Genomic DNA, 47,330 nt, shown 5'->3' with positions numbered 1-47,330 from the left:
GCATGTATTAGGCCTGCCGCTAGCGTTCATCCTGAGCCAGGATCAAACTCTCCATTGTAAAATGAAGTGTAAGATCAAGACTATTTATAATAAATAGAATTGTCTTGTTTTTATATCTATCCCGAACCGGCTTGGCTGATTCTTGTTATTGCTAACTTTTTACTCTTAACTTTCGCTAAAAATATTCAGCTACTCGTTACGTTACATGATCATTTTCTTAAAGAACTTTCTTCGCATCCGCATCGCGCTTCTGCTTTTATCTCAAAGCCTGACGGCTCTTCTTATCTATTTTTTTTAACCCCTTCGTTTCCGTTGGGATTGCAAAGGTAGGAATCTTTTTTAAACTTCCAAAATAAAAATTACTTTTTTTTATTTCTCCCGTTTTCAGGTATCGCATTCATCTATTCCGAATACCAACCTTCCACCCTGTTTTCATGCCCTTCCGGACCGTTCCTCCCTTGCGGAGTGGTGCAAAGATAGAAACTTTTTAATATTACTTCCAAGCTTTCACACAAAGTTTTTTACAGGAAACATGTAACACGCTGGCAATTTGAATGATAAATTTGCCTTTCATCTCCTCACGGATAGCCTGCACAATGAAAACCCCCGATGCACGATCACATAGGGGGTTTTCATTGTGCAGCATCTGCCACCGAGTGCACCTGTGGTACATGAGGGTATATTTCCAAAAACGACATACAGTCTGCGACAGACTGTATGTCGTTTTCTGTAAACTCATGGCAGATTACCAAGATCTCATGGTAGTTTTCGGCAAACTGCCAATAGTTTGTGATAAACTTACAGCAGTTTTTAAAAAACGTAGGGCATTTATTCATCAGTTGCCGGTACTTTGTGATAAACTCATGGTAGCCTGCCGGACACTAAGTGTAGTTTTTCATAAATTAACCGGTATTTGCAATGACCTCATGGCAGTCTATAGAAAACTCCCTGTACTTGTACGCAAACGACAGGTAGTTCGGGGCAGACTACATGTCGTCTGAAACAAACTGCCTGTCGTTTCTTACGCTAACTCCTACGTTTGCCCTTGGAGGCAAGCAGTATTTTGTTCAGATCACGCGGGAAATAGTAATCGATCTTGCCGAGCCACATACGACCTGGATACCAGCTTGTTCTTTTTCTTCAGTTTCTGGGTAATGCGTGGACTTCCATATATCTGATGGCTGTTCTCATATTCCTGTTTTATCAGAGCAGACAGTTCCGCTGTCCTTTTCTCCCTCATACTTTGTCAATATTGCCTCTATGATGGAGACACAGAAGCTACCTAAAAATGTTCTCCCTTCTGATTTCATATTTTTATCACGGCTGGTTTTCCACAATTCTCACCTTGAGGCATCTCGCAAGAATATGTCTTACCGTTCCATACGATCGTAATCTTTTTAAGATTCTTGTCCATGAGGGCATCTGTCACAGAAAGTTTCACCAGCGAACCGACCTGTTCTATCAATACCGCGCATGGAGCCGATACCGAAAGCTTCTCTCCCTTTACTTTCAGAACTGCCTTTGCGTCATAAAAGACTGCCTCTATCACCTTTTTATCTAATGACCTCACCGCTTGCACCAGTGTATCATTACGAAGTACCTCAAAAGGGTATTTTTGGTCTGGCATTCCATTTCCACAATATACGACATAGCCGTAAGTATCATCGATCGGTTTCGGCCCATGATCTATCCATACACGGAAGATTTTGACCTTTTCCGGAAGATCTTGATTCCGTATATTTGAGGGGTTCATCTTTATCCAATCCGTGGCTTTTTCTTCAGTCACGTACTGCATCTGTTTCTTATATTGCGGAAGGACCGAATATGCAAACTTGCCCTTCTGCATCACCCAATCTACCCTCCTGCCTTTGTATAGATACACGCTATCACACTGCTCTGTTTGGTCGATCGTCGTGCGAATATTACCTGTAACGTCGGGCGTAAGATTCGTGACTCCTGCACCAAGAGCCACCATATAGTCTCCCATCATAAAATAAGACTTATAAGCTTTTACACCATATAATACTTCATCTCTACCACGACTACTCCCCTTATCATTTACATTCTGCTTTTCAGAGGCATCCATCTTTTCAAAAATATAACCCGCTACCGCATTGTCACTACCGCCGGTAGCTGCCCCTGCAAAATTATGCTTACTCGTATAGCCCCTCCAATTAGTCACCGGGTTCAGCCTATCCATCCCTTCCCTGGCCGTTACTCCGGGAAATGCAGTGACATCATAAGCGCCAAATGCCTTCCGGTATTCGTCACCCGATTTCTGAAACATAGTTGCTCCATCGGTAGTATAATAATTATAGGCATCCGCAAATGTATGTGCACTTTCCAATCCATCAACACGCACAGAAGCCATATTTACAATGATGTGGTAACGGTCATTCTTCTTGATCAAATCATCATTATTGTAAAACCAACGGGTACCATTGTACACCTCAGAATGCCCCATCCAGATCTCATTTTTCTGCGTTTCGGCATACAGTTGTTTGATCTCTTCAAACTCCGCTGAATCGAATGAGCTCTGCCAGTTGCTTAGCAATTGCCTGAGCATACCTTGATAGCTAATCGCCTCAGGATATGGCTTGTACTCCATAGAAGAACGATCTAAACACGGCAAATTGAATCCCTTATAATAATAGTAGTTACTCCCTCTGAAATAATTCATCAATACATCAACATTCTGTCTGCTCAATTTTTGCTCCCACGGAGATCCTTGCAGCAGACTCAGTATATTCAAGGCATTTAACGTACCATCGATAGGGTATCCCCAAATCAGGCATTGCATGCCATGCCCCCACCCCGCACCGTCTGCCGTAAATCCTTCATTCCAAAAAGACTCGTCATAAGTGTGTTGAGAAGTAGCACTGATCCCCTTTTGACTAACCTCAGCAAGGACATCCACCATTGGAATGGATCGGTACATAAATGCTACGGGGAGTAGTGGTCGATAACCCAATGCATTGCCACCTACCCACCATACATGGTTACGAAACCGAGCCGACTGAACGACATTCTTATCTGTCTCATCATTACGAAATGGTTGTGTCCAAGCCTGTAAGCCTATAATCTTCAACATATCGCAGGCGGCTTGAAGCTCTTTATCTTCTATCATCCCTTTTTCTACCGCATCCATTTGTGCAAGATGGCAAAAGTAGATATTGACTGCCGCTGTAGGCATCGCAAAGCAGGAGGAGTGAAATCGAGACGTATTATTAGGTCTTCGGATTTCCAACTCGCCATAATGCACAATAGCCCGGAGGCATCTACGCCACACTTCACTGTCTTGTACTATGTTCAAATCCCCGGAGCGAAAAGCTTCCGAGATATTCCACAGTCGATTATATGCTTCCATAATCGATCCTTCATTTACAGCCTGATTTCCGGTTTTAACCTGCACCGCTTCATCATCACTCAGATCCAGAAAAGAGCCATTTTCACCCAATGTTTTTGTATTTACCTGAAAATGCTTCCTGTAATCGTCTACGCATCGATATGGGTTTTTCGAAAAATATGCCCTGTAAGTTTCAATTCCGTTCTCTTTCACTAACGAATGTACAGCACGCGCTTCTTTATAGTATCTTTCATAAGTTTCCTTCGCGAGCCGGGCTTCGTGTTCTTGCGCACAAACCGGTGTATGGACCATCATAGCCATCACACATACCGACATTAGAAATACCCTCATATTTTCCCTCTTGTTGAGTTTAATCATATATTAATCCCCTGCTGAGTCTATAAAGTTCCACAATTTTATTAATTTAATATAACCGGATATAGCGTCCCCCCGCGAGGTAGTGCTTTTTTCGAAGGTGTAAAATTGAGATACAAGTCCTTCGGTTTTACCTCCCAAGGTCCTTCGTAAACCGTAAGTGGATCTGACCAAGGGGTCTTTTCTGCATGATTATTTTCTTGAATATGATTTCTATAAATATAATTAACTCCGCCAATTTGATGCTGGGATGACCATGGTCCCATGATCGAACAATAAACCCCTGCCATATCCTTTGGCAGACAAATCCGATTGTTTTCTACCAGATTATCGCCTCCGTCATTATTGTGAAAAGACACTTCTTGATAAAAATCATTGTCATACAATACATTCATTCTGGAACTGGGATCCTGCATTGAAACATGCCTTATCTGCGTAACATTACACCCTGTCACTAAGTTGATTTCGCCTCCAATATGAAAATAACCATTGTAACTCCCTCCTTTATTAAAACAACCCGATATGCGGACATCCCGTATCGTATTGTGCTTTCCTCCAACTAGTAAAGGGTGGCGTGCACTATTAATAATTTCCACATTGTCTACATAATTGTTAGCAGCATTAGGTCCTCCAATACTAATGGAAATAACTTCATTACCGGGTAATTCCATCTCATTAACGCTTCCTATCCATGGATATTTAGGATAATTATTTCCATCCTCATTGAGCCAGCTTCCTTTTATTGTCAAATTCCGCAATCCGGAACGGATAGAATTATAAAAATCAAAAACAACACCTTTCGTCATGGATTCGTCCAGATTTATAACCACTCCTGCACGGCTTTCTCCAATGATCGTAATATTATTATACATCCGTATCCCTCCTGTAAAATTATAACTTCCATTCTTTAAAAGAATGACCCCACCTCCTTTATTTTTCAAGTCGATAACTGCAGTGGCTAATTCGGCAGAAGTTGTATTACTATCAAAAATCTGCTTGACTTCTGCTAGTTTGTTGGCCAGAAAGGGAATACCTCCTTCTACGCCCGCCCGTATCCAAGTATCCATTTGTGGCCAATTTTCATCAACTTTATTAACATCAAATGTAACATCAGGGTCTCCCACTCTTTTTTGGGTTGCCTGTTTTTTTGCTTTCTCTTGCGTCACCTCGATGGACAATCGATCAACACCATTTTCGATATACGCATTTATAAACCGTGCATCCCCGAAATTGTATGTTGTACCCACCACAACTGAGGCATTGCCTTTACCCTCCGAAGGGGTAAAGGTTACCCAACGGGAATCTGAAGAAATCCACCATGATCCTGACGATTTAACTTCTATCGTTTTCTTTTCGCCTATACCGGCAAAGGAAGCTAAACCGGTAACTGAAAAACTCCTCTCTTCCTTGTCATTGATTATTTCTATATCATCTTCTGGTTTCTCTATTGAACATGAAACTATACCTATAAAAAGACACAATATAAATGAATGTATTTTTCTCATAATGTTATTGTCTAAAATTTAGTTTATATTACTTAAATGGAAATTTTCTTGAGCCCTCCCCTACAAAACTACCACTCTGGATTTTGTCCTAAATTCGGATTTTTATACGTTTCTTGCATAGGAATAGGGTACAGATACATCTTCTCTTTCCAGATACGTTCTTGTATCTTAACTCGTGTATATATATCTGCTCCACCTATTCTTTGTACCTTTACTCCGTAGATATCTTTTACAACCTCTCCGATCATCCAACGGCGAATGTCCCAAAACCGATGGTCTTCAAACGCTAGTTCCACTCTGCGCTCGTTGCGTAAACGTTTCATAAAATCAGTACCGCTATCTACTATATTTGGCATCTTAGCCGCTTGACGCACAAGATTTAGCGCTTGACGTGCCGACAACTGTAAATCAGCGTCCACATAATCCGCTCCTTGCCATTCGGTCATCGCTTCGGCATAATTCAGCAGGATTTCAGCATAACGAAAAATAATAAAATGATGCGGCTTCCGTACTGGCTGTGTGGGCGACAGGGATACTGATTCATTGATATATTTCTTGAGGTAATACCCGGTTCGTGTGGCTCCGACTATGGGGTAAGCATTCTTCCCTCCTTCAAAGGTTTCAATTTTAATATTCATCAGTGTAGATCCGTTGTAAACGATATTCCTGTAAAAACGCGGATCGCGGTTGGCATAGGGATTGGTCGTATGTGCATCGTTTGCCCAATCAAAAGCAGTCCCATCAGCCATTTCAAAGGCATCTACAAGATTTTGAGTCGGCGTATTTCCACTGTTGGCGGCCTCAAATCCAATCGGCAGGTTGTTGCTCTCAAACGTGTTACTATCTCCATTACGACGTTCGAAAATCAACTGCGAAGATTTTAGCACTTCATTCCCTCCGTTAGCGTGATACAACGGATCCTGATCAATGATTGGCAGCGAATAGTTGTTACTCTTGATGATATCGTATGCCGCAACCGCCGCTTTTTTCCATAGATCCTTATTATTCCCTGGATTATGTAATTTGCTTGCTGCATAAAGCAAGGCCCTAGACTTTACGGCCATGGCCATACCCCTGGTTACGCGGCCGGTCTCATTATAAAATTCTTTATGAGAAACAGGCAATTCGGGAATAACGGCATCACACTCCGACACAATAAATTCAATGATACTGCTGAAAGAACTTTTCTCTACTGAATTGATCTCTCCATCGGTATATGTACGAGTCAGCAGAGGTATCCCCCCATATCGTTTGGCCAGCTCAAGATAATAAAACGCACGTAAAGCTCGTACCTCGTGTACAAGCATTTCTGCTTGCTTTACATTTTCTTTATAATTGTCTTCCCACTTAAAGCGTTCGAGATCCTTCAAGGAAAAATTTTCCAAGAAAGAGTTGGCTGAACGGATCCCTGTATAAAGGTTAAAGCTATCATCGATCGGGTTATTCGGGTTCCAAACATCGTTATAGATATCATAAACTTTGCTATTTTCCCAGGTATATATGGCATTGTCCGTCGCAGCATCTCGCGTGGCATTGCCAATAACACCAAAATCTTGTGGCAAAAAAGTATAAACATAGGTTGCCAATCTTTTGATATTGTCAAAATAACCATACGCTTCTTCTTTTTGCATATTGGTATCTTCTTCCAAATCTAGAAAACTGCAGCTCGCAAAGGACGTTGCCGCACAGATCAATATTAAATATTTCTTAAACATGTTACTCAATTTTTAGAAATTAACATTTACACCCATATATACGGATGATATATCTGGATAATTGACGGTTAAGTCTTCGCTATTAAGGTAATCTACATGATCCCGTGAGAATAAATTATTCCCCCTGACAAATACCTGCAGCTTTTGGAAACCCAATTTGCTGGTTATTGGCTTCGGCAGATTATAATAAATATTGACATTCCGCAATTTTAGATAAGCTCCATTTACCAGCCACTGGGTGCTGTTTTGAAAATTGTTAGCGTTATCCTGTGTTGTCAATCTAGGGACATTCGCAATGTCTTTGGTCTCCTCCGTCCAGCGTATTTTGTCTTCTAGATACCACGTCGAAATATTGGTATTGTTACGAAGTGGCCAATATACATTGGCTGCATTCAGCATCTTGCTATAATTACCGACTCCCTGAAACAACAGATCTATCCCAAATCCCTTGCACTCAACTCCGGCATTAATACCATAGTAAATCTCTGGTATAGAAGAAGAATACCCTATAGCTATGCGATCATTAACATCAATTAACTGATCCCCATTTTGATCCTTATATTTGATGTCTCCCGGACGTACAGCCGAAAACACTTGTTTGGCACTATTTGCTATATCCTGTTCATCATCGAAGTAGCCAATCGCTTCCAATCCAAATGTCTGCCCAATGGGATAACCTTTTGCTGAAAGATAAGGATATGGCTGATATCCTTCTCCATTTTCCAACACTTGGCTTTTAACAAACGAAAAAGTCCCTCCCACATAATAGTTGAAAGCATTTTTCTGATCTTTCCATATCAACCCCGCGTCCAAACCCCGGCTTTTTACCTTCCCAGCAAACATATTGGATGCAGAAACACCTAACATCGAAGAAACCAAGTCCGATCCATTAATCAGAATATTCTTTCTATTGTCGTAGTATGCATCTATTGCTAATGAAAGTTTACCGAACATCTGCATATCAAGACCGACATTATATTTGTCAGACATTTCACACATCACATTGGTCACAGGCAGGCGTCCTTCGGTGATACCACCTGTACTCACGTTGCCATCTTGAAAATAATAGGATCCGCTACCTTGCCAATATTGTCTATCCAAATAATACTCAAAGTCGTCGTAACCGGAACGACCCCAAGATGCCCTTAGTTTTAAGAGCCCTATCTGAGTGTGTGGCGCCATGAATTGTTCTTTGGAAATTACCCATGCCGCCGATACTGCCGGATAGGTAATAAAACGATCTTCTTTGGGTAGCACACTCGTACCATAACGATTTACCAATACATCTATTAAGTAACGATCCGCGTAGCTGTACCCTCCGGTCGCGGTAACAAACTGTCTATACTTACTGGTCGCTCGTCCCGTAGAGACATACGACCATTGGTTGTACAATGCAGCAAAAGCTAATACATGTTTACCAACTGCATAATCATAACTTAATTTGGCTTCGATGTTGGACCTTAGGTATTGACTCGCCAAGCCCCCGTTACTTACCTTCAGCGCACTATCATCTCCAAATCTTTGAGTATGCTCTTCATAGTGTCCGAAATCCGAATTCATCACCAAGGTATTCACTTCATAGCGATAACTTTTACTCCCATTTTCTTTATAGGTAGCATTATTATCGTACGCAACCGCTGCTTCCGCACGCAGTCCGGGTGTAATAAATTTTAAATCCTGCTTCAAACGCAAATCAGCCTGTAACATACGCTGATCGGTCCTGTAGTAACCGATATCTGCTATCTGGGCGATCGGATTGAGCTTACGCACATTATCTCCTCCCCATATCCCCCTGGATGTCCGTACCGGAAAAGCAGCAGATGGTGTTGCATATAGACTTGAAAAAAGAGTTGCTTCCGTAGCATCTGGACGATTTCGCTGACGAATCATGCCTAAGAGTGAAACCTGTACCGTAGTAGTAGGTGTCACATCAGCATCCAGATTCATCCGCAGATTCAAATCGTACTTCTTCATCTGTGCATCGTATCGATTAGAATACTGTGTATAATTGGGGTTCAATATCCCCATATCATTTTTGTACCCCAACATTGTAAAATACCGAAGACGATCTCCCCCTCCCCGGAATGTCAAGTCCAGTTGACTATTTTTAGAGAAATCTCTCAACCCTTCATCCATCCAATTTGTATTGGGATAGATGTTGGGATTACTTCCTGTCTTGAATGCCTCCAACGCTTGCTCTCCATAAAGCGGTTGCAACCCATCAAGCCGCAATGCCTCATTCTGTGCATTTGCATAGCTATACCCATCAGCAAACCGAGGTTGGTTAACAGGCACGCCCAGTCCATATTTATATTCTGCTCCAATCCGCATCTTTTGTCGTTTTCCTCTCTTCGTAGTGACTTCAATTACGCCATTAGCCCCTCGTCCTCCCCATTTAGCTGTGGCGGCACCATCTTTTAACACCGATATGGTCTCTATTTCCTGAAGGTTCAAAAATTCCATGGGACGTGCAAAACCATCCACTACGATCAAAGGTGCTATGCCGTTCAAGGACCCTCTACCTCTAACAATCAGCGTAGCATTGTCGTCCCATCCCGTATTTTGCATCACACTAAGGCCTGGCAAAAGTCCATAGAGTGTATTGTACACATTAGGTGTCGCATTCTTATCCAACGCTTCGGACGTGATCGTGGTTGTCGCTTTAGTCTTCCGAAATTCTTCCGTTGAGATTGCACCTGATAACAGCGTATCCTGCCGTACTGCCGTACTCTGGGCCACTGTCGAAACAGAATAGAAGACCAAGAGAATGGCTATATATAAATTCTTATTCATGATTATTCAAGTTCTTTAAGATTATTTTTTCTTCTTTCCTACCAGCCCGGATTTTGAACAAGTCCATACTTCTTGTTGATCTCTGCTTGCGGCAATGGCACCAGATAATATTTATCCTCCCAACGTTCTATCCAGGTTCGACTACGCGACAACGGCTTAAATTCATACGTAAATTCACCGCTGACTGTTTTAGTCGTTTCCAAACGGTGATAATTCACATTCAGAAGATCGTACCGTTTCCATCGGTTGATATCAAAAAAGCGAACTTCTTCAAATCCAAATTCTATAGCACGCTCGTGTAAAATAGCCTCTCTAAGATGCTCTTGACCTACAACAATGCTTTGATCCAAAGACGGCATTCCTGCTCTGTTTCTAACCAAATTCACATAATCATAAGCATCACGTCCAAATTCATCTTTCACAGCAGCCTTTCCTAATTCATTCATTGCTTCTGCGATACTCAAATAAAGCTCGGGCATACGCAATAATGGACACTGATAGGGCTTACCGTTGCGTTCACTAGCCAAATCGCGCTGAAACTTGCGCATCCCGTATCCGTTGTAAGCATTTTTTTGAAAATTTGGCGCAATGGAGTTCCACCCCTCACGACCTCCGGTATAGCCTTCTAACGGACGTCCTTGAAATTTGTCGCCGTTGACCATCAATGTCTCGTACATCCGTATATCACGGGTAGGTTTTCCATCTTGATCAAAGAATGGATTAGCCTTATGAATGGGATTATTCCAGTCAAATGGAGCTCCATCTCGCCACTCAAACATATCTGCATAATTTCCTGTGGGATTGCTGATACCAAACTTAATCTGCTGAATAGCTTTTTCGCTAGTACACAAGGCCCAGCGATGTGACGAAATCAATGTCTCACCTGTATGTCTGTTAAAATAACCGGAAACAAAATCTTCCCTTGGATTGCCCGTATTGACTAAATGATAAAAATTTCCATTTTTGTTATTCTCTCTTAAAAAATTTAACCCGGCATCTAATGCGGCCTGCCAACGCGACACCTGATAATCTCCGTACCATGTATAGTGGGCAGAAGAAGCTTCGCCCGACAAAAATGGCTGTGCACTATTAAAAAGGGGGCTAGCAACAAATAAAAGAACCCGCGCATTAAGTCCCAAAGCTGCTGCTGCTGTCATCCTACCTGCATCGGCAGCACTCGTGTTCCAGGGCAATACCTGAGCTGCTTCACCTGTCAGCTGAAGAATCTTATCTACAGTTTCTGCCACACTCATGCGTTCAAACAGGAAATCATCATCGGGTTTATACGCGTGGCCTATCCATGGCATTCCTCCGTAATATCTCAACATCTGGGCATAGTGATAAGCGATAATCATTTTTGCTTCCGCTTTACGGATATTTTTCTCTTCAATGGTCATATCAATCACCCGATCTATATTTTCAATGAAGATCCATGCTTTACGGATGCCATATATAGGTCCTGTATACGCAGATTCGTCTCCTCCGGGAGTAAGACGAATAGGAAGTCCGGTACCCGACGAGGACGTTACCTGTCCGGTATAGTAACCTCCGCTGCTGCCATCCTTTACATTATCCCCAAGATCGGTCAATGTCTCAAGGGTAGACCATCCAAGCCTGCCGTCCTGTGGAAGATAATCCGGCAATGAATGATAAGCCTCTGCCAAAGCCTGCTCTGCATATTTTCTATTTGAAAAAACCGTATCTATTGTATTGTCCGTACCTAGCGGCTTATCCAGAAAGGAATTACCAAACTTCAGATCATCGCATCCAACGAAGAATATTGCCGTTGCAGTAAATGCTATAATAATGCTATTCATTTTCATAATTCTGTTCTTTAAAAGGTTATATTAACACCAAGATTATAGATTTTTGACAGTGGGTAGGTGTCAAATTGAGTGGGTAAGGACTCCGGATCAATAATCTTAAACTTATCGAAAGTCAACAGATTGTATCCACTTAGCCTCAGTCCCAATGAAGAGATCCCGAGACGTTGCAATGCCGGTCTGTTCGCAAAGTTATATCCCACCGTAACTGTTTTTAGCCTCAGGTAATTACCGTCACGCAACCACATCGTAGATTGCTTTGAATTGTGTTCTTCACTATTCTTTGACAATCGAGGGGTAGTCGCAATATCTGCACGATCTTCCGTCCAACGGCTTTCCTTATGAAATTCCATCAACCCTCCCCAAAAAGGTCTGCGAAATTGATCGTTCAGCACCAATGATCGTTCAGTCACCGCAGTCCAGTTCATCGTCAAAAACCATCCCTTATACTCCGCACCATAATTGAATCCAAACGTATACGCTGGTATTGTCGGATAACCTATCGACTGCTGATCGTCCGTATCAATGATGCCATCATTATTCAAGTCACGATACTTCACATCGCCGGGAGCAACCTTCACTTTCGGATCTGCCAACCCTTCCTTTAACCTGCCGGTACCCAAGTCTTCAAAATCATCTTTCGTATAAAACCCCTCGTCTATGTATCCGAAAACAGTACCGACAGATGTTCCTGTACGCCATAAATATGGTTCATTGGGCTCCACTTCATCCTGAAAAATGATCCTGTTCTTAGAATACGACATATTGGCATCTACCCAATAACGAAAATCATTTATCTGATCATTCCATTTCAACTCAATTTCGTACCCCTGGTTTTTAACTCTCCCCATATTGACCACCGGTAGTATCCCCGAGGTAAGACTAATAAGCGCCGGAATTGTGCTGCGGTTGATTAAAATATCTTTCCGGTCTTCGTAGAAAACATCGACTGTTGTCTTTAGTCGGCTCTTTAAGAAATGTATTTCGAGACCATAATTTTGTTTTAATGCTGTTTCCCAGGTGACGTTGCGATTTCCGATTCGACTCTCAAAAGCTCCGTTCCACAGAACCCGTGCATCTGAGCCAAAATTATAACCATGCATCGGCGCCTTCCAACCAGTACTCAATCCTCCCTGATCTATATTGTAGGAGTCTGATAGGTATAAGAATCGATTGCCCGATATATTGTCATTACCAACCAATCCGACCGATGCACGCATCTTCAGGAAGTCCACTACATTTTGGTTTTTCATGAAGCCCTCTTCCGTTAAGATATAGCCGACAGATCCTGCAGGAAATGCACCATATCGTTTGTCTGGAGCAAAATTTTCGGAACCGTTATATCCAAAATTAAACTCAGCCATATACCGGGATTTGTAGTCGTAAGTCATACGCCCTACCAACCCAACATAAGCTGAAGGTACATCTATATACTGGCTTGGATAATATTTCTTGCTCTGATTGTAAAGCAACAATCCGCCAATATTGTGTCCGCCAAATGAGCGATTATACCGGAGACTTGCCTCCAGATACCAATCACGTCCTCGTCCGGTAGATTCATCAAATCCCAAAGGCCCGTCTGTATTCGCTATTTTATAGGCAATATCCTTATTATAACCAGTTTCATCTCCTATTGGATGGTCTATCTCCGTATGCACCCCTTCCAGAAAAGACTGATAATAAGGATAATATGTCTCTACATAAGTGCGTCTTCTATCCTTTGCATACGAATAGTTTGTATTGTAAGCGCCCTTCACCTCGGCTGATAGTCCTTTCGTCATGAAATCTAACTTTTGGGTTAGGGCCAAATCCATATTCATTGTATTGGAGGTTATATCTGAATATCCCTTTCCATAAATACTGTTTAGCGCTATATTGTCCATCAATACCGGAGAGAATTTATTACGATCTTGTAATACCAGCCTCCCATCTATGATCCCCGGAGTGGCCATAGGCTGGGTCAAATTCATCATTTTGAATATTCCGGAACCTCCGCCCGCAGGGCCGGGTTCATGACGCTGACCGACAATTCCACCTAATCCCAACTTCAGAACTGTGGCTTTGGAAAGGTCCATATCCATATTAGCCCTGTAATTATAGCGCGCATAATTGTAATTATTGTTGTAATCAAGCTCTTTGAACTGTTTCATCAATCCATTCTGGTGCAGAAAACCTGTCGATATAAAGTACTTTACATTGTCTGTTCCTCCTGAGATGTTAATATTGTGTTGCGTCTGTGCAGAGGCCTTTTGCATCATATAATCCCGCATATTCACATTTGGATAAAGGATTGGCTCGTCCCCCAAACGGAAACGCTCCAACTCATAGTCATCAAATGTAAGCTCTTGACCATCATGCCCTCTCATTTCGTTATACAGCCTCGCGAAGTTATAGCTGTCCGTCATTTCGAGCATACGGGTGGGTTGCGTCATGCCGACCGAAGAAGTTAAATCAATTTTGGCCTTGCCTTCTTTACCTCTTCTGGTCGTAACCATAATAACTCCATTAGCACCGCGTACCCCAAAAACAGCGGTCGCTGAGGCATCTTTTAAGACGGTCACACGCTCAATTTCATTGGGATCCATCTGAAAAAAAGAACGCTCTACACCATCCACCAATATGAGAGGGGCAGATGCCGCAGTCGTTAAAGATCCAATCCCCCGGATAAAAATAGAAGGATCTTCGGCACCAGGTTGGCCAGATGTAGCATTAGAAGATAGTCCTGTAATCTGACCGGCAAGCGAGTTGGCGACACTGGCATTTGGCGAGCGAAGTAGCGCCTCGGTCTTTACCGAAGAGATCGCTCCAGTCAACGTCTCTTTCTTCTGTACACCAAAGGCGACAACGGCCACTTCCTCCAATTCGGTAGCGGATTCTTGCAACGTTACATTCACATTTCTCTTGCCCTCAAGTGGCAGATCTATCGGCTCAAAGCCAATATACGAAATGACCAATATGTCTCTGTTGACATCCTCTACTGTAATTTTGAAATTTCCTGCCGGATCTGTTGTCGCTGAGTTCGATTTCTTTTTAAGCGAAACACTAGCTCCAACAATCGGCTTTCCCTGCCCATCAATTACCCTACCTGTTACGATAGCCGACTGCTGTCCGAAGGCAAAGATCGTGCAACATAGCATCAGTAGCAATAAGGATATTCGCTTCCTGTAAGTATACTGTTTTCTTTGTTTTTTCATAATGTAGAATTAGATTTAAGGTACCCCAAAGGGATATCAGGTTAGATATATAGATGGATGGCTTATTTTTCCAGATCCCGCTTTCTCACTAATGCTTCCAGATAATAATAGTCAGCGTAGTTCAACGGTACATCAATCTCCGATTGGTGAGGAATACTCCCTACGGAGTGCATAAGTATAAAATTGCCGTTGCTCCCCACTTGCGCACGATAAGCAGGAGAGGAGAGGCTTTTCATGATTTCATCAGCTGTTTCTTTATACTTACTCTCTTTCTCATGTGTACTCATTTCATACAATGCCGAAGCTATAATGGCAGCTGTCGAAGCATCACGAGGTTCGTTGGGGATGTTTAAGGCATCGAAATCCCAGTACGGTACCAGATCACCCGGCAGATTATTATGTGAAAAGATAAAATCATATATTTTTTTTGCCTGTTCCAAGTATAGTGGATTATGGGTGTAACGGTAACACATCGTATATCCGAAAAGTGCCCATGCCTGCCCTCTCGCCCATGCCGATTCATGGGCATACCCTTGCGCTGTCTGGTGACTTCTGACTTCACCTGTCTCAGGATCGTAATCTACGACATGAAAACTGCTCGCATCTGCCCTAAAATGGTTTGCTAAGGTCTTGTCCGCATGACTGACAGCGATATCATAAAAGGAAGAATCACCTGACAATTGGGTCGCTTCGAAGAGCAGCTCCAGATTCATCATATTATCGATAATAACCGGACATTTCCAACCACGCTTGGCTTGCCATCCACCATCAGTATTCCAAGACTGAATAATACCCGCAGCAGGTCTAAAGCGAGTGGAAAGCGACTTGGCAGCCTGCACAATAACATCTTTATATGCTTCCTTCTGTGCAAAGCGTAATCCATTAAGATAACTACTGCCCACCATAAAGCCTACATCATGATGCCAAGTCAAGTGTTGCACCTCTTCCAGCGCTTCTGTATATTTCTCGGCCAACAGTCTCCATTTTTCATCTCCGGTAAGCGCATACAGATACCATACACTTCCAGGATAGAATCCACTTCTCCAATCTTCATAAGTGACATACACCACATCCCCTTTGTTGTTAATATAGCCCGGATTCAACACCTTGCCACTAGCCTCTATTGTGTTAGTCTGCAACGTATACTGTGCTACTGCATTATTGATATTTTCAGGAATAAACCCTGTTGGCAACTGCGCATTGCTTTTACATCCCGCCATCAACAGCAAAGCACAGCCCATACCGACCAATACATTTTTCAAACTCATCATCATTATTTTATTTAGCGTTTATAAAACCAAAGTTAAGCGAGCATTGGAGAATAACGGGTGCCAAAAATACATATAAAGGCTCCTCAGAGGGAAAAATCGTACTGCCGAGAACAATGTACAAATGACACCCTTTTTTGGATAAATTTTACCCCTGCCGAAGTAACCCTTATGCCCTAATCATATAGAAAGGTTAGACGATACAGTTATCTTATCAAGATCTATTTACCACCTGGCTCTGCCAGACCTCAATGCTAGCTTTATTTCCAACCCTTACTCTTGATTTACTAATCTGAAAAAGTGCAATTTTCGGTATATACCGCCATTTATTCATTAATCTAAAAAATAAAATAGTAAATTTACTTCCACAATATTGATTACATCCCAATCTATAATAAACCAAGAATAAGCGATGAAGGACTTCCGATTCTGTTATGTAATGCTTTATCTGTTTTTTTTTAACTGCTCTACAGGAAAGGCACAAGGAATCATTTTCAACCATCTGACTGCTAATGAAGGTCTTTCCCATTATTCGGTCATGGCAATCTATCAGGATGAAAGGGGTCTGATGTGGTTCGGTACCAAAAATGGTATCAGCGTATATAACGGCAATAGCATCCGTATCTACAAACACGAAAAAGACAATCCCAATAGCCTAACCAATAATAGCATCGAGCAAATAGTAGGAGACCAGAACGGTACAATCTATATCAATACGATAAGCGGCGTATCGGCATACAACATCCGGGAAGATAAATTTACAACTATCCTGAACAGACCTGCTGTCAGCATGTTTTTCAAAACACACCTCTACATTGCTGAGGCGAATCAAATCTTCAGATACAACGGTCATAAATTTGAACCGTTCTACCAATTGCCGGATAAGCGCTGTAAGATCAGCGCGATACATATTGACAACGACTCTTTATATATCGGCACCAGTAACGCTGGGCTCTATGCTTTTGCCAACAACAAATTAGAACACATTATCCCAAAAGGTAATATTTCAGACATATTCAAAGACCATGCTGGACATTATTGGGTAACGAATAGCCGGGATGGAGTGGGTCTATATCTGATACAAAATGGTACCATACACAACTTCAAAAGTATAGAAGGAAATGAGGCTACAATCTCCTCCAACTTTACACAACGGGCCTGTGAAGATCAACAAGGAAACGTCTGGATTGGCACATTTAATGGCCTAACCAAGTATGATAGACGACAAGGGCAGTTTGTACGTCACCCTCGAAAAGGTCAACCCAATATGCCCACCCATTCTTCTATCTGGAGCCTCTACTGCGACAAGCAAAATACAATATGGGCGGGCACCTATTTTGGTGGTGTAAACTACTTCAATCCGGAGAAGCAGGTATACGACGAGTATAGGCAATCGTCCAAAGAGGGCTATGGATTGAGTTCAGGCATTATCAGTAGGATGATCGAAGATAAGAATAACAACCTGTGGATCTGTACCGAAGGCGGCGGTCTTAATACATACAACCGCAAGACCAATACATTTCAATGGTATAAATCTAATAAGGGACAAAATAGTATATCGCATAATAATGTAAAGTCCATTTACTATGATGCCAAGCAAGACATCATGTGGCTAGGTACACATATGGGTGGTCTCAATAAATTGGATATCCGGAGTGGACACTTTACACACTACAAACATGACACGCAGGACCCAATGTCCATCCCCTCTGATATCATAATGGATATCATCCCCTACAAGAATAGTCTTCTATTAGCGACCAAAAATGGGATCGCAGTATTTAACCCACAAAACGGAAAATGTAAATTACTATTACAAAATGAAGGCGACCTGCTGGCTACCAACGAGACCATAGGCCTACTCATTGACCATCAAGGAATACTTTGGATTACAAACGACAAGAACGGTGCCTGTGCCTACAATTTTGAGACACAAACCCTAAAAGTCTATAAATACAACCCTAGCATCAAAGATGGGTTTAACAGCAACAATATCAACTCCATATTTGAAGACAGTCAGCATAGATTATGGTTTTGCACCAATGACAATGGATTGATGCTGTATAACCAAGCCAACGAAAAATTTGAAAAATTTAACATGCAGCACAATGGACTTCCTAGCAGCATGATCTACAATATCATCGAAATAGATGCCAATAGATTACTGATGACCACGGACAAAGGATTGTCTTTTTTGGATCTACCCTCAAAAAAATGCAGCAACTACCTCAACCTCCCTTTGGCTTTACTGAAAGAAAACGCACTTTATCAGACTAAGGACCACGACATCTTTGTGGGCGGGATAGACGGGATGATCTCCTTTAATAAAAAAGATGTTCAGCAACGTTCTCGGCAATACGATATCTTCCCCAACCGACTTATTGTCAATGACAAGGAGGTATTTGTCGGAGATGAAAGTGGTATACTTTCCCAGAGCCTCTCCGCGATAGAACACATTACACTTGGTCCGGACCAAAGTGTATTTAGCATAGAATATGCTAATACTGATTACATCCCTTTTGGTGAGGATGATATCTTCTACCGTTTAGAGGGCTTCTCAGATTCTTGGGCAAGCTTAAACAAACAACATACCATTACCTATACCAATCTGAGTCCGAGTACGTATACACTAGTGGTTCAAGCCAGAGACAAAACCTCTCAACTGGTTACCGAAAACAGGATCAAGATAAAGGTTCTTCCTCCCTTCTACAGATCGACGACAGCCTATCTGCTTTATATAGTCTGCTTAGCCGCTCTGGCCTATTATCTCATCAAGACATATAAACAACGTATCAAACTGCAAGAATCACTCAAATACGAGAAAAAACATGTCGAGAACATCGAAAGCATGAATCTCGCCAAACTTCGATTTTTCACAAATATCTCCCATGAATTTCGTACGCCATTAACACTCATTATCGGACAGACCGAAATGTTACTGCAATTAAGATCATTTTCGCCTACCGTGTACAATCAGATACTGGGTGTTTACAAAAATTGCCTCCAATTGCGCGAACTCATTGATGAATTACTGGACTTTAGAAAGCAAGAACAGGGATACATGACGATCAAAGTTCAACAGCACAATATTGTAGACTTCGTACACATGTACTACTTATTGTTTCAAGAGCACGCCATACAACGCAATATTAATTTCAAATTCGAAAAGACCCACGATGATATCCAGATATGGTATGATACCAAACAGATGCAAAAAGTAATTAACAACATCATATCTAACGCCCTCAAATACACCCAAGAAGGTGGTCAAATCGTAATATCTGTCCGCAATCGGATAGAAGAGGTCCTTATCGAAGTAACGGATAATGGTATAGGGATATCCCCGGAGAATATCGAAAAAATATTCGACCGATTTTATCAAACCGAACAACTGGATTTTCTCCCGTCAGCCTCCGGTACAGGTATAGGCCTAGCCCTTACTAAAGGGATTGTAGAGTTGCATCATGGACGCATAGAAGTATTAAGCAGACCAAAAGAAGGTACCACTTTCTGTATATACCTGAAGGCTGGCACCGCCCATTTCAGACCTGATCAGATCAGCGACACCTCCGAAGAAACTATTGTAAAATTAGATATCGCAAGATTAGAATTAGAGCTGCAACAACCCTTGGTGAGGGATCAGGAAATACGCGACAATGACAATCTACTGAAACAAAGGAGATATAAACTCCTGATAGTGGAAGATAACCAGTCCTTAGGAGAGATGCTATTCAAGATCTTCGATCCTTTCTACAACGTTATTACCGCTTCTGATGGGGCCGAAGGGCTAGAAAAAGTAAAAGCGGAGCAGCCTGATATGGTACTGAGTGATGTAATTATGTCCAAAATGTCGGGCATAGAGCTGTGCCGTGCCATCAAAAACGACATCGAGCTGTGCCATATACCTGTCGTACTGCTTACTGCTGAGACTGCAGCGGAACATACCATCGAAGGGTTAAAGACCGGAGCCGACGACTATATATCTAAACCGTTCAATATCAACATCCTGCTATCTAGATGTAACAACCTGATCAATAACAGAATCATGCTTCAGGAGAGATTTGGCACGCATACCAAAGCCGACCCCAAAATGCTAGCTACTAACAATATAGATAAAATATTTATAGACAAAGTGATGGAGGTCATAGAGAAGCATTTGGACAATGTAGAGTTCAATGTCAATATGCTGGCTGGTGAAATGGGGATTGCCCGGACCAAATTATTCACAAAGATGAAAGCTATAACTGGCCAATCCCCCCTCGACTTTATTATGACCATCCGACTGAAACGTGGTGCCTATATGCTTAGACATCATCTGGAACTCAATATTTCAGAAATAGCAGACCGAATCGGATTCAACTCTCCAAAATATTTCACCAAATGCTTTAAAGAGATGTACCACATCGCTCCCCAAGCCTTTCGTAAAGGAGATGGTATCTCACTTTAATTGTAAATGCACTTAAAAAACGCTATATTCCCACATTAACACACTATAAATTTATTTATGAAAAAATTAACCTCCACACTACTACTAATCTGTTTTATCATTTCTGCCCACGCCCAAGAAAAAGTATTACTGCGTTTAGCTCCTCAAAAGGGGGAAACGAAAACGTATGAAATGATCATGAAGTCGGATATCGAAGATCCACAAAGTATAATTATGGATATAAACATGGGTTTCACAATGACAGCAACAGAAGTTACTTCTGAATCGATAACATACGAATCCAAATATGCTAAAATACGTACAGACATCAGTGCCGGAATGATGACGATGTCGTATGATTCTGAAAAAACAGCAGAAAACCAAATGGAGAAAATGATGGCCTCCCAATTCAAACCGCTATTGGAAAACACACTTTCGATCGTGATGGACAAAAAAGGAAAGGTCGTCAGTATGGATTTTCCAAATGTCCCTGAAGAAGCATTTGATAAGGGTAGTATCCAAGGAATGTCCGTTTCTTTCCCAGAACATGAAATTGCGATCGGAGAGTCTTGGAGTTCAGAAATTGAATTAGAACAGTTAGGCGCCAAGGGTACAACAACTAACACGTTAGCAGAGAAAACAGCGGATGGGTACCGTATTGCCGTTTCTGGAACATACACCGATGCGAATGGCAATTCTATTGGTACCGCAACGGGGTATTACGTCTTGGATTCAAAAACTTTTTTCACGAAGACTTCTAATGTCGCAATTGAAATGGATGTTCAAGGATCAAAAGTTAAATCTACTATGGAATTAAGAGAGGTAAAGCAATAAGACTATTCTTACATAACATAAGAGGCCTTTCAAAAAATTGAAAGGCCTCTTATGTTAAAATCCTTATTAATTAAGCATTTACTTCTGATTTGTAATCGTCTGCAGATAACAAACCTTCGATATCTGCCGGGTTTGTTAATTTCACACGGATAATCCATCCTTCTCCATAGGGATCAGAATTTACTAATTCAGGAGAAGCATCAATTGCATCATTGATTGCTACCACTGTAGCTGTAGTTGGCATGAATAAATCTGAAACAGTTTTCACGGCTTCGATTGTACCAAACACCTCATTTGCTGCCACTTCCTCTCCTACAGTATTGATATCGACAAATACGATATCGCCTAATTCACGTTGTGCAAAGTCTGTAATACCAATTACAGCCTCATCACCTTCTACACGAATCCACTCGTGATCCTTTGTGTACTTTAATTCTGCTGGAAAATTCATTTTTTTTGTTTTTTTCCAAACTTAGATAAAATTGCTTTTTTTAACAAATAATAGTTTCTGGTTTTTATATTTATGGAATGAATACACAAGTCCAAAAGCTCTACGACATCAGTAATAAACACGAACGCTTAATCATAGGTTTAATGTCGGGCACCTCCCTAGATGGATTGGATATTGCACTCTGCCGCATCCGGAATAGCGGAAGGAACACCCTCCTTGACCTTCTTCATTTTGCGACGTTGGAATATACCGCTGATTTTCGTAAAAAAATACGCGGTGTTTTTGCAAAAAGAGAAATCGACCAACAGTTACTATGCGGTTTAAATTCATTTATCGGTATTGAACACGCTGGTTTGGTCAACCAAGCTTTAAACGAATGGAATATGGAGGCTAGCCGGATAGATCTTATTGCAAGCCATGGTCAAACCGTATTTCATGCACCGCAGATATTAACTAAAGACCTGTCTCTTCCTAATAGTACGCTCCAAATCGGTGACGGGGACCACATCGCCGTTCATACTGGGATCATTACAATATCGGATTTCAGACAAAAGCATGTTGCTGCGGGAGGTGAAGGTGCTCCTTTAGCAGCTTATGGCGATTATTTATTATTTACAGACAACGTAGAAAACCGCATTCTACTAAATATTGGTGGAATATCGAACTTCACCTTTTTACCCCATACACACAGTGTGTTAAAGTCTTTCGCAACAGACATTGGTCCGGGCAACACAATGATGAACCAATATGTGGCGACACATTACGGGAGAGAAATGGATAAGGATGGGGAGATTGCGAAACAGGGCACCATCCATTATGAATTACTGTCGGCCTTACTGTCCGAAGAATTTTTACAGCAGGACTTCCCGAAAACAACGGGACCGGAGCTGTTCAACCTTGACTATTTAAGCCGGGTACAACAAGAAACAAATACAAGCTCGCTAAGCCATCCGGATATCTTAGCTACGCTCAATGTCTTTTCGGCAAAAGCTATTACAGCAGCTATTGTGAAAGTGACAGAAGGGCTTGAAAATGTAGCCGTATATATTAGCGGAGGTGGCATTCACAATCCACTGCTGATGGAAAATATCCGTCAGGATCTTTCTTTGATGAAAATCGGATCCATGCAACAAATAAACATGAATCCCGATGCGAAAGAAGCTTGTCTATTTGCCCTGCTCGCAAACGAAACGGTAGCCGGAAATCCAGAACATGTCGATAATATTAAAAATTCTCCGGCAATCTGTATGGGTAAGATTAGTTTTCCTTACTAACGCTTTCCTGCCGCATGCAGGTATTGCGAATTTGCAGATTTGCGAATTCGCATTTCTAACTGTCAATGGCCTCATGAATGAATACCTTAAACGGATAGATATCTTTGCAGGTATTAATAATCTGATCTAAGGCATCCGCACTTTGCATTTCTTCATCGGAAAACTGCTTATAAAGAATAAAACTCTTGAGTTTCAATAATTCGATATTGGGATCGTTAGGATCATACCCAGCCGGCGGACGTACCAATTTGTCTTCCTGAGATAAATCCTCCGGTTTCCAGCCTCCTGCGGCCAGGGCATTGACAAATTCGGTAGCATTGTAGTCGATCTCCTGACGGATCGCATCCAAGTGCTCCTTTTTAGGTCTCCAATAACCCGCGGCTAAAAAATTATTCCCCGATTCAATGTGAATATAATATTCCGGTCCATCTAATTTACGGCCATCAATAGATATACCTGCCGACAACCAGCTTTTATAAGGTGTTTTATCTTTCGAAAAACGAATGTCCCTATAAATTCTGAACAGGCATTTAGACGCTTTGATATCAGTGTTGATCTGCAGGTCAAACTCCGACAACCGCTGAATCATGCCTTCAATAAATTCTTTTACATTCTGATTAGCAAGATCATACTCCTCTTTATGTTCTTGAAACCATTCCCTTGAGTTATTTTTTTTGAGGTTTCTGAGAAATGAAAATGTAGATGAGCGAATAATCATATACTAATTATTGAATGAGTAACAGAAAAATAAACACCAATGGTGCAGCAATCAACAATCCGTCAAAACGATCCAATAAACCGCCATGTCCCGGTAGTATCTTACCCGAATCCTTTACACCAAGACTACGTTTAAGCATGGACTCTACTAAATCTCCCAAAGTTCCAAAAACACCTATAATGATGGCCATGGTTGCCCATTCCCATTTTTGCAATGAACCAAAGTATTGCGCCAGATTGAGCGCAACAAAAAAGGCCAACACTATACCTCCAATGAAACCTTCCCATGTTTTATTGGGCGAAATACGTTCAAATAATTTACGCTTACCAAAACTCCTTCCTGCCAGATATGCCCCGGTATCATTAGACCATAAAATTAGCATAAAACCCAAGGGAATATAAGGATTGTATTCGCCTTTAATAAACCCTAATGAAAGAAAGAATAAAAAGGGAAAACTCGCATATATCACGCCTAGAAAGGTGTACGCAATATCATGAAATGGCTGTGCATGTTTTTGAAATAAGGATACAATAAATACCGCAGAAAACAGCGGCAGGAACAACCACACCATATTCAATGGAATAATGCCGAGGCAATACAGACTTACTAGACTTCCCAGTACCGCAGCAGTGACCAATCCGACGATGATATGGGGTCGCACGACAACGCTTTTCACCATGCCGTAAAATTCAAACAGACACCATGTACCTAGCAAACTAAAAAATACAACAAAACTATATTGGCCTAATAATATAGCTCCAATCAAAACGGCTATAAAAAAAAATCCGGTAATGGCTCTAGTTAACATCTTCTGGATTATAAGACGTTGTACCATAGTCCCCGATTAAGGTTTCTGCTTGCTGTACATGTTCTTGTCGTACATATAATTCTATTTTTCCAAATAAATAGGAAGAATCCTGCTTATTTAGCAACACCGCTTCTACCCCGTTCTCTTCCAGCATTTGCTTTACGATTTCGCTTTCAATAGCGTTGTTATACGATTTGATCTTGATCCAACCTTTCTCCATCTATTACTCTATTTTGATGTACATGTTTATAAAAATACCAGCCTATTGCAGCTGTAAGTACTAAACTGCCAAGATACACAATTATTGGATAGCTTTCACTCGCTTGCAGATCTGTGTAGGTTTTCCCTTGTCTAGTATATATATATGCCAATACTGTAACCGATGCATTGTTCAAAAAGTGACAAATAATCGGGATCCAGATATTACGTGACCAAACCAACATGTATCCAAAAAATACACCCAGTATCAAGCGCGGGAAAAAACCATAAAACTGCACGTGAATGGCACTAAATATAATTGCCGTTACCCAAACCGTGATATGATGATTTTTGAATACCCGTTGAAAAATATGCTGAAGTGATCCACGAAAAAAGTATTCCTCGGCAATGGCAGGTAATACCGCCATAACCAAGATATTGAGCAATAACAAACCTATACTATCCACCATGATAATATTCTCCGTAAGGACGGCCATGTTATCTTCTTGTGCACGCATCCAATTTTCTAACCCAACCATAGAATCCGGCAATTGCATACCCCTATTCCACTCCCCAATAAGTTGCATCAACGGCGCAAAAGCGAATATTAATGCTGCAGCTAATACATAGCTTTTTATATTGCCAATTTCTTTTACCGGGAAATAGGTGTAATAGCCCTCTATTTTTTGCAAGAAGATTGCCGGCAATAAAAATGTACCAACCGAACTGCTCGCCAGCAATAAATATAAAAAGGTAGGGTTACTATTGCTGGTATAAATCGAATTGCTATCTTTAATGATCGTTTCCCAATCTCCGGTAATGATAATATTGCCTATGAGAACAATCATCTGCACCGCAATGCTTAGCCCGATGGTAATTCCCACTAAAACAAAAAGTGACTTCCATGGCGAATTTGGTGATGCTGTATATTCATTCATAATCTAAAGATAGCAGTTTTTTAAAAAAATACCATCGTTCTTCCGGTTTGCAAGAACGATGGTAAAAATGTGGCAGATTTGCCCCCGATTTCTTTTTTAATTGACGCGGATCGGATCCGCTGGCTTTTTGATTTCGCGATACGGATACGTTTTCATTTCTTCCAACAGAAGCTGAACTGTCTTTTCCAATTGCGGATCTTTGCCTTCCAATAAATCCTTAGGCATTTGTTCAACGAAAATATCAGGAGCTACACCTTCGTTTTCAATGATATAATTCCCGTTAAGATCAAATACACCAAAGTTTGGTGAGGTAATGCGTCCTCCATCCAATAACGGCGGATACCCCGAAATACCGACTAAAATTCCCATTGTCGTGCGGCCAACTAACTTACCTAGACCTTTGAATCGAAACATATACGGCATCATATCTCCTCCTGATCCCGCATTCTCATTAATGATCATGGCTTTAGGACCATAAATTCCATTGCCTGGTGTGGTAAAACTTTTGCCATCACGGATACCCCAACCTGCAATCAGTTCACGGGACAAAAGATCAATAACGTAATCTGCTACAGACCCCCCTCCATTATTCCGCTCATCCATTAAAAGGGCCTTTTTATCCATTTGAGAGAAATAATAACGGTTAAAATAGGTATAACCTTCCGGCCCCGTATTCGGCATATATACATAAGCGATCTGTCCGTTACTCATTTGATCTACCTTCTTTCGGTTGCTTTCTACCCAATCCATTCTTCTCAATGCAATTTCATCCATAAAAGAAATTGGCCTCACGACAACATCCTTTCCTCCTTCATAAGTTGGCTTCGAATTGATACGCAACATCACCTGCTTATCTACCTGTTGTTCCAATAACTTATAAATATTTACCGAAGCATCCAATTTAACGCCATTTACCCCTACAATATAGCTTCCTTCTTTAATATTCAACCCGGGTTCTGCCAATGGCGCTTTAAATGCCGGGTTCCAATCTAAGCGGGTGAATATTTTATTAATCTTATACACTCCGCTGATAGCTTCCAAATCAGCTCCCAATACACCCGTGCTTACCGATGGTGTAGATGGTTCATCTCCCGGATAAATGTAATTGTGACCAACCACCATCTCGCCCATCATTTCGTTGAGCAAATACCCTAAATCGGAACGGTGATTGACATAGGGTAGGAATTTTTCATATTTGGTTTTGATGGCTGCCCAATCGGCACCGTGCATATTCTCCACATAGAAAAAGTCTTTCTGGAGTGACCATACTTCATTAAACACCTGCTTCCATTCCGCAGCAGGATCGACCTCATATTTAAAGTCGCTTATATTTAACTTACCGCTATCCGGCCCGGGTTTCTGTCCGGCAGGCACGATAAAATAATCTTTACCATTGGAATAGATCATCCGCTTACCGTCGGCACTAATTTCAAATCCCCTCACATTTTCGATCAATACTTTATTCTCCAACTTATCAAGGTCGTATACACCTAATGTACCTCCTCGGCGGTATGTCAGCATCTTATCTACACTACCATCCAAGCTATAGTAACCTGCAGGTAAAGGTAAGGCTACAATGCGATTGTTGATCTCTTCAAAATCTACTTCCAATGTTTTGGCCGCTACTTTTTCTTCAGCTGTATCTTTTTTATCGTCCTTCTTTTTACTTTCGTCCTTTTTATCCTCTTTTTTTGGTTCTGGGGCTTTATCTTCTTTTACTGTTTCTTCATCACTTTCGTTCTTGAAAATAGATGGTGTTTTTTTCGACAAAATAAAGGCATATACGCTATAATTAGGACTACGCTCATAGGCACTCATGTGTAATCCGGAATTAGTTAATCCCGTATTGGTACTTGCTGCAAAGAAAAGATATTTACCATCTCTACTAAAAGTCGGACTACTTGCCTGACTCATCCCGTCAGTGATCTGATGGCTTTTCCCGCTTTCCAGATCGTACATAAAAATCGCATTCACACCGTTAATTAACGATTTGGAGTAGGCTATCCAATTGGAATCAAAAGACCATGCTGATTCAAAGTGATTACGGGTACGGCCCAATGTAGATCCTAGTTTATCCGAATCAACCAACGTGACATTTTTACTGATCACATCTACATAGTATAAGTTAAGATGCGCATCGTTGAAAAACAATTTCTTACTATCGGGCGACCATTTCGGCTGAAAATAAAAGGGTCCTGCTCCTAAATCAACATACACAGGTTCTGCCACGGCCTTTTGGTCACGAAGAACCAATTCATATTTTCCATTTTTATCAGATAAATACGAAATCCATTTTCCGTTTGGAGACCAGGCCGGAAAGCGTTCATGACTCCCTGCTGCGTTGGAAATATTTCTGGCATCACCCTTTTCTTTCGGTACAGAAATAATTTCACCCCGACTTTCAAATAGTGCTCTTTGTCCCGTCGGAGAAATACTAAAACCTCGGATGTCTCTACTCAGATTCACATAATGCGTTCGTTTGTACAACGCGTCTGCATGTACAGCGATGGCTAACGAATTTACATTCTTAGTATTTACGTCCAAAATATGGATGCGTCCCGCATATTCAAAGGTCAGCTCGTTGCCATTTCCCTGCAATGTACGTACATCGTAATCGGTATAGTCTGTCAATTTTTCTATCTTCTTTGATTTTATATCATAACTGAAAATATTCACAATTTTATCCCTATCGGACAAGAAATACACCTTATTGCCTAACCAAATCGGTTTTACATCGTTACATCTTTCACCCGGAATAATTTCTACATTTTTGGTTTTGGTATCAAAAATCCAAACAGACGGCATGCCTCCGCCTCTATAACGCTTAAATGCAACACGATCCCGTTCAGTGGGATCACTGTTTTTGATATAAGCCCAGTATCGGCCATCGGGCGAAGGAGAACCTTGATATGCCTCTGGCATCAGCAATGGTGTAGCCAACTCCCCTTGCAAATTTGTCTTGTATAAACGTGACCCCAAAGAATAGTTAAATTCACGTGTCGTGGTAAAATAGATTTCGCTGTTATTTAGCCAACCTCTTACCACATCCGAAGAAGGATGAAAAGTGATCCGCTTAGGCTCGCCTCCTACCACGGGCACGACATACACATCTGTATTACCGTCGTAGTTACCCGTAAAGGCAATTTGTGATCCATCAGGAGAGAATACCGGATTTTGTTCTACACCGGGGTTTACGGTAAGTCGTCTTGGGTTTTGACCGCTTTTATCAGCAACCCAAATATCACCTCCATACACAAAGGAAACGTGTGTCTGACTTATACTCGGATTACGCAACAGCAAGGTTTCTTGTTGGGCCTTACTCTCATTTAGGTTAACAAAAGCGAATGCAACACCTAAATAACAGGATATTTTTTTAAACATATACAGATAAGAATATTAAGTAACAAACTTAGATAATTTTATGTTGGAAATATATTCGATTTCCAATTATTAAGCCGATTATATCCAAGTTGTTGCATATTGATCGGCTGCATATACCGCATTTTTGGCGAATTATCTTCAGTGAAAGCATCTCACCCGGGTTCATAAAGTGGGACTGCGGATTGTTTATAATAAAAGAAGGTTTATTTTAATCTGTTTTTTTGCGCCTCTTTCGCCGGCGCAGGGCGACTTCTTTTTTTATAAAAAGAAGGAAAAAATCGTCGCTCGAACCTTTTGGCCGTAGGGACAGTGCCTCCCAATGCTATTGCCAAAAGCTTCACAGGCGACGTTTGTCGTGTAAGAAAGGGTAGTGCATTTATTATTAATATTTACTTTATACTTGAGCTGAATTGAAAAAAGACGGCCTTAGCGGATTTGGACGTGCAGGCAGCAGATGATGCGTTGCAGAAGCTTACAATTAGCACTCAGCCAAGCAGATCTCAGCCCTTGCCGTTGGACAGAGCGGTAGCGGCCTAAGAGCTGCGCACTGCATCATCGCATCGCCGAAACGACAAATACGGTATCAGCCTTGATTTTTTGCTTCGTTTTTTATCAAGAAAAAATGAAGGCCCTGTCGCGGCGAGCGACAAACTGTCTAAAATAAACCTTCCTTTTTATTATCCCCTTACATTTTTAAAATTACCTCGTATTCCCAAAGGAAAAAGCGCAAAAAAACGCCGGAATTAAATTCCGGCGTTCATATTTTAAATAAAATTTTCTTAATCTTCAGAAGCGATTTCCTCGTCAACCAAGATCCGTCCACAGTGCTCGCAAATAATAATTTTCTTGCGTTGACGAATTTCAGACTGCAGCTGAGGTGGTATCTTATTATGACAACCTGAACAACTATCGCGCTCGATAGAAACAACAGCAAGGCCATTGCGGTAAGAATCACGAAGCTTATTATACACTTTCAACAAACGTAATTCATTGTTTGTTGTCGCATCCTCTGCTTTTTTCAACAATGTATCTTCTTCAATTTGAGTTTCAGAAGTAATTGTTTCCAGTTCCTTTTTCTTAACCTCTAATTCAGCTTTATTAAAATTCAGGTTGCTTTCCGTCTTTTCGTAGCCTTCCGTTTTGTTTTTGATTTCAAACTCGGCTTCTTTTATACGTTTTTCACAAACTTGAATCTCAAGGCCCTGAATTTCGATTTCTTTAGAAATAGCATCATATTCCCGATTGTTTTTTACTTCGTTCAATTGACCTTCGTATTTTTTGATTGCCGACTGAGCGTCTTTAATCATGTTTTTACGTTTTACAATTGAATCTTCTAAATCGTCAAGATCTACTCTAATTTTTTCGAGACGCGTTTCTAATCCAGCGATTTCATCTTCTAAATCAGCAACTTCAATAGGAAGCTCACCACGCACTTGGCGAATTTTGTCTATTTTAGTATGGATCGTTTGCAACGACCATAATGCTTGTAATTTTTGTTCTACGGTTTGTTCCATTAACTGTAGTATTTGATTGGATTTGTGTCTGTTTCCGTTATTGAGAGAGCAAAGTTAGCAAATTTTTTCTGAATTATGTCGAACAATAATTCTTGCGTAAATTGTTCACTTTCAAAATGGCCAATATCAGCAATTACAATCTGACCTTCTGCATCAAAAAACTCATGATATTTATAATCTGCTGTAACATAAACATCAGCACCTGAGCGCTTTGCGTGTTCCAACAAAAATCCTCCTGCTCCACCACAAACCGCAACCCGGGATATTTCTTTTCCTGAAAATTGTGTGTACCGAATGACGTTCAACTTCAGCTTTTCTTTTAAATATGCTAAGAAGTCAGCTTCGGACAAGGGAATGGGTAAATTTCCGATGATTCCTGACCCTACATAATGTGATGTATTATCCAGTGCCACGATATGATGCGCTACCTCTTCGTAAGGATGAGAAGACAACAGCGCCACTACAATCGCACGTTCCAAATTTGCGGGATAAATTACCTCTATCCGGGTTTCTTCTACACGCTCTTGGCTTCCCACTTGACCAATCGTAGGTTCAGCTCCATCCAACGGACGAAAAGTGCCATAGCCAGCTGAATTATAACTGCACTGATCATAGTTGCCAATATGACCGGCTCCTGCATCAAATAAAGCCTGACGTACTGGTTCTACAGCTGTTCGCGGCACATAGACGATCAATTTCTTCAATAGTCCTGATTTCGGATTCAAAATTGCCGGGGTCTGAAGATCTAATTTATCTGCTATCTTCGAGCTTACGCCGCCAACGACATTGTCCAAATTCGTATGTATCGCATATAGGGCAATATTATTCTTAATCGCCTTAATAACAGTGCGCTCCACATAATTCTGTCCGTTAAATTTTTTCAATCCTTTGAATACAATAGGATGGTGTGATATGATGATATCACAGCCCTTTGCAATCGCTTCATCGACTACAGACTCGGTACAGTCTAAGGAAATTAGCGCTTTTGTAATCTCATCATCCGCATTTCCCACAATAAGTCCAGAATTATCATACGACTCCTGATAAGACAGGGGGGCAATGCTCTCCAAATAATTTGTCAGTTCTCTTATCTTCATCTATTCGATTTTAACTTTTCAGCTATCCTATTATTTACGTATTACAATCAGTAACTTCCGATTCCGGATATTTATGTTGTGCTTTCAATAGCTTTTTATATTCTACAATTTTAATCCAATAAACAATAAGGTATATGAAATTAACCAGAGAAGCGATATACCTTAAAAATAGAGGTAACGGCAAATTGAAAGCTAAGAAAGAGACAGCAAAAATATACCCCTGTTTACGCGTTGGATTTTCTTCAACGGCAATCTTCCGATCGAAAAATTCATTGTTTAGCGAATCGGCAAGTCTACGGACAACTTCAAAATTCCAGTAAATATTAAAAAAAGGTATCGCCAGAAACCATGCTTGATTGGGCAGTATACATTGATTCTCTTTTTGTATTAATTTTAAAGTAGATCGAACGGTATATGCGAAAAACAACCATAGCGTAATCTGCATAATGACTCCTGCTATAACGTAAGGTAATACCTTTGCTAAATCCGGATTATTCTGTATTAATTCTTCCATATATTTTACTGAGACTTTAAAAGCAGGTCTACTAGCTCTGCTAAATTTACTAAGACTTAAACAAATAATAAAAAGATTGCCGGGATCTTGTGCAATTCCTGCGGATTCTTTTTCCACGCTGCCACAGACATTGTTTTGACGCATTCATCTGTCGCTGTGAGATTACTGGAAATACTCAGTAACGTAGATGGTTTGCAGATCCGCAACAGCTCATTCAGCAGTTGATTATTCCTAAAAGGTGTTTCAATGAATATCTGCGTTATTTTTTCTCGTGCACTTTGACTTTCCAAATCCTTAATCCGCTTGGCTCTATCTCCTTTATCAATAGGCAAATATCCGTGAAAGGCAAACTTTTGCCCATTAAATCCGGACGCCATTAGCGCAAGCAAAATAGAGCTTGGCCCTACTAAAGGAACGACCTGAATTCCTCTTTTATGTGCCTCCAGAACAATATCTGCCCCGGGATCTGCCACACCGGGGCAACCAGCTTCAGACATCAGGCCAATATCTTTACCTTTCAACACGTTCGCAAAAACCTCGCCGTAATCCATCTGCCCTCTGGAATGTTTTCCATAGTCGTGAATAATCAATTGGTTTTGGGGTATTTTCAAACCGGCTGACTTCAAGAAGCGTCTTGCTGTTTTCTCATTTTCTACCACATATTCATGGATACTATCGATTATCTCATGATGCAAGAAAGTATAGGATGATTTCTCTGCACCTTCTGCAAGTGGTACAGGGATCAAATAAAGTTTGCCAGTATTCATACACACAAACCTATAAAATTAAAGCTATAAGTTATTAATAATCTCGCGTATTCTCCACGAATTTGAAAACAAAAGCCTCTATTACGTTAAAATATAGAGGCTTTATTTTGTACAAGCTGAAACAGTAACTTGGATTCCAAGTACATAATACCGATCTAAATGGGGTATCAATTTCAATTATATTAATTGTCCTTGATCTGAAGCGATATCAACCGGCTTTATCAAACCATCAGCCCTATTGCGGCCCTTTCTTTCACTTATGCTGTGTAATAGGTGTTTGAGCATGAAGTTTAAACTGCAGCAATGCGTCAAACCAATCCGTATCATTACCGTATCTGCCTACCGGAAAGACATTCCATCCTCCTCCAAAATAGTAGGTCAGTTCACTTCCGATTTGATAGTCTTGCAAGAGCACAAGTTGGTTATCGATTACTTGCTGCGATACATTTCCGGGCATGAAGACACCTGCATACATCCGAGCGTCCGGAGACTTGACAGTACCCTCGCTTTTGTTTTCAGCATACCCTATGATGTTTGCCTCTTCGGTAAACCTAACGCCTTGTGTGTTATTATGCAAAAAGATTCCGGCAGCCATTTTCATTGGCTTCGCTTTACCATCCAACCTGACGATAGCTTTGTTCAATAATCCATTAGCAACCGAACTGATACGGACAGTCTTTGTATACAAATCCCCGTCTATATTAATATCTCTATAAGTTAATATAAATTCGGCACGAAGCGGTCCGTTTTCCAGAATCGTACACTCATCATAAGGATCGTGTATCCAAAGTTTATTATTTACATAAGCTACTATACCTCCGGCTCCCAACGTCTTCCCGCCAACGGAATGTGCATCAACGCCTTCTTCCTGCTCTGCATGGTAATTTGCATACGTGTACATTTTATCTATTATAGAATAAGATTTCTTTTTGTACCAAACGTCGACACCGTTTCCGGTATTTGGCTCTCTTGGTAATAACACCTTGCTATACATCCTGTAAGCTGTTAAATCATTCTCCCAAGCAATGTCATTGCGCAGATCTGGCATTTTCTGATTCACATAGGTTTGGGTCAATGCGGAAACCGGAACTCCGGGCTTCATGGTATATCGCTCTTTACTATTCGCTTTCAAATCTACCTGAAAAAGTATTTTACTCTTTCCTGATACACAATAAGGTATTACGATACCAGAATTATTATATAAAGCCAAACTTGAAAAATCGGAAATATCATTTAATTCTACCTCTACCACTTCATCTTGACGTTCAAAAGGGGAGGAGTTATTTAGCGTAAATGTTGGCTTTTTTACCGCACAACTCGTCACAAAGAGAAATAAAAATAAGCCTTTAAAAATGTTACTTTTCATATTATTGTTCTATTACCAAATATAGAAATTATTTATGGATAGTAAAATCAATTCTTTAAATACATCTAACGCAAAAAAGCCTCCATACTTTTAAATATGGAGGCTTTTGCTATTTATTGGTACAGAAGCTTATGCTTCGATATCCACGTATTCTTCAATAGAAGGACATGAACAGATCAACATCCTGTCTCCTTGCGAGTCGTTTACCCGACCAACAGATGGCCAAAATTTATTCACTTTCAAATACTCCAAAGGATATGCGGCCATTTGACGGCTATATATTCTATTCCATTCATCTGCCGTCACGACTTCTGCCGTATGAGGCGCATGTTTCAGTACATTTTCTTTTTGGTCAGCTTCACCATGTTCTACCGCAGCGATCTCTTTACGGATTGCAATTAAGGCATCACAGAACCGATCCAACTCTGCCTTTGACTCGGACTCTGTTGGTTCAACCATTAGCGTACCTGCAACAGGGAATGACACTGTAGGTGCGTGGAAACCGTAATCCATTAAACGCTTGGCAATGTCTCCAACTTCAATGCCGAAGTTTTTGAAAGCACGACAATCCAAGATCATTTCATGTGCACAACGTCCATTGGCTCCCGCATATAACACCGGGTATTGATTTTCTAAGCGTGCTTTAATATAATTTGCATTCAAAATAGCAGTTTTAGTCGCATTCGTAAGCCCCTCTCCGCCCATCATTGCGATGTAGGCATGTGAGATAACTAAAATCGATGCCGATCCAAATGGTGCTGCTGAAACCGCCGAAATACCTTGCTCTCCTGAAATTTCAACAATTTCGTGATTGGGTAAGAAAGGAACTAAGTGTGCTGCCACACCAATAGGTCCCATACCTGGCCCACCTCCCCCGTGTGGAATACAGAATGTTTTGTGCAAATTCAGGTGACAAACGTCAGCCCCGATAAATCCCGGACTCGTCAAACCAACTTGTGCATTCATATTTGCACCATCCATATATACTTGCCCTCCATTATCGTGTATGATCTGACAGATCTCGATAATAGGCTCTTCAAAAACACCATGTGTAGATGGATAAGTCACCATCAACGAATTCAGATGTACTGCATGCTCTTCTGCTTTCGCTTTCAAATCAGCGACATCAATATTACCACGCTCATCACATTTTACAACGACCACTTTCAATCCTGCCATAGAAGCGGAAGCCGGATTAGTTCCATGTGCTGAGGCCGGGATTAAACACACATTACGGTGTCCTTCACCACGGCTTTCGTGATAAGCATGAATAACCATCAACCCGGCATATTCACCCTGCGCGCCAGAATTTGGCTGAAAGGACATTTTAGCAAATCCGGTAATCTCCGATAACCAATCGTTTAATTCATTGATCAATTGCATATAACCGGACGTTTGATCCACCGGAGCAAACGGGTGCAACCCACCAAAACGAGCCCATGTCAAAGGAACCATTTCTGTCGTTGCATTCAACTTCATGGTACATGACCCCAATGGTATCATGGAGTGACAAAGCGAAAGATCCTTTACTTCCAAGGATTTAATATAACGCAACATTTCACTTTCTGAATGGTAGCTATTGAAAATCGGATGTGTTAAATAATCCGATGTACGAACCAGATCAGAAGGGATAGAAGACACTTCTTCCGTTGCCAAAGCGACTAAATCCACATCGGAAAGCGCTTTTCCCTTAATTTTAGCGAATACTTTAACAATAGTTTGAATATCTTCAAAAGTAGTGGTTTCGTCAATAGAGATACCTACTGTACCTTCATGATAGAAGAAATTCAATTCATTATTTAACGCTTCACCTTTTAACATACCTACTTGATCTCCTACATGAAAACGCAATGTGTCAAAGTAAGCTTTATTTGTTTGCTCATAACCTAATGATTGGATCGCTTTATCTGCTAATTTCGTCAAATCATTAATGCGGGATGCAATATTTTTAATCCCTTGAGGCCCATGATATACGGCATAGAAAGAAGCCATGATGGCTAATAATGCCTGTGCAGTACAAATATTGGAAGATGCCTTATCACGACGGATATGTTGTTCACGAGTTTGTAATGCCATGCGCAGGGCATAATTTCCATTTGAATCGGTAGTTACGCCGATAATACGGCCCGGGATATTACGCTTGTATGCGTCTTTGGTAGCAAAATAGGCCGCGTGAGGGCCCCCAAATCCCATCGGTACACCAAAACGTTGTGAATTACCAACTACAACATCTGCTCCCCATTCACCCGGAGGCGTTAATAATGCCAGTGACATCAGATCTGCGGCTACACATACGGTTATATTTTTAGCATGCGCGCTGTCTGCAAAAGCTTTGTAGTCACTTATTGAGCCATCCGCAGCAGGGTACTGAATAAATGAGGCAAATACATCGTCTGTCAGATTTGATTCAACGATATCCGCTACTCTAATTTCTACTCCAAAAGGTATTGCTCTTGTCCGCAATACGTCTAAGGTTTGTGGATAAACGTTTGATGTTACCAAGAAAACATTGGCTTCTTTGCTTTTACGTGCGCTATACAGCATAAACATCGCTTCGGCCGCCGCTGTAGCCTCATCCAATAAAGATGCGTTGGCAATTTCTAAACCTGTCAAATCAGACACCACAGTTTGGAAGTTTAATAGTGCCTGTAGACGACCCTGTGCTATCTCAGCTTGGTATGGTGTGTACTGTGTATACCATCCCGGGTTCTCTAATACATTACGTTGAATCACACCCGGTACATTCACATCGTAATACCCTTGACCAATAAACGACTTAAATACTTTATTTTTTTCAGCGATCTGCTTTACTTTCTCCAAATAAGCCACTTCACTCAGCGCCGATGGAAGATTTAACCGATTTTTAGCTCTAATTTGAGACGGAACAGTTTGTTCAATCAATTGATCTAAAGAATCAACGCCTAAAAAGGCTAACATTTCTTTCGCTTCCTCAGCTCTAGGGCCGTTGTGGCGATCTTCGAATTTTTCTTGGTAATATACGTTACTCATTTTGCCGTTTGATTGCAGTATTTTATTAATCACTTAACCTACTGTATTTCAGCTGATTTAAGCTTTTTAGTTTTTGTGTTTTTTGATTCGCAAAGATACACTTTTTCAAGTGAATTAATTGTCATAAAATATTTATTCCCTTTCCCTCACAAAATCAATCGTTTGCGCCTCTTTATTAAACTGTTTTAACAAATTTCTCATCGTAATTTTCAATATCAACGATATACTGGTTTTTGATCAAAAAATCGAAAAGAGGCTTCGCTTCTTCTGAAACCTCTAGGTTCTTCGTGGTGACGATTTCATTCTCTTTTTTATTCAGGTATGGATATGCATAAAGTTTCACATCCTTGCTGAACATCCCTGAAATATAAGACAGTAATTCGTTGGTGTATTGCTCTTTGTTATAATTGTCCGAATTAAAGATATTGCGCAGGTTGGATATGTTGGTCGCAATTCCAACATGTTTTGGTCTAAACGTTTTGACAAATTCAGCCAAGTGATTATTACGTCTAAAGTTCGATACCATAATATTGTTTCCTGTGGAACATAAATATTCAGCACGCTCAGCAAAATATCTTAGATCCTCGTCGGTAATGTTACTATCTTCCTCTAATACATTTCCCATCAACACCTCAATCAAGACTACCGTATCTTCAGGAACTGCCCCCGTATTTTTGCGAAACTGTTCAACAGCTAAGTTAAAAAGATCAAAGTTTGGGTTGGACTTTTGACGATACTTTGTACGCAAAATAATAATATTCTTCTTATACAAATAATCCTTTATCTGTGCGGCCTTACCATCGGGTCTGAAAATTGCGGCATTGGCAAATCCCTTAGCGATCAGATAGAGATTAATTAAACGTTCGTTCACTTGTTCAAAGACAGGACCTGCAACTTTTACCAAATCGATTTCAACAGACCCCACTGAAAGGTTGTCAACCAACGATTCAATCATCATTTGCGGATCTTTTGCATAAAAATAGGCTGCAAACACCAAATTAACACCAATAACACCCAACACTTTAGACTGTAATCGATTGTCGCTATCTAACAGACGTACATGAATAATGATGTCATTTGTAGGGCCGCCCACCTCATGTTGAAAACGTATCCCCACCCAACCGTGCGGTTCGTTTGTTTTTGTAAAATTCAATGTGGTAACGGTATCGGCGAAGGCAAAAAATGTTTTCTTCGAATATTTCTCTCCATGCAAACGCTCTGTGAGCAAATCGAACTCATGTTCAATCATTTTGGTCAATCGCGTACGACTCACATAACGTCCGGACTCTTCTGCTCCATAAATTGCATCGCTGAATGCCATGTCATACGCCGACATTGTCTTTGCAATCGTTCCCGAAGCTGCACCTGCTTCAAAAAAATTGCGGGCCACTTCCTGTCCCGCACCAATCTCCGCAAATGTTCCGTAAATATCTGGATTAAGATTAATCTTTAGTGCTTTTCGTTTTGTTTCGAATATCTCTCTTGCCATTTTGCAAAGGTACGAAAAGTTCCTCCACTCTCATATCGCACGTCTAATATCTCTTGTCTAACGCCTACAACAACCCTAAATGCTTAAAGGCATAAAACAACGCTGCAGAATGCAGCGCTTGACCAATCCTGTTTTCCAATAAAAAGGTTTTGGCTTCTTCAATAGACATCAATACCACTTCAATGTCTTCTGAATTGTCCAATTCCTGTTCCTGGATTTTCTTACCTCCCCGTAGAATATAAGTATGGGTAACATTTCCGCTCGTAGCCGGGTTAGCATACAACTCGGCTATTTTTTCGATCGAATCAAAAGCATAACCGGTCTCCTCCAACAGCTCCCGTTTAGCGGCATCTGCCGGATCTTCCCCTTCCTCCACCACTCCCGCAGGTAATTCCGTCATTATCTGACCCGCACCATGTCGATATTGTGTAACAAATAGGACTTGATTCTCCGCTGTAATACCGATCATATTAACCCATGTTGGATATTCCAGCACATAATATTCTTCCTTTATATTACCATTGGGCAATTGCAGCTTATCTACCCGCAATGTCGCCCAGGGGCGTTCAATAATATATTTAGAATCCAGCAGTGTCCACTTTTCCATATTAGTTCTTTACGATATCTGCCATAATCCGCTCCACTTTATCTTCTAACTTCCGAGCAACAGCATCGTATTCCGAAATAGTCGATAACTGCTCTTTGACGGAACAATAAAATTTAATTTTTGGTTCCGTACCCGAAGGACGGGCTGAAATAACATCTCCATCCTCCGTTATAAATTGCAGTACATCTGATTTAGGCAGATTAATTTTACGCTGCTCACCGGTAGTCAGATCATAAGCTACCGTATTTTCATAATCCCGAATTTCGCTAACGGCGACACCACCCAATACTTTCGGTACATCAGCACGAAGGTCGATCATCATTTGTTTAATTTCATCGGCACCTGCTTTCCCCTTTTTTGTCAAGGAAATTAACTTCTCCTGATAAAATCCGTACTTTTCATATATCTCCAGTAAAACATCAAAAAGAGATTTCCCCTGGTACTTGAAATAAGCCGTCATCTCCGCAATGAAAGCACAGGAGTTCACCGCATCTTTATCTCGTACCAAGTCACCTATTAAAAACCCATAACTCTCTTCTCCTCCAACTAAGTAATTCTCCTTTTCTTCAAGATTCGTAATCACCTCTCCAATAAACTTAAATCCCGTAAGCGTTTCGTAACTTTTAACACCAAAACCTGTGGCAATATCCGAAAACAAATTAGACGTAACGATGGTCTTCACAACATAATCTTCTGCCTGTAATTCGCCCTTTTCTTTCTTAGCAGATAGTACGTAATAGGTCAACAGACTGCCGATCTGGTTGCCGTTCAACAGCTGAAACACTCCATTTGTATTCTTGACAGCCACACCAACCCTGTCCGCATCCGGATCAGTAGCCATTACAACGTCTGCATCGAGCTCTTCTCCTTTTCGCTTGGCCATAGACATTGCTTCCTCTTCTTCCGGATTGGGATAAATCACGGTCGGGAAATTTCCATCGGGCTTCGATTGTTCTTCAACCACTGTCACGTTTCTAAAGCCCCACGCCTCCAATATTTTAGGAACCAACGTAATCCCTGTTCCATGAATCGGAGAAAACACAATTTTTAGATCCTGCTGCGCGGCAACGACTTCGGGGTGAATGCTTAGCTTTTTATTTGCATCGATATAGATCTGGTCAAAATCTTCTTTCACTACCGTAATATTGTCTTGAATACCTTCAAACTTAATTGCGGTAACAGACTGTATTGCATTCACTTCGGTAATCACGTTTTTATCATGTGGAGCCACCAGCTGGCCACCATCATTCCAATAGGCTTTGTAGCCGTTATACTCCTTTGGGTTATGCGAGGCAGTAAGCATTACGCCCCCTTGACAGCCAAAATGACGAACGGCAAATGACAGCATAGGTGTCGGACGTAACTCTTCGAATAAGTACACCTTAATCCCGTTGGCAGAAAATACATCTGCTACCATTCTTCCAAACGCCTGCGAATTATTACGGCTGTCGTAGGATACCGCAACTTTCACCTCTTCATTCGGAAATTCCTTTTTTAAATAATTAGACAAACCCTGCGTAGCTTTGCCCAAGGTATATTTATTCATCCGATTTGAACCTACCCCCATGATACCCCGGAGGCCGCCTGTACCAAATTCCAATTCCTTGTAAAACGAATCTAACAATTCTGTTTCCTCCTTATCATCCACTAATTTTTGTACCTGCGCAACTGTATCTTGATCATATTCCGCTGTCAACCATTGTTGGATACGGCCCTTCGTTACGTTATCAAAGTTTGTCATGACTAACACTATAATTTTTGTTGTAAATATAATTTAATACCTCAAAATACGCTTTAAAATCGCTGTTAATTTCATTAAAATCTTCATGAATTAAATGGAACAATAGCGATGTACACATCTTTATCCGTCGCAACCCGCATACGCTCTATCCAATACGGTAATATACCAAACCCCTTCCTGTTGCTGAAGGTGAAAAATGAGTGGCTCACTAGATGTAAGAATAACACGGTAACTTTTCTTTTCGGTGTCTTTAATTTTTTCAATTTGCGCTTCGGAAAACTCTTGTTGATTAAACTCCTTTTGAAATGCAGCGATCCGAGATAATTGGTCCGGATGAGATGTGGTATCGCAAAAGAAACCTTCTTTAGTCCACTTCTCCGTGCCACAATCAAAAGTTGGAAGAGATTCGAAGGTCAATGCGTAATCGTTAGAAAAAGTGGGATAAGGAAAATACTCCGGGATAGGATGTGCAAAATCTATACTGTCTACTCTAGTGAATACATCTGCCACCCCTGGTCTATGTATAACTGTAAGACCTAATTCAGGGTGTATGAGCGCATTTGCTTTTTGGTTGTCTTGATTGATATATGCTCTCACAAATCGTGTGATAACTTCACTGAGCTGCTCAATCTCTTCTTCGGACTGTGGTACTTTTATTTGCGTGCTATCTTGCGCACCCTGTTCCTTGCTTTTGTTTTGATTACAACAGGAGAACAGCAGCATTACACAGAAAATAGTAAAGAATAGCGACTTCATTTTATGTATTGTTTTTACAGATTTTGTCTTCTTTCAACACTCCTTTAATATTCATTTTTAAGCTCTTTTATGCGTTAAATTATCGATGATCGTTTTCATAATCGCTCTGTTTGCCGGAGACCACCATTGTCTTAATACCTGCCCGATAACCGTATCATGATTTTCAGATAAAGTTGATAAAAGCGCCTTTCTCAAATTAAGCTTCGTAAGCCTCCAAGCATTTTTTTCAAATTGGGTAACACTTTTGACTTTACGCACCGCAGCATTCTGAATGCGGTTGAAATCAACAACTTCATCTACTAATCCCACCTTCAGTGCTTCTTGAGGTTTGAGTAATTTGCCTTCTAACAAAAAACGATATGCTTGTGCCTTTCCCAACCAAAAACTGTACAGATCAAATATACTATCCGGCACTACGATACCTACAGGGACTTCATTTAAGCCAATGATAAATTCTCCTTCTGCCATAATACGGTAATCACAACAGATCGCTAATACGCATCCACCCGCAGGACTGTGCCCTGTAATTGCAGAAACAGCAGGTTTGGAAAAGCTTGCGAGGGTCTGGATCAGCAACATAAAGCGGCTCCAAAATTCCTTCATTTCTTCGGCATTGTAATCATAAAGGGCAATTAAATCCAAACCGGACGAAAAAAAGCCTTCCTTACCCGATAAGACCAGTCCTTCTATCGCGGGGTCTGACTCAGCTTCCTGAATCGCCACAATCAGTTCATTCACCACCTGTATATCAATTGCATTCGACTTACCTCGATCCAAAGTGATATGAAAAATATGATCGTCTTTCTTAATTTTTAAAAAATTCATCGTTTCAACTGTTTCTGCTACTAAAAACCCCTACGACAGCGGATACATTCTGTCTATTATACACAACCTAAAATCAGTTAAGGTTGACACAAGATAAGCATTTTTCAAACACGATATTAAGGAAAGAAAAAGTGTCATTTAACCTCAAACGCTATGGCTTTTCTACCGACTCTTCCTCCAAAATCAATTCCCTCAATCACCATCAAGTACTTTCCTTTTCCATCTGAAGTAAAAAACTGGAAAGAAGTTTGGCCATCTTTATCGGCGACCATGATAGGTTCCCAATGAATCGTAGTACGCAAATCGCGGTTGAATTTAGTTTCATCCGACACATCGTACACAGGTTTGTAAAACGTCCTATTCACATGAATGCCCTGCGGCTGTATAGTAACGATTCCTTTGGGCGTATACCTTCGCATAGCAGATGCCCCCGTCTTAGAGGTGATAATTAACAACCCATTGCTACCATACGAACCGTATATCGCCGTGTAATTAACATTCCTTAGCACCTCAACACTTTCAATATCCGATACATTTATCATCGAAATCTGATCTGCTTCGATGTACATTCCATCCAACACCACTTGCATAGGCAGATTCCCTCTTGTATTGTGAGGAATCCCGTTTATAAATGTCACACCCATTAAACGGCCGACGAGACACATTTCGAGTGACGCGCAGGTGGATAATTCTTCAGCAGATATAATCTGATCTGCATTGCCGGATCCATTCAGGTTACTGGAATTTTCAGCAGCTCTTCTCTTTTTTGCTCTTACCACTACTTCTTCAATATCAATTGCCCGTTCCATCAAACCATTACGTTCCAATTCCGCAAAAAACTGTTTTGAATTGTTTATTTCGTCTTTATAGAAATCATTGATATCGTATCTTTCTAAAGCGACATTTCGATTAGCAGAAATGACAGATTTTTCTTGTGCATTAATCTCAATGTCAATATTATTTTTACCTTTTTCATTTTTGGCAGAAATTAAAAACTTGATACTGTCCGGAAACATTAACTCGTCAAACTCAAAATAACCGTCATCCGCAGACAACGTGTCTATAAAATCCATAAAGTTCTTTGTAGAGATCAATTGGACAGACGCTTTTGGCTCTGCTGCCTTTCTACCCAATTTTCTGGTGTACCCTGCTATTTTTAAAGATTTTTCAGGCTCAAACTTATGAGTAGCAGCGATTTCCGAATCTCTCCAGTCCATACTTCTCCAACCTTGTGTAAGCATGAGGAAATCCAAATCGGCCGTATTCACTTCATTGTTAAAATAATAGCCCGGATTCTCAATAAATCCTTTTAGATCTGAACTCAGCAATAACGTCGACAATATGTTCGGCGCGACCGAATACTCATCTTTGATTTTGGAAAGATCAACAACGGATGCAGAGAGTGCCGCAAAACGAATACTGTCTCCCTCCGTACCGACATTTAGATTCACATCCACTTTCTCCCGACTACCGTAACTCTCTTTATCAAGCGTTATCTCCATCGGAAGTATATTCTCCGGTTTATAGCTAAAAAAAGCGCGTTCTACAACAGGCATAAACTGATCATTTAAAATAGATATTGTTACCACCCCTGTTGGCAATTTATCCTTATCAACAGCATAAACAAGTTCGCTTTTTGTTAACTTCTGTTTTGACACAAAATATACTTGCCCCAGGTGCTGCACAACAAAATACATTTCTTTCTGATCGATTAAATCCGGAGAAACATTTAATTGCGCATATACATTCCTTGAATTTAGGCTATTGACAAGTAAAGAATAACCTGATTTTTCTATCGAAGGGACAGACACTTCTGATTTAGAACCATCGGCAAATTCTGCAAATGCTTTAAATACATCATTTTCACGGACGAATAAGGAAGATGCTCCCATTCCTAACTCATTTGTCTCAACGGAGAGCACAGTATCTACTCCGGCCAGAACAACAAGCTTCGCTTTTATTCCCAAACCATTTGGTCGAATTGCCTTTATTCCAATATTGTTGACTACGTTTGCCAATAATTTGCCCCCTTCGGGGAAAATCTGCAAATTATTATCTTGTTGTTCGGCACTTGCTTTAATAAGTTTAGTGACATTCATTTTCTCCATATTTTCAAACCGGAGTTTAAGGAGGGGAGCCTTATATTTCTTATCCACTTTTATGGTAGATAGCCCCGCTTCATCACTAGCTGTCCTTCCTTTATCGACCACCTTGCCTTCATGTAGTACTTCGTACCTTATACTTGTTTTCGAAAGCGCATTTCCGGCAAGACTTTTCAAATTAATAGCGTAAATATTGTCTTTATCAGATGAGGTAACAGACGTAGTTGTCAACACGTTATCCAAACGACCATTGCTAATCTGAATCGTACGGTCATAAAAATAGGTATCATCATAATTGCGCATCCAATTCGTATATGCCCTAATTCGGTATGATCCTTCGACTATGGTATCGTTCAACAGGAAATCTCCTATCCCTAAACCTGAAATCAACGGAATCTTTATAGCAGCTACAACTTCCTCAGAGGGACTTATTAGCTCTACGTTTGCGATCCCACTCAAATTGGAAAAGAAATTATGAATACCGATCGTGGTATATGCCTTAAACCAAATTGTTTCCCCAGCCGTGTAAGCATATTTATCCAGATGTAAATACAATTTCTCCTGTGGATTGGATTGATAAAAATCATCTGCCTTCTCTAATGTCTTTTGAATATCCTGGGCATATACTATCGAAAAAAATACTGAAAATACAACTAAAAGGGAAAAGGCTCTCATAATTATTGTCAATTGATTTAAAATCTGATAGGTGAAAGATAAAAAATATTATGCAATTCGCATTATGATATGTAAAAATTTATGTAATCTTAACAGACATCAATATCTTTGCGACATGAATATCTTAATCATTGGATCAGGTGGGCGTGAATCTGCCTTTGCTTATAAACTAGCACAGAGCCCTAAACTATCAAAACTCTTTATTGCTCCGGGTAATGCAGGTACTGGGGTTTATGGTCAAAATGTACCTTTAAAAGTGACCGATTTCGAAGGAATAGCGACCTTTGCTTTGGAGAACAAAATAGAGATCATATTAGTGGGACCGGAAGAACCATTGGTAAAAGGAATTCATGATTATTTTTTAGGTAGAGAAGACATTAAACATATCGCAGTGATCGGGCCCCAACAACTTGGTGCTCAGCTTGAAGGATCTAAAGACTTTTCAAAGGAGTTTATGTTTAGACATAATATCCCTACCGCTGCATACAAATCTTTTGATAAATCAAATTTAGAAGAAGGCTTGACATACCTAGAAACCCAGAATCTTCCAATCGTTTTAAAGGCTGACGGATTAGCTGCCGGTAAGGGTGTTTTGATTTGCGAGACTATTGAGAACGCGAAAGCAGAACTCACGGCTATGATAGCCGATGCTAAATTTGGTGATGCAAGCAGTGTAGTTGTGATTGAAGAATTTTTAAAGGGTATCGAACTTTCTGTATTTGTATTAACCGACGGTAACTCCTATAAAGTATTGCCTTCGGCCAAGGATTATAAGCGAATTGGAGAAGGAGATACCGGATTGAATACAGGAGGAATGGGCTCCATATCCCCTGTGCCATTTGCAGATGAAACTTTCTTGAGCAAAGTCGAAGAGCGTATTATTAAACCTACGGTTGAAGGCCTAAAAAAAGATAACATTCCATATAAAGGGTTTATTTTTATTGGTTTAATGAATGTTGGAGGAGAACCTTTCGTTATCGAATACAATGTACGCATGGGAGATCCAGAAACAGAATCGGTACTTCCCCGAATAGAATCTGATCTAGTGGATCTTTTGGAGGGTGTCGCACAGGGAAATTTAGAGACACGTTCATATACGGTTTCGCCAAAAACAGCCGTTACAGTCATGTTGGTGTCGGGCGGTTATCCGGGAGATTACGAATCCGGAAAAGTAATTTCGAATATCGAGAACGTAAAGGAATCTATCGTATTCCACGCAGGCACGAAAGAAGTCAACGGAGAAGTGGTGACTGCAGGTGGTCGCGTAATAGCTGTCACAACTTTACAAAATGACCTTTTCTCGGCTTTACAGCAGGCAACTGCGGATGCCGGGCGTATTTTTTATCAAGGAAAATACTTCAGAACGGACATTGGATTTGACCTTATTTAAAAATAAAAAATTAAAATCCAATAAGTTACAATTTTGGTGATGAAAATATTTTGGAAGTAATAAAAAAGCCTCTATATTTGCATCACCAAATCGGAAATGGCCCGTTCGTCTAGGGGTTAGGACGCAAGATTTTCATTCTTGAAACAGGGGTTCGATTCCCCTACGGGCTACACATCTTGAAGTCAAAACATACAAAAGCCTGCAAATTGAACGTTTGCAGGCTTTTTGTTTTTTACAATACCCCTGAATTATTCAATTTTTCCCATAAAAAAAGGGATCAAGCGGAATTCTTGGGGGGAAATCCTTTTTAAGCATATAATTTCATTACCCTATAAAGAAAGAATTGAGTATCCCTAACACCCCGGAAGACACTTCTGAATGCTTTCAGTTTGGCATTGAAGGATTCTGCTGAAGCGTTGGTGCTTTTGTTA

31 protein-coding genes and 1 tRNA gene are annotated in these 47,330 nt (G+C 40.7%); 5 read left to right on the top strand and 27 right to left on the bottom strand.

What is annotated here, in order from left to right; genetic code table 11:
• Nucleotides 1–493 precede the first annotated feature (493 nt).
• The 9 genes from E4F24_RS01300 to E4F24_RS01260 form a co-directional block, all read right to left on the bottom strand.
• Entirely contained in the window at nt 494–739 is a 246-nt protein-coding gene (locus E4F24_RS01300; protein ID WP_140936802.1) for a hypothetical protein, read from the bottom strand.
• Between the two features lie 333 nt (nt 740–1,072).
• Nucleotides 1,073–1,240: an IS3 family transposase gene (locus tag E4F24_RS14090; RefSeq protein WP_140936801.1), complete on the bottom strand. Its 168-nt coding sequence runs from the start codon at nt 1,238–1,240 to the stop codon at nt 1,073–1,075.
• A gap of 66 nt (nt 1,241–1,306) precedes the next feature.
• The gene (locus tag E4F24_RS01290; protein ID WP_216629109.1) at nt 1,307–3,697 is read right to left on the bottom strand and encodes a polysaccharide lyase family 8 super-sandwich domain-containing protein; all 2,391 of its coding nucleotides are present in this window, start codon (nt 3,695–3,697) and stop codon (nt 1,307–1,309) included.
• A 68-nt stretch (nt 3,698–3,765) separates the two neighbouring features.
• Complete coding sequence (locus E4F24_RS01285; protein ID WP_140936799.1) at nt 3,766–5,226, bottom strand: BACON domain-containing protein; 1,461 nt, start codon at nt 5,224–5,226, stop codon at nt 3,766–3,768.
• Nucleotides 5,227–5,294: 68 nt separating this feature from the next.
• Nucleotides 5,295–6,941, bottom strand: a complete 1,647-nt coding sequence (locus E4F24_RS01280) for a RagB/SusD family nutrient uptake outer membrane protein (protein WP_140936798.1) — start codon at nt 6,939–6,941, stop codon at nt 5,295–5,297.
• A gap of 12 nt (nt 6,942–6,953) precedes the next feature.
• Nucleotides 6,954–9,734: a SusC/RagA family TonB-linked outer membrane protein gene (locus E4F24_RS01275; RefSeq protein WP_140936797.1), complete on the bottom strand. Its 2,781-nt coding sequence runs from the start codon at nt 9,732–9,734 to the stop codon at nt 6,954–6,956.
• Nucleotides 9,735–9,772: 38 nt separating this feature from the next.
• Nucleotides 9,773–11,551, bottom strand: a complete 1,779-nt coding sequence (locus E4F24_RS01270; protein ID WP_216629108.1) for a RagB/SusD family nutrient uptake outer membrane protein — start codon at nt 11,549–11,551, stop codon at nt 9,773–9,775.
• Between the two features lie 17 nt (nt 11,552–11,568).
• Nucleotides 11,569–14,751: a SusC/RagA family TonB-linked outer membrane protein gene (locus E4F24_RS01265; protein ID WP_140936795.1), complete on the bottom strand. Its 3,183-nt coding sequence runs from the start codon at nt 14,749–14,751 to the stop codon at nt 11,569–11,571.
• 62 nt (nt 14,752–14,813) lie between these two features.
• A complete protein-coding gene (locus E4F24_RS01260) occupies nt 14,814–16,019 on the bottom strand; it encodes a glycoside hydrolase family 88 protein (protein ID WP_235891127.1) in 1,206 nt (401 codons plus the stop codon).
• A 412-nt stretch (nt 16,020–16,431) separates the two neighbouring features.
• On the opposite strand from E4F24_RS01260, the gene E4F24_RS01255 reads away from it, so the two are divergent.
• The gene (locus E4F24_RS01255) at nt 16,432–20,466 is read left to right on the top strand and encodes a hybrid sensor histidine kinase/response regulator transcription factor (RefSeq protein WP_140936794.1); all 4,035 of its coding nucleotides are present in this window, start codon (nt 16,432–16,434) and stop codon (nt 20,464–20,466) included.
• A 57-nt stretch (nt 20,467–20,523) separates the two neighbouring features.
• On the top strand, nt 20,524–21,279 hold the full coding sequence (locus E4F24_RS01250; protein ID WP_140936793.1) for a DUF6263 family protein: 756 nt from the start codon (nt 20,524–20,526) through the stop codon (nt 21,277–21,279).
• A 70-nt stretch (nt 21,280–21,349) separates the two neighbouring features.
• On the opposite strand, the gene gcvH is transcribed toward E4F24_RS01250, so the two are convergent.
• Nucleotides 21,350–21,730 carry a glycine cleavage system protein GcvH gene (gcvH, locus tag E4F24_RS01245; protein WP_140936792.1) on the bottom strand — a complete coding sequence of 127 codons (381 nt, stop codon included), beginning with the start codon at nt 21,728–21,730 and terminating at the stop codon, nt 21,350–21,352.
• A 77-nt stretch (nt 21,731–21,807) separates the two neighbouring features.
• Here gcvH and E4F24_RS01240 point away from each other — a divergent pair, with 77 nt between their 5' ends.
• Entirely contained in the window at nt 21,808–23,004 is a 1,197-nt protein-coding gene (locus E4F24_RS01240) for an anhydro-N-acetylmuramic acid kinase (protein ID WP_140936791.1), read from the top strand.
• A 55-nt stretch (nt 23,005–23,059) separates the two neighbouring features.
• Here the strand turns inward: E4F24_RS01240 and E4F24_RS01235 are convergent, their stop codons facing one another.
• From E4F24_RS01235 to E4F24_RS01155, 17 genes are all read right to left on the bottom strand, one after another.
• Nucleotides 23,060–23,722: a DUF2461 domain-containing protein gene (locus E4F24_RS01235; RefSeq protein ID WP_140936790.1), complete on the bottom strand. Its 663-nt coding sequence runs from the start codon at nt 23,720–23,722 to the stop codon at nt 23,060–23,062.
• 7 nt (nt 23,723–23,729) lie between these two features.
• The gene (locus tag E4F24_RS01230; RefSeq protein ID WP_140936789.1) at nt 23,730–24,530 is read right to left on the bottom strand and encodes a phosphatidate cytidylyltransferase; all 801 of its coding nucleotides are present in this window, start codon (nt 24,528–24,530) and stop codon (nt 23,730–23,732) included.
• Nucleotides 24,520–24,750, bottom strand: a complete 231-nt coding sequence (locus E4F24_RS01225; RefSeq protein ID WP_140936788.1) for a putative signal transducing protein — start codon at nt 24,748–24,750, stop codon at nt 24,520–24,522. Before E4F24_RS01225 ends, E4F24_RS01230 begins: the two co-directional genes overlap by 11 nt.
• Complete coding sequence (locus tag E4F24_RS01220; protein WP_140936787.1) at nt 24,716–25,666, bottom strand: CPBP family intramembrane glutamic endopeptidase; 951 nt, start codon at nt 25,664–25,666, stop codon at nt 24,716–24,718. The genes E4F24_RS01225 and E4F24_RS01220 overlap by 35 nt, the downstream gene beginning before the upstream one ends.
• Before the next feature lie 96 nt (nt 25,667–25,762).
• On the bottom strand, nt 25,763–29,047 hold the full coding sequence (locus tag E4F24_RS01215; protein WP_140936786.1) for a S41 family peptidase: 3,285 nt from the start codon (nt 29,045–29,047) through the stop codon (nt 25,763–25,765).
• A 779-nt stretch (nt 29,048–29,826) separates the two neighbouring features.
• Nucleotides 29,827–30,561 (bottom strand): zinc ribbon domain-containing protein, encoded by a 735-nt coding sequence (locus tag E4F24_RS01210; protein WP_140936785.1) that lies wholly within the window; start codon nt 30,559–30,561, stop codon nt 29,827–29,829.
• A complete protein-coding gene (locus E4F24_RS01205) occupies nt 30,561–31,658 on the bottom strand; it encodes a Nif3-like dinuclear metal center hexameric protein (protein WP_140936784.1) in 1,098 nt (365 codons plus the stop codon). Before E4F24_RS01205 ends, E4F24_RS01210 begins: the two co-directional genes overlap by 1 nt.
• A 34-nt stretch (nt 31,659–31,692) precedes the next feature.
• Nucleotides 31,693–32,172: a hypothetical protein gene (locus tag E4F24_RS01200; RefSeq protein ID WP_140936783.1), complete on the bottom strand. Its 480-nt coding sequence runs from the start codon at nt 32,170–32,172 to the stop codon at nt 31,693–31,695.
• Nucleotides 32,173–32,228: 56 nt separating this feature from the next.
• Nucleotides 32,229–32,939 (bottom strand): SAM-dependent methyltransferase, encoded by a 711-nt coding sequence (locus E4F24_RS01195; RefSeq protein ID WP_140936782.1) that lies wholly within the window; start codon nt 32,937–32,939, stop codon nt 32,229–32,231.
• Between the two features lie 253 nt (nt 32,940–33,192).
• Nucleotides 33,193–34,305 (bottom strand): DUF4861 family protein, encoded by a 1,113-nt coding sequence (locus tag E4F24_RS01190; protein ID WP_140936781.1) that lies wholly within the window; start codon nt 34,303–34,305, stop codon nt 33,193–33,195.
• Between the two features lie 129 nt (nt 34,306–34,434).
• Complete coding sequence (gene gcvP / locus E4F24_RS01185) at nt 34,435–37,314, bottom strand: aminomethyl-transferring glycine dehydrogenase (RefSeq protein WP_140936780.1); 2,880 nt, start codon at nt 37,312–37,314, stop codon at nt 34,435–34,437.
• Between the two features lie 175 nt (nt 37,315–37,489).
• The gene (locus E4F24_RS01180; protein WP_140936779.1) at nt 37,490–38,803 is read right to left on the bottom strand and encodes a nicotinamide mononucleotide adenylyltransferase; all 1,314 of its coding nucleotides are present in this window, start codon (nt 38,801–38,803) and stop codon (nt 37,490–37,492) included.
• Between the two features lie 64 nt (nt 38,804–38,867).
• Nucleotides 38,868–39,410, bottom strand: a complete 543-nt coding sequence (locus tag E4F24_RS01175) for an NUDIX hydrolase (protein ID WP_140936778.1) — start codon at nt 39,408–39,410, stop codon at nt 38,868–38,870.
• Between the two features lies 1 nt (nt 39,411).
• Nucleotides 39,412–41,151: a phospho-sugar mutase gene (locus E4F24_RS01170; protein WP_140936777.1), complete on the bottom strand. Its 1,740-nt coding sequence runs from the start codon at nt 41,149–41,151 to the stop codon at nt 39,412–39,414.
• A 120-nt stretch (nt 41,152–41,271) separates the two neighbouring features.
• Nucleotides 41,272–41,907, bottom strand: a complete 636-nt coding sequence (locus E4F24_RS01165; protein WP_140936776.1) for a hypothetical protein — start codon at nt 41,905–41,907, stop codon at nt 41,272–41,274.
• A gap of 57 nt (nt 41,908–41,964) precedes the next feature.
• Entirely contained in the window at nt 41,965–42,732 is a 768-nt protein-coding gene (locus E4F24_RS01160; RefSeq protein ID WP_140936775.1) for an enoyl-CoA hydratase/isomerase family protein, read from the bottom strand.
• Between the two features lie 134 nt (nt 42,733–42,866).
• Nucleotides 42,867–45,509, bottom strand: coding sequence for a TonB-dependent receptor plug domain-containing protein (locus E4F24_RS01155; protein WP_140936774.1), 2,643 nt, complete (start codon nt 45,507–45,509; stop codon nt 42,867–42,869).
• Nucleotides 45,510–45,624: 115 nt separating this feature from the next.
• Here E4F24_RS01155 and purD point away from each other — a divergent pair, with 115 nt between their 5' ends.
• Together purD and E4F24_RS01145 are read left to right on the top strand one after the other, a co-directional pair.
• Nucleotides 45,625–46,899, top strand: a complete 1,275-nt coding sequence (gene purD / locus E4F24_RS01150) for a phosphoribosylamine--glycine ligase (RefSeq protein WP_140936773.1) — start codon at nt 45,625–45,627, stop codon at nt 46,897–46,899.
• A gap of 98 nt (nt 46,900–46,997) precedes the next feature.
• Nucleotides 46,998–47,069: transfer RNA gene (locus E4F24_RS01145), tRNA-Glu, on the top strand.
• Nucleotides 47,070–47,330 lie beyond the last annotated feature (261 nt).

The sequence above is a fragment of the Sphingobacterium lumbrici genome, from assembly GCF_006476045.1.
GTDB classification, from domain to species: Bacteria; Bacteroidota; Bacteroidia; order Sphingobacteriales; family Sphingobacteriaceae; genus Sphingobacterium; species Sphingobacterium lumbrici.
Note: the sequence above shows the minus strand (reverse complement) of the source record. Positions and strands in the feature narration are given on the sequence as shown.

Coding starts and splice junctions, on each gene's coding strand:
- E4F24_RS01300 (WP_140936802.1), bottom strand. CDS start 739: ATGAGTTTACAGAAAACGACATACAGTCTGTCGCAGACTGTATGTCGT.
- E4F24_RS14090 (WP_140936801.1), bottom strand. CDS start 1,240: ATGAGGGAGAAAAGGACAGCGGAACTGTCTGCTCTGATAAAACAGGAA.
- E4F24_RS01290 (WP_216629109.1), bottom strand. CDS start 3,697: ATGAGGGTATTTCTAATGTCGGTATGTGTGATGGCTATGATGGTCCAT.
- E4F24_RS01285 (WP_140936799.1), bottom strand. CDS start 5,226: ATGAGAAAAATACATTCATTTATATTGTGTCTTTTTATAGGTATAGTT.
- E4F24_RS01280 (WP_140936798.1), bottom strand. CDS start 6,941: ATGTTTAAGAAATATTTAATATTGATCTGTGCGGCAACGTCCTTTGCG.
- E4F24_RS01275 (WP_140936797.1), bottom strand. CDS start 9,734: ATGAATAAGAATTTATATATAGCCATTCTCTTGGTCTTCTATTCTGTT.
- E4F24_RS01270 (WP_216629108.1), bottom strand. CDS start 11,551: ATGAATAGCATTATTATAGCATTTACTGCAACGGCAATATTCTTCGTT.
- E4F24_RS01265 (WP_140936795.1), bottom strand. CDS start 14,751: ATGAAAAAACAAAGAAAACAGTATACTTACAGGAAGCGAATATCCTTA.
- E4F24_RS01260 (WP_235891127.1), bottom strand. CDS start 16,019: ATGAGTTTGAAAAATGTATTGGTCGGTATGGGCTGTGCTTTGCTGTTG.
- E4F24_RS01255 (WP_140936794.1), top strand. CDS start 16,432: ATGAAGGACTTCCGATTCTGTTATGTAATGCTTTATCTGTTTTTTTTT.
- E4F24_RS01250 (WP_140936793.1), top strand. CDS start 20,524: ATGAAAAAATTAACCTCCACACTACTACTAATCTGTTTTATCATTTCT.
- gcvH (WP_140936792.1), bottom strand. CDS start 21,730: ATGAATTTTCCAGCAGAATTAAAGTACACAAAGGATCACGAGTGGATT.
- E4F24_RS01240 (WP_140936791.1), top strand. CDS start 21,808: ATGAATACACAAGTCCAAAAGCTCTACGACATCAGTAATAAACACGAA.
- E4F24_RS01235 (WP_140936790.1), bottom strand. CDS start 23,722: ATGATTATTCGCTCATCTACATTTTCATTTCTCAGAAACCTCAAAAAA.
- E4F24_RS01230 (WP_140936789.1), bottom strand. CDS start 24,530: ATGTTAACTAGAGCCATTACCGGATTTTTTTTTATAGCCGTTTTGATT.
- E4F24_RS01225 (WP_140936788.1), bottom strand. CDS start 24,750: ATGGAGAAAGGTTGGATCAAGATCAAATCGTATAACAACGCTATTGAA.
- E4F24_RS01220 (WP_140936787.1), bottom strand. CDS start 25,666: ATGAATGAATATACAGCATCACCAAATTCGCCATGGAAGTCACTTTTT.
- E4F24_RS01215 (WP_140936786.1), bottom strand. CDS start 29,047: ATGTTTAAAAAAATATCCTGTTATTTAGGTGTTGCATTCGCTTTTGTT.
- E4F24_RS01210 (WP_140936785.1), bottom strand. CDS start 30,561: ATGGAACAAACCGTAGAACAAAAATTACAAGCATTATGGTCGTTGCAA.
- E4F24_RS01205 (WP_140936784.1), bottom strand. CDS start 31,658: ATGAAGATAAGAGAACTGACAAATTATTTGGAGAGCATTGCCCCCCTG.
- E4F24_RS01200 (WP_140936783.1), bottom strand. CDS start 32,172: ATGGAAGAATTAATACAGAATAATCCGGATTTAGCAAAGGTATTACCT.
- E4F24_RS01195 (WP_140936782.1), bottom strand. CDS start 32,939: ATGAATACTGGCAAACTTTATTTGATCCCTGTACCACTTGCAGAAGGT.
- E4F24_RS01190 (WP_140936781.1), bottom strand. CDS start 34,305: ATGAAAAGTAACATTTTTAAAGGCTTATTTTTATTTCTCTTTGTGACG.
- gcvP (WP_140936780.1), bottom strand. CDS start 37,314: ATGAGTAACGTATATTACCAAGAAAAATTCGAAGATCGCCACAACGGC.
- E4F24_RS01180 (WP_140936779.1), bottom strand. CDS start 38,803: ATGGCAAGAGAGATATTCGAAACAAAACGAAAAGCACTAAAGATTAAT.
- E4F24_RS01175 (WP_140936778.1), bottom strand. CDS start 39,410: ATGGAAAAGTGGACACTGCTGGATTCTAAATATATTATTGAACGCCCC.
- E4F24_RS01170 (WP_140936777.1), bottom strand. CDS start 41,151: ATGACAAACTTTGATAACGTAACGAAGGGCCGTATCCAACAATGGTTG.
- E4F24_RS01165 (WP_140936776.1), bottom strand. CDS start 41,907: ATGAAGTCGCTATTCTTTACTATTTTCTGTGTAATGCTGCTGTTCTCC.
- E4F24_RS01160 (WP_140936775.1), bottom strand. CDS start 42,732: ATGAATTTTTTAAAAATTAAGAAAGACGATCATATTTTTCATATCACT.
- E4F24_RS01155 (WP_140936774.1), bottom strand. CDS start 45,509: ATGAGAGCCTTTTCCCTTTTAGTTGTATTTTCAGTATTTTTTTCGATA.
- purD (WP_140936773.1), top strand. CDS start 45,625: ATGAATATCTTAATCATTGGATCAGGTGGGCGTGAATCTGCCTTTGCT.